Raw genomic sequence first — 57,671 nt, 5'->3', positions numbered from 1 at the left:
GCCTTCCCGCTCGCGCTGTCGTACGCCAAGGCCATCGGCGGCACCCGCGCCGGCGTCATCAAGACGACCTTCACCGAGGAGACCGAGACCGACCTGTTCGGCGAGCAGGCCGTGCTGTGCGGCGGCACCTCCGCCCTGGTCAAGGCCGGCTTCGAGACCCTGGTCGAGGCCGGCTACCAGCCGGAGATCGCCTACTTCGAGTGCCTGCACGAGCTGAAGCTGATCGTCGACCTCATGTACGAGGGCGGCCTGGAGAAGATGCGCTGGTCCGTCTCCGAGACCGCCGAGTGGGGCGACTACGTCACCGGCCCGCGCATCATCACCGACGCCACCAAGGCCGAGATGAAGCAGGTCCTCGCCGAGATCCAGGACGGCACCTTCGCCCAGACCTGGATGGACGAGTACCACGGCGGTCTGAAGAAGTACAACGAGTACAAGCAGCAGGACTCCGAGCACCTGCTGGAGACCACCGGCAAGCAGCTGCGCAAGCTGATGAGCTGGGTCGACGAGGAGGCGTAAGCCTCATGGCAGGGGCCGGGGCGGATCACCCCGGCCCCTGTTGTCCACCCCGTCCAGCCACGGACGGGTGATCCTTCCGTAGAGGCGCAGAACGACCACCGCCACGCCACTACACTTCTGCACAACACGCGTCAGGCCCACAGCGTCGTGCGTCTTCCGCGGCTAGCCCCCTCCACCGCCTGCGGCCGTCGGGACGGCCGTCCGCATTGGACTTGTGAGGACTCACGTGAGCTCGAAACCCGTCGTACTCATCGCTGAAGAGCTGTCGCCCGCGACCGTCGACGCGCTCGGCCCGGACTTCGAGATCCGGCACACCAACGGAGCGGACCGAGCCGAGCTGCTCCCCGCCATCGCCGACGTCGACGCGATCCTGATCCGTTCCGCCACCAAGGTGGACGCCGAGGCCATCGCCGCGGCGAAGAAGCTCAAGGTCGTCGCGCGTGCCGGCGTCGGCCTGGACAACGTCGACGTCTCCGCCTCCACCAAGGCCGGCGTCATGGTCGTCAACGCGCCGACCTCCAACATCGTGACCGCCGCCGAGCTGGCCTGCGGTCTGCTCCTCGCCACCGCGCGCAACATCCCGCAGGCCAACGCCGCGCTGAAGAACTCCGAGTGGAAGCGCAGCAAGTACACGGGCGTGGAGCTCGCCGAGAAGACCCTCGGTGTCGTCGGTCTCGGCCGCATCGGCGCCCTGGTCGCGCAGCGCATGTCCGCCTTCGGCATGAAGGTGGTGGCCTACGACCCCTACGTGCAGCCCGCGCGGGCCGCGCAGATGGGCGTCAAGGTGCTGTCGCTGGACGAACTGCTCGAGGTCTCCGACTTCATCACCGTCCACCTGCCCAAGACCCCCGAGACCCTCGGCCTGATCGGCGACGAGGCGCTGCGCAAGGTGAAGCCGAGCGTGCGCATCGTCAACGCGGCCCGCGGCGGCATCGTCGACGAGGCGGCGCTGTACGCGGCGCTGAAGGAGGGCCGGGTCGCCGGTGCCGGCCTCGACGTGTACGCGAAGGAGCCGTGCACCGACTCCCCGCTGTTCGAGCTGGACCAGGTCGTGTGCACGCCGCACCTGGGCGCCTCGACGGACGAGGCCCAGGAGAAGGCCGGTATCGCCGTCGCCAGGTCGGTGCGGCTCGCCCTCGCCGGTGAGCTGGTGCCGGACGCCGTCAACGTCCAGGGCGGTGTCATCGCCGAGGACGTCAAGCCGGGTCTGCCGCTCGCCGAGCGTCTCGGCCGCATCTTCACCGCGCTCGCCGGTGAGGTCGCGGTCCGCCTCGACGTCGAGGTCTACGGCGAGATCACCCAGCACGACGTGAAGGTGCTGGAGCTGTCCGCGCTCAAGGGTGTCTTCGAGGACGTCGTCGACGAGACGGTGTCGTACGTCAACGCCCCGCTGTTCGCGCAGGAGCGCGGCGTGGAGGTCCGCCTGACCACCAGCTCCGAGTCGGCCGACCACCGCAACGTGGTGACCGTGCGCGGCACGCTGGGCGACGGCGAGGAGGTGTCGGTCTCCGGCACGCTGGCCGGCCCGAAGCACGTGCAGAAGATCGTCGCGGTCGGCGACTACGACGTCGACCTCGCGCTCGCCGACCACATGGTCGTGCTGCGCTACGAGGACCGTCCGGGTGTCGTCGGCACCGTCGGCCGCATCCTCGGCGAGGCCGGCATCAACATCGCCGGCATGCAGGTCGCCCGGGCGACGGTCGGCGGCGAGGCGCTGGCCGTGCTGACGGTCGACGACACGGTCAGCCCCGCGGTCCTCGCCGAGGTCGCCTCCGAGATCGGCGCCACGTCGGCCCGGTCGGTGAACCTGGTCTGAGTCCTCCGCCGGCCCACCCGTCCGGGTGGGCCGGGCGCTGGACGCGTTCGTCACGAAACGCCGGACGGGCCGACTTCGAGTCGGCCCGTCCGGCGTTTCGTGTGTGCCGTCCTAGTGGTCGGCCCGGACCTCGATCCTCCGCAGGCTCACCGCGGCGCCGACCGCGGCGAGGGCCAGCAGCACCGCGCCGGCGATCGCCACGCCGTGCATCCCGCTGGTGAACGCCTCCCTGGCGGTGGCGAGGAGGGAGTCGCCGGCCCCGCCGGGCAGCCGGGCCGCGTCGGCCAGGGCGCCGCCCAGGGTCTCGCGGGCCTCCGCCGGGGCCGTGGCCGGCATCCCGTGGCGGTAGAGCGCCGTACCGATGGAGCCGAGGACGGCCATGCCGAGCGCGCCGCCGAACTCCGTACCGGTCTCCATGAGGGAGGACGCGGTGCCGGCCCGCTCCACCGGCGCGCTGCTCATGGCCAGGTCGGTCAGCTGGGACATCACCGCGACCACTCCGCAGGCCAGGACGCCGGCGGCGGCCAGCACCAGCAGCAGGGAGTCGGTACCGGTGAAGGCCAGCAGCGCGTAGCCGGCCGCCGTGACCGCGAAGCCGCCGGCGACGACGTAGGCGCGGTTGACGCCCCGCTGGACGAGCTGGGTGGTGAGCGGTGCGGCGACGCCGATGAACACCGACGGGAGCAGGCTCCACAGCGCGGCCGCCAGCGGGCTCTTGCCGAGGACCGACTGGAGGTACTGCGTGGTGAAGATGGCCGAGCCCATCATCCCGAACGCGGAGACCAGGGTCAGCACCAGCGACGGGGTGAAGCCGTGGCCCCGGAAGAGGGCGGGCGGCACCAGGGGGGAGGCGCCGGTGCGCTGGCGGCGGACGAACAGGGCGGCGAAGAGCAGGCCGACGGTGATGGAGACGACGTACAGCGGGTGCCAGCCCTCGGACGGAATCTCCTTGAGGCCGTAGATCACGGGCAGGACGGCGGCCATCGACAGCGGCACGCTCACCCAGTCGAACCGTCCCGGCTCGGGGTTGCGGGACTCGGGCAGCAGCACCGGGCCGAGGACCAGCAGCAGCACCATCGCGGGCAGGTTGACCAGGAAGACCGAGCCCCACCAGAAGTGCTCGACGAGGACACCGCTCATCACCGAGCCCAGGGCGATGCCGCCGGTCATCACGCCGGACCACAGACCGATCGCCTTCGCCCGCTGGCCGGGGTCGGTGAACATCGTGCGCACCAGGGCCATGGTCGACGGCATCAGGGTGGCCCCGCCGATGCCGAGGATCGCGCGGGCGGCGATCAGGGTCTCGGCGCTGTTCGCGTAGGCCGCGAGGAGCGAGGCCCCGCCGAAGGCCGCGGCGCCCATGAGGAGGAGCTTGCGGCGGCCGATGCGGTCGCCGAGGGCGCCCATCGTCATCAGCAGGCCGGCCAGCACGAAGCCGTAGATGTCGAAGATCCACAGCTGCTGGGTGCCGCTGGGCCGCAGGTCCGCGCTGATCGCGGGGGTGGCGAAGTAGAGCACGGAGACGTCCATCGAGACCAGCAGCAGCGGCAGCATCAGCACGCCGAGGGCGGTCCACTCGCGGCGTCCGGCGCGGGTGGCGGAGGTGGGCGGTGCGGTCGGGGTGGTGCTCGTCGGGTTGGTCATGACAAGGAATGTACGCACGTCTTAAACGCTTGTCTAGAACGTTTGTATAAGTCATGCGTCTAGGACGGTTGTATGGATCGCGGGTAGGGTGGAGCGCATGGGACACCGTGAAGATCTGCTCGAAGGCGCCAAGGGCTGCCTGCTGGAGAAGGGGTTCGCGCGGACCACCGCGCGGGACATCGTGAAGGCGTCGGGCACCAACCTGGCGTCGATCGGTTACCACTACGGCTCCAAGGACGCGCTGCTCGCGCAGGCGTACGTCGCGCTGGTGGAAGGCGTGTCCTTCGACGGCGGCACCGGACTCAGGGGCGCACCCGGCTCGCTGGAGCGGTTCAGGGAGGTGTGGTCGAACGTCGTCGACAGCATGCGTGAGCCGGGCTCGATCTGGCGGCTGAGCGTCGAGATCATCGCGATGGGCGACCACCTCCCCGAGGTGCGCGACCATCTGGCCCGCGCCCAGCGCGAGGCCGGCCGGGGAATGGTCTCCCTGCTGATGGGAGTGCCGGAGGAGGAGGTGTCGGACGAGACGGTCGACACCGTGGGCCGGTTCTACGTGACGCTGATGACCGGCCTCATCTCGCAGTGGACCTTCGACCCGAAGAGCGCGCCGGACGGGGACGCCCTCGCGGAAGGGCTGCGCCGGGTCGCGGAGGCCGCGTTCCCGGGCCGGTGACCTGGCGCCGTGCCGGCTACAGCCGCGCCCGCTTCAGTGCCATGTGCAGCAGCAGCCGGTCCTCGCCGTCGTCCAGGTCGAGGCCCGTCAGCCGCTCCACCCGGGAGAGGCGGTAGTACAGGGTCTGCCGGTGGATGCCCAGTTCGGCGGCCGCGCGGCCGGCCTGGCCCGCGCAGTCGAGGAAGACCTCGGCCGTCCGGGCCAGCTCGCGGTGGGCGGGGGTCAGCAGCGGGCCGACCACGGGGTCGTGCGCGGACTCGGGGGGCAGCGCGGTCAGCAGCCGGTACGGCCCGATGCGCGCCCACTCCGCGACCGGCCCGAACCGCGGCTCGGCCAGCGCGGCGCGGGCGGCGGCCAGCGCCTCCTGCCAGACCGTGCCCAGCTCGGCGAGACCGGTCCGGGGCTCCCCGACCCCGGCGGCGAAGCCCGCGGCACCACCGGCCCCGCCGGAGCGCGCGGCCACGGCGGCGGCCGTACGGGCCCCGGTTCCCCACGCTCTCGCCGCACCCGCTCCCTCCGCCTCCTTCAGCAGCCGGGCGGCCGCCGTCAGCGCGGGGGTCGTAACGTCCGGGGAGCGCAGCCGCACCAGCACCGCGAGGCTCAGGCCCGTCGCTCCCCACGGCAGTGTGCACAGGGCCGAGGCGTGCGGGACGGCGCGCGGCGAGGGGGCGTCGTCCGGGTCGGCGGACGGCCAGGGGGCGAGACAGACCAGCGTGTGCGGGCCGTCCGCGCGCGGGCCGAGAGCGGTGCGCAGTTCGGCCACCGCCATGTCCCGCTGCCAGCCCCGCTCCGCGGTGAGCACCGCCCGTAGCTCCCGGCCCAGCCCGGCCCCGGCCTGCGCCTCGTCCGCGAGCAGCGCACCGATGCGGCCCGCCACCTGCATGGCCGCGTCCAGTTGGGCGTCGGTCGGCCCCGGATCGGCCTCCAGCAGCCAGACGTAGCCGAGGACGACACCCCGATGGCGTACCGGCAGGCAGATCCGGCCGCGGTACACCCCGGCCTGCGGGCCGGGCGGGATCCGCACCGGCCCGGTCGCGCGGGTGATGCCGAAGCCCTCGAACCAGGAGCGCACGGTCGCCGTCGAGCGCCGGGTCAGGATCGAACGGGTGCGCACCGGGTCCAGCGCGGCGGGGTCCAGCTCGTCCTCGCTGTCGTAGGCACCGAAGGCGATCAGCTCGAAGTCGCGGTTCTCCAGGGTCGCCGGCACGCCCAACAGCTCCGAGATCTCGTCGACGAGCTCCTGGTAGTCACCCTTGTAATCGGCGCTCACCCGGGCATTCTCCCCCATTCCCCGGCCGTCTTCATACATCTGTCTGAGATCCCGTGCACGGATGCGTGACAGCTGTCGATGGCTGAGGATCGAGGGAATCCCTAGGTTTCACGGTGGTTCTCCGTGCCGTACCCGAAACGTCGGGTGGCGGCCGTTTCGGTGCTTGTCTGTGGAGGTGCCCCGTGCTGGGTCCCGTGATTCTCGCCGCGTCGCGCAGCGACCGGATGCGACGCCTGATCTCGGCGGCCCCGGTCACCAAGCAGGTCGTCGACCGCTTCATCCCCGGTGAGACCGTGGACGACATCGTCCCGATCATCGCGGAGCTGACGGACAAGGGCCTCGAGCTGACGATGGACGTCGTCGGCGAGGACATCACCACCCCCGAGCAGGCCGCCGCCGCCCGTGACGCCTACCTGGCGCTGGTCGACCACCTCAAGCAGCTGGGCCTGGGCGAGCGGGTCGAGATGTCCGTGAAGCTGTCGATGTTCGGCCAGGCGCTGGACGGCGGCCACGAGCTGGCCCTCGCCAACGTCCGCCCGGTCGTCGAGGCCGCCGCCGCCATCGGCACCACCGTCACGCTCGACGCCGAGGACCACACCACCCTGGACTCGATGTTCGCCATCCACGAGGAGCTGCGGAAGGACTTCCCGCAGACCGGCTGCGTCATCCAGGCCTACCTCTTCCGCACCGAGGCCGACGCCCGACGCCTGGCGGAGGCCGGCAGCCGCGTGCGCCTGGTGAAGGGCGCCTACAAGGAGCCCGCCGAGGTCGCCTACCAGCAGAAGCACGAGATCGACAAGGCCTACGTGCGCGTCCTGAGGACGTTGATGGAGGGCGAGGGCTACCCGATGATCGGGTCCCACGACCCGCGTCTGATCGCCATCGGACAGGAGCTGGCCCACCAGGCCGGCCGTAAGCTCGACGAGTACGAGTTCCAGATGCTGTACGGCATCCGCAGTGACGAGCACCTGCGGCTGGCCGCCGAGGGCCACCGCATGCGCGTCTACACCGCATACGGCACCGACTGGTACGGCTATTTCATGCGTCGTCTCGCGGAGAAGCCGGCGAACCTGCGCTTCTTCCTCCGGTCGATGGTCAGCAAGGGCTGAGCCCGAACACCCGCTCACGTACAAGGAGTCAAGGATCTCATGGACGCTGTGACCCAGGTCCCCGCCCCCGTCAACGAGCCGGTGCACGGCTACGCCCCCGGTTCGCCCGAGCGCTCCCGCCTGGAGGCCAAGCTCAAGGAGCTGGCCGAGAACCCGATCGATCTGCCGATGACCATCGGCGGCGAGAAGCGCATGGGCGGCGGCGAGCCGTTCCAGGTGGTCCAGCCGCACAACCACAAGGCCGTCCTCGGCACCCTGCGCAACGCCACCCAGCAGGACGCGCAGGACGCCGTCGACGCGGCCCTCGCCGCCGCCCCGGCCTGGCGTGCCATGTCCTTCGACGACCGCGCGGCGATCATCCTGCGCGCCGCCGAGCTGCTGTCCGGCCCGTGGCGCGAGACCATCGCCGCCTCCACCATGCTCGGCCAGTCCAAGACGGCCCAGCAGGCGGAGATCGACAGCCCCTGTGAGCTGGTCGACTTCTGGCGCTTCAACGTCCACTACGCCCGTCAGATCCTGGCCGAGCAGCCCCCGGCGAACTCCCCGGGCGTGTGGAACCGCATGGACCACCGCCCGCTGGAGGGCTTCGTCTACGCGATCACGCCGTTCAACTTCTCGGCGATCGCGGCCAACCTGCCCACCGCCCCGGCGCTCATGGGCAACGTCGTGGTGTGGAAGCCGTCCCCGACGCAGACCCACGCGGCCGTCCTGCTCATGCAGCTGCTGGAGGAGGCGGGCCTGCCCAAGGGCGTCATCAACCTCGTCACCGGCGACGGCATCGACGTCTCCAAGGTCGCACTCGAGCACCGCGACCTCGCGGGCATCCACTTCACCGGCTCGACCAAGACCTTCCAGTACCTGTGGAAGACGGTCGGCAACAACATCGAGAAGTACCGCTCCTACCCGCGTCTGGTCGGCGAGACCGGCGGCAAGGACTTCCTGGTCGCCCACCCGAGCGCCGACCGCGCCGTGCTGAAGACCGCCCTGACCCGCGGTGCCTTCGAGTACCAGGGCCAGAAGTGCTCGGCCACCTCCCGCGCCTACATCCCGGCCTCCATCTGGAACTCGGGCTTCAAGGAGGAGTTCGCGGCCGAGGTCGACTACCTCACCATGGGTGACGTCACCGACCTGTCGAACTTCGTCGGCGCCGTGATCGACGACCGTTCGTTCGCCAAGAACAAGGCCGCGATCGACCGCGCCAAGCAGGACCCGACCTGCACGATCGTGGCCGGCGGCACCTACGACGACTCGGTCGGCTACTTCGTCCGCCCGACCGTCGTCGAGTGCACCGACGCGGAGAACGAGGTCTTCACCACCGAGTACTTCGGCCCGTTCCTCGCCGTGTACGTCTACGAGGACGACCAGTACGACGAGATGCTGACCCAGATGGAGTCGGTCTCGGACTACGCGCTCACCGGTTCGGTCATCTCGGGCGACCGCGCGGCCGCCGCGTACACGATGGAGAAGCTCCGCTACGCCGCGGGCAACTTCTACATCAACGACAAGTCGACCGGTGCCGTCGTCGGCCAGCAGCCCTTCGGCGGCGGCCGGGCCTCCGGCACCAACGACAAGGCGGGTGCCCCGCAGAACCTGATGCGCTGGACCCTGACCCGCGCCATCAAGGAGACCCTGGTCGCACCGACCGACTACGGGTACCCGCACATGGGCTGACCCGCCCCGCGAACCCGGGCCGGGAGGCCTGCCACGAGCAGGCTTCCCGGCCCGTTGCCATGTCCGCAGGGCGTCCCGCCGCCGGGTCAGAGGGCCCGGCCGAGAAAGTCCCGGACCAGCCCGGCGATCTGGTCCGCGTGCGTCTCCAGCGCGAAGTGGCCGGCCGGCAGGAGATGGATCTCCGCCTCGGGCAGGTCCCGGCGGAAGGCGAGTGCCCCCTCGGGCACGAAGATCTCGTCGTGCGCGCCCCACACCGCGAGCAGCGGGACCCGGCTCTCGCGGAAGTAGGCGTGGAAGGCCGGGTACAGCGCGAAGTTGGAGCCGTAGTCGGAGATCAGGTCGAGCTGGATCTCCGCCTGGCCCGGGCGCGCGATCCGGGCGGTGTCGTGCTCGTAGGCGTCCGGGCTGACCAGGGTCGGGTCCGGGACCCCGTGCAGGTACTGCCACTTGACGCCGTCGGGTGAGTAGATCTCCCGCACCGGCGCCTCGGTCCGCGGCGTCCGCTTCTCGATCAGCGCCAGCACCGGCGCCCAGGCCTCGGCGCCGAGCCCCTCCTCGTAGGCGTTGCCGTTCTGCGTGACGATCGCGGTGACCCGCTCGGGGCGGGCGAGGGCGAGCCGCAGCCCGATGGGGGCGCCGTAGTCCTGGATGTAGAGGGCGTAGCGCTCCAGCCCCAGCAGGTCGGTGAACTCCTCGGTGATCCCGGCCAGTTCGTCGAAGGTGTAGCGGAACTCGGCGGGGTCCGGCGTCGCGGAACGGCCGAAGCCGATGTGGTCCGGGGCGATCACCCGGTACCGGTCGGCCAGCAGCGGGATCAGGTCGCGGAACATGTGGGAGCTGCTCGGGAAGCCGTGCAGGAGCAGCAGGACGGGGGCGTCGGCGGGTCCGGCCTCGCGGTAGTACACGTCGAGGCCGCGGACGGTGACGGTGCGGTGGTGGATCCGGTGCGTAGCCATGGAGGCAGTCCAGCACGCCGACGGCTAACCAGTCAAGGAAGTTTTAAAGGTTAGGTGCCATACTGGGGCGCATGCCGACCGACCTCCGTCTCGCGCACACCGCCGACCTGGAGCCCCGTGAACTGCGCTCCGTGCGCGCCCTGTTGGACGAGGCGTTCGACGGTGCCCTCTCCGACGAGGACTTCGACCACGGGCTCGGCGGGATGCACGTGCTGCTGTACGACGGCGGCGGACTCGCCGCGCACGGCTCCGTCGTGCAGCGCCGTGTGCGGCACCGGGGGCGCTGGCTGCGCACCGGGTACGTGGAGGCCGTCGCCGTACGGGCCGATGTGCGGCGGACCGGGCTCGGCGGGCGGGTGACGGCCGAGCTGGAGCGGGTGATCGCCCGGGCCTACGACCTCGGCGCGCTGTCCGCGAGCGACGAGGGCGCCCCGCTGTACACCGCGCGCGGCTGGCAGCCGTGGGCCGGCCGCGTCCACGCCCTGTCCCCGGACGGGATCGTGCGCCTGCCGGAGGAGGAGGGCGGCCTGTACGTGCGGCCCGCGCTCGCAGGGCCCCTCGACCCCGCCGGCGAACTGGTCCTCGACTGGCGCGACGGCGACGTCGCCTGACCGGCCGCGACCCCCGCCGTCCCCCGGCCGGTCCTCCCTCGAACGCACGAACACGCAGTTCAGAGCGGTGTCAGGGAGTTCGCCGTCTCAGATAGTAGGAAGTCCGAGTAATTGTGCAGACAGACTCGGCCCGCTCCCTTAGCTTGGAAGAAGCCGAACGTCTCGCTCGATCCAGCGAATGGCGGTCGTGAGCCGTGGCCCTGTGCAGGCAACCCCTGCGGCCGGTGCTCCCCGCCCCCTCCGGCGTCTCGTAACCCCCCTTGCCGTACTCCACGTTTGCCGAAGGAGTCGATTTCCATGGCCGAGACGACCGTCCGCCGCCGAGTCCGCCACGCGTCCCCCGCGAGCGACTCCGACCGCAAGAACGCCGCCGCCGCGCTCCAGCGTGCCCTCGACCGCCGCGACAACGGCGGCGAGACCGGCCACTGAGCACCGGGCCCGCGAGCCGCGCTGCCGCGCAGCGCCCGCCGGCGCACCGATCCCGGGAGCCGCACCGGTTCGAGGTGCGGCACGGCCCTCATCCGCCGTGCCGCACCTCGAAGTGGTCGATCCGCCGGCCGTCCTGCGCCAGCGCCGACACGGCGAGCCGCGGCGAGGTGCCCGCCCGGGCCTCCACCGCGAGGAGCGAGAAGCCGGTGTACCTGACCCGCGACCACTCCACCGTCTCCGCCGCGCGGTCCCTGCCCTTCGCCCAGTGGAAGGTCTCGACCGCCTCGTGCCGGGTGACGTGCCCCTCGTAGCTGTCCTCGACGCCGGACGGGAAGGCGTACAGGTCCCGGCCGCCGCCGCCCGCGGTGACGTACACGATGCCGTCGCGGGCCGGGTCGGTGGAGCCGCCGACCGGCACCGTCCGGCCGACCTTCCCGCCCCTGATCGCGTCGGTGCGCTCGTACACGTGGTTGTGTCCGTTGATCACGAGGTCCACCCGGTGCCTCTCGAACAGCGGCAGCCACTGCGCGCGCACCCCGCCGTCGGAGGCGTGCTGCGAGGTCGAGTAGGCGCAGTGGTGGAAGAAGACGACCACGAAGTCGACGCCGTCGGCGGCGCGCAGCCCGGCCAGCGTCCGGTCCAGCCAGGCCGTCTGCCGGCCACCGCTGTGCCCGAGGTTGGCGGGGATCTCGTACGACACGTCGTTGGCGTCCAGGGCCACGAAGCCGACGTTCCCGTACCGGAAGCTGTACGCGCCGGGCGTGCCGTGCGGGTCGAAGCCGTTGTCCGGCAGGGAGAAGCGGGCCAGCTGGCCGCCGTAGCCGTCGGGCGAGTACCAGGCCTCCATGTCGTGGTTGCCGGTCGTCACCATCCACGGCACGGATCTGGCGACGGGCTCGTTCTGCTTCAGGAAGAGGTCCCAGAAGCCCGGGTCGTACCCGTCCTGCTGCCGGCCGCTGCCGTTGACGTTCGCGTAGCAGATGTCGCCGGCGTGCAGGTGGAACGCGGGCTTCTGGCGCAGCACCAGGTCGTCGTTGGCGTCCGCGGCCCGGCCCACCCCCTGGTCGCCGAAGGCCGTGAACACGAACCGCTCCGGGCCCGCGGGCGCCGTGCGGAAGGAGGCCAGGGCCGCGCGGTGGCCGGGCGCCGCGGGGTCCCAGCCGTCGTGGCCGACCCCGTAGTAGTACGTCGTGCCGGGCGTGAGGCCGTCCAGGGCCGCGTGCACGTAGTACTGCTCCAGGGCGAGCCGCACCCCCGGCACCCCGGGTGTGTGCAGCGCGCGCACCTCGGCCTCGATCCGCCGGCCCAGGTCGTCGGGCCGGAGCCCGACCCGCACGTACGGCCGCCGTACCGCGGACGGCACCTGCCAGGAGATCCGCATCCGCGTCCGCGGGTCGGCGCCGAAGGCCAGATGACGGCCGAACGGCACGACCGCCGAGCCCGGCGCCCGGGAGGTCGCCGCGGCCGGTCTGGCGTCGGCGGCGGTGGAGGAGGAGCAGCCGGTCAGCAGGCCGCCCGCCACCGCCCCGGCCGTCACCAGCGTGCGGCGGCCCACCACGCGGCCGCGCAGGTACTCGTACTGCTCGGCCATGCTCATCCGCTCGGCGAGGCGGCGCGGAATGCCGACGTCGGGGGTCTCCATGCGGGTGAACCTTCCACCGGCCCGCGACACCCGTCCCACATACGGGTGAACAGCAGCCGACCGGCCGACGCCGGGACCCGACACCCTGTCCGCATGACGGACAGAGCATGTCATCCCCTGGGACGAGGAGTAGGGTGCCCGCATGTCTCGCAGCCTCAATCTCGCAGTGATCCCCGGTGACGGCATCGGCCAGGAGGTCGTGGCCGAGGGTCTCAAGGTCCTCTCCGCCGTCCTGCCGCAGGATGTGAAGCTGGAGACCAAGGAGTACGACTTCGGCGCCAAGCGGTACCACGCCACCGGTGAGACGCTCACCGACGCGGACCTCGCCGCGCTCAAGCAGCACGACGCGATCCTGCTCGGCGCGATCGGCGACCCGTCGGTGCCGTCCGGCGTCCTGGAGCGCGGCTTCCTGCTCAAGCTCCGCTTCGCCTTCGACCACCACGTCAACCTGCGTCCGTCGAAGCTCCTCCCGGGTGTCGCCACCCCGCTCGCCGGCCAGCCGCAGATCGACTTCGTCGTGGTCCGCGAGGGCACCGAGGGCCCGTACACGGGCAACGGCGGCACCATCCGCCGGGGCACCGAGCACGAGGTCGCCACCGAGGTCTCCGTCAACACGGCGTACGGCGTCGAGCGTGTCGTCCGCGACGCGTTCGCCCGCGCCCAGGCCCGCCCGCGCAAGAAGCTCGCGCTGATCCACAAGAACAACGTGCTGACCTTCGCGGGTCACCTGTGGACGAACGTCTTCAACAAGGTGGCCGCGGAGTTCCCCGACGTCACCACCGAGTACATGCACGTCGACGCGGCGACCATCTACCTGGTCACGCAGCCCGAGCGGTTCGACGTGATCGTCACCGACAACCTCTTCGGCGACATCATCACCGACCTCGCCGCGGCCGTCTCCGGCGGCATCGGCGTGGCCGCCTCCGGCAACATCAACCCCGGCCGTGAGTTCCCCTCCATGTTCGAGCCGGTCCACGGCTCGGCCCCGGACATCGCCGGCCAGGGCAAGGCCGACCCGACCGCCACGGTCCTGTCCGTCGCCCTGCTGCTGCGCCACCTGGGCCACGACGGCGAGGCGGACCGCATCGACGCGGCCGTCACCGCCGACCTGACCGAGCGTGCCGCGCTCGGTGCCCGCAGCACCGCGCAGATCGGCGACGCCCTCGCCGCCCGAGTAGCCGGCTGACCCGGCGCTCGACCATCACAAGCCGCCGGGTCACCACACCCGGCGGCTTCCACGTGTCCCCGCCGGGTGCCACCATCGACCCCTGGGCCGCTTTCACCCCGATTCCGTCGGCCGTGGTGCCCCGCGCGATAATCGAACGCGGAGCCGCGGTATGAGGGAAAGCTCGGACGTCCTAGCACTGACGACTGGCAGTATGGGCGTGAGCGCGGCCCGTCACTACAACCGGTGAAGGACAACCACTCATGACGACGCCCACGATCGAGCTCAAGCCGTCCGCCAACCCCCTGGCCGCAGCGGAGCGCGAGGCGATCCTGGCCAGCCCGGGATTCGGCCGCCACTTCACCGACCACATGGTGACGATCAAGTGGACCGAGGGCCGCGGCTGGCACGACGCCCAGCTCGTTCCGTACGGCCCCATCTCGATCGACCCCTCGACCCACGTCCTGCACTACGGCCAGGAGATCTTCGAGGGGCTGAAGGCGTACCGGCAGCCCGACGGCTCGATCGCGCTGTTCCGTCCCGAGGCCAACGCCCGCCGCTTCCGCAACTCCGCCCGCCGCATGGCCATGGCGGAGCTGCCCGAGGAGCTGTTCATCGCGGCGCTCGACGCGCTGCTCGGCCAGGACGCGGACTGGGTCCCGGCGCACGGCGGCGAGGCGTCGCTGTACCTGCGTCCGTTCATGTTCGCCACCGAGGCCGCGCTCGGCGTGCACCCGGCCAACGAGTACCTGTTCATGCTGATCGCCTCCCCCTCCGGCGCCTACTTCGCCGGTGGCGTCAAGCCGGTCACCATCTGGGTCTCCGAGGACCACGTCCGCGCGGTCCCGGGCGGCACCGGCGACGCGAAGACGGGCGGCAACTACGCGGCCTCCCTCCTCCCGCAGGCCGAGGCCGCGGCGAACGGCTGCGACCAGGTCGTGTACCTCGACGCGGTCACCCGCACCAAGGTCGAGGAGAGCGGCAGCATGAACGTCGCCTTCGTCTACGGCGACCGGATCGTCACCCCGTCCCTGACCGGCTCGATCCTGGAGGGCATCACCCGCGACTCGCTGCTCCAGGTCGCCCGCGACCTCGGCTACACCGCCGAGGAGGGCGTCGTCACCCTGGAGCAGTGGCGGGCGGACGCCGCGTCCGGCGCCCTCACCGAGGTCTTCGCCTGCGGCACCGCGGCCGTGGTCACCCCGATCGGCCACGTCAAGACCCGGACGGACGCCTGGACCCACGGCGACGGCAACCCCGGCCCGGTCACTCTCCGTCTGCGCGAGGCGCTGCTCGGCGTCCAGCGCGGCATGACGGAGGACAAGCACGGCTGGATGCACCGCATCGGCTGACCGCTCCCCGCGCGCCCCTCGGGGCGCTACCGGCTCAGGGCCGCCTCGGACTCCTCGACGTCCGCGGCGGCCCTCGGCCGCCCCGGGCCGGATCCCAGCAGCAGGTACGCCAGCCCGCCGACCGCCCCCGACAGCAGGAAACTGCAGTCCACCCCGCCGGTCAGCGCCAGCAGCGGGCCCTCGTACGACGGCAGGGAGACCGCCAGCAGGCCGACCACGGCGCCGGCCGCCCAGGAGGCCGTCGCCCGGACGTTCCAGCCGGCCCGGTACCAGTAGATCCCGCCCCGGGAGCGGCGGTTGAAGACCTGGAGGGCGTCGGCGTCGTACACGCCGCGGCAGCGGACGAAGCCGATGAGGGTGATGACCGCCCACGGGGTGCCGACGGCGGTGAGCAGGAGCACGAAGGAGGTCATCGCCGACTGCGCGTCCCAGGCGTAGTGGCCGGCGAAGACGCATGCCGTGGCGACGACGGCGACCGTGCAGGTGGCACGGGCCCGGGAGGCGCGCGGCAGGATGGCGTCCAGGTCCAGGCCCATGGAGTACAGCATCAGGCCCGCGTTGCCGACCGAGCCCGCCGAGGCGGACAGCAGCAGCGGCACCAGGTACCAGGCGGGGGAGGCGGCGACCAGCGGGCCCGCGTAGTCGGTGGCCGCGTGCGCCGCGTACGCCGTGAAGGTGCCGAACAGTTGCGGCACCAGCAGCCCGAGGATCAGGCCGAGCCAGGTGGAGCGCAGCACCGTGCGGCCGGAGTGGCGGGCGGGGGAGATGTAGCGGGTGTAGTCGCCGAGCAGCGTGATGAAGGCGATCGGTCCGGACAGGCCCGCCGCCACCGTGGCCAGGAGCCAGGTCGGCCAGAACGAGCCCAGCAGATAGCCGCCGGCGTCCGGCAGCGCCGACGTCGTGAAGTGCGGGGCGTAGGCGAGGACGCCGAGGACCAGCAGGGCGGTCATGCCGACGGCCAGCACCCGGGACATGGCCAGCAGCACCCGGTAGCCGTAGACGGCGCCCGCGACGGTGGCCCCCGCGAGCACCGCGTACACCAGGGCGTACGACAGCCCGTCCGCCGGTACTCCGAACAGCCGGCCGAGCACGCCGAGCATCACGTCGCCGCCGATCCACACCGTCAGGGCGGTGTAGCCGAGGGCCAGCAGCAGACCGACCACCGAGCCGACCAGCCGGCCCCGCACACCGAACTGGGCGCCGGAGGAGGTGGAGAGGTTGGTCGCGGTGCGCAGCGAGACGAGCGCCAGCGGTGCGGTGAACAGCGTGCCGACCACCGTGCCCGCGACGATGGCCCCGACCGACGCCCACCAGCCCAGCCCGAAGGACGGGGGCAGCCAGCCGAAGATGATCACCCCGAGGCAGAGGTTGGAGCCGAGCAGGATCGAGACGAGGTCGCGCGGACCGCTGGTCCGCTCCTCGTCCGGGATGGTGTCGACTCCGCGCTGTTCGATCGGCATGGCTGCATCTCCTTCGACGGCCGCCTGATGGTCCGGGCTCGCTGGGCGGTGGTTTGAGCGACGTTCAATGTGGCGTGAACTGCGGCCGCCGGTCAATGCTTCTGTTTCATGAATTCTGTGTTTAGAGTGATGCTCTAACCTACGGAAGGCAAGGAGGTGCCGCGTCGTGAGACTGACCCCGACGGAACGTGACCGGCTGCTGCTCTTCGGAGCCGCCGAGCTGGCCCGGGCCCGCCGCGCACGCGGCCTGAGGCTGAACGTGCCGGAGGCGACCGCGCTGATCGCGGACACCGTCTGCGAGGCGGCCCGGGACGGCCGGAGGCTCGCGGAGGCCATCGAGGCGGCCCGGTCCGTGCTCGGCCCCGAGGACGTGCTGCCAGGTGTCGCCGACGTCGTCACCGAGGTGATGGTCGAGGCCGTCTTCGACGACGGCTCCCGCCTCGCGGTGGTCTCGGACCCCATCGGCGGCGGCCTCGGCGAGGACGCGCCGGGCGCCCTGCTGCCCGGCCCCCAGCACGCCGACCCCGAGCCGGTGATCCGGCTCGGCGTCACCAACACCGCGACCGTGCCGGTCTCCGTCACCTCCCACTTCCACTTCTTCGAGGCCAACCCGCGTCTCGACTTCGACCGCGCGGCCGCCTACGGCATGCGGCTCGCCGTACCCGCCGGGTCCTCGGTCCGCTTCGGGCCGGGGGAGAGCGAGGAGGTCGGGCTCGTCCCGATCGGCGGAGAGCGGATCGCGATCGGCTTCGCCGGGCTGGTCGACGGGCCGCTGGACGCGCCCGGAGCGCGGCAGGAGGCCCTCCGCAGGGCCGCCGCCTGCGGATACCTGGGAATCACCGAGGTCACGGACGGCACGCAAGCCACGGGCGAAGGAGGCGAGAGGCGATGAGCCGCTCCAAGGGACGCGAGGTCAGCCGGGCGATCCATGTCGACCCGCGGGCCTACGCCGCCACCCACGGCCCCCGCGCCGGCGACCGCGTCCGCCTCGGCGACTCGGGACTCACCGTCCGCGTCGAGTCCGACTCCCAGCGGTACGGCGACGAGTTCCTCGCCGGCTTCGGCAAGACCGCGCGCGACGGACTGCACCTGAAGGCCGCCGCTGTCCGCGACACCTGCGACGTCGTCATCAGCAACGTCCTCGTGATCGACGCGGTGCAGGGCATCCGGAAGGTCTCCATCGGCATCCGGGAAGGCCGCATCTGCGCCGTCGGGCGGGCCGGCAACCCCGACACCCTCGACGGTGTCGACGTCGTGGTCGGCACGGGGACCTCGATCGTCTCCGGCGAGGGGCTGATCGCCACCGCCGGTGCCGTCGACACCCACGTCCACCTGCTGTCGCCGCGCATCATGGAGGCCTCCCTCGCCTCCGGCGTGACCACGATCATCGGGCAGGAGTTCGGCCCGGTGTGGGGCGTCGGTGTCAACTCGCCGTGGGCGCTGCGGCACGCCTTCAACGCCTTCGACGCCTGGCCGGTCAACATCGGCTTCCTGGGCCGGGGTTCGTCCTCGCACGACGCCCCGTTGATCGAGGCGCTGGCCGAGGGTGGTGCGTCCGGCTTCAAGGTGCACGAGGACATGGGCGCGCACACCCGTGCGCTGGACACGGCACTGCGGGTGGCCGAGGAGCACGACGTCCAGGTCGCCCTGCACAGCGACGGGCTGAACGAGTGCCTGTCGGTGGAGGACACCCTGAAGGTGCTGGAGGGGCGGACGATCCACGCCTTCCACATCGAGGGCTGCGGCGGCGGGCACGTGCCCAACGTGCTGAAGATGGCCGGCGTGCCGAACGTCATCGGTTCCTCCACCAACCCCACCCTGCCCTTCGGCCGGGACGCGGTCGCCGAGCACTACGGCATGATCGTCTCCGTCCACGACCTCAAGCCCGACCTGCCCGGCGACGCGGCCATGGCCCGCGACCGGATCCGCGCCGGGACGATGGGCGCCGAGGACGTGCTGCACGACCTGGGCGCGATCGGCATCACCTCCTCCGACGCCCAGGGCATGGGCCGCGCCGGGGAGACCGTCCGCCGCACCTTCGCCATGGCCGGCAAGATGAAGGCCGAGCTGGGCCCGATGGAGGGCGACGGCGAGGGCGACGACAACGCCCGCGTCCTGCGCTACATGGCCAAGCTGACCATCAACCCGGCCATCGCGCACGGCCTCTCCCACGAGATCGGCTCGATCGAGGCCGGCAAGCTCGCCGACATCGTGCTGTGGCGCCCGGAGTACTTCGGCGCCAAACCGCAGCTCGTCCTCAAGGCCGGCTTCCCGGCGTACGGCGTGGTCGGCGACCCCAACGCGGCCACCGACACCTGTGAACCCCTGGTGCTCGGGCCGCAGTTCGGCTCCTACGGCGCCACGGCCGCGGACATCTCCGTCGCCTTCGTCGCCCGGGCCGCCGTCGACCAGGGCAACGACACGATGCCGACCCGGCGCCGCCGGGTCGCCGTGCGGGGCACCCGCGGCATCGGGCCCGCCGACCTGCGGCTGAACGCCCGTATCGGAGCGGTCGACGTCGACCGGCGCACCGGCCTCGTCAGCCTCGACGGCGAGCCGCTGCGCTCCGCGCCCGCCGACTCCGTCTCCCTCAACCGCCTCTACTTCCTCTGATGCACCGGACGCAAGGAACCCGACACATGACCACTCCCGCCGCCGACGGCTTCCGCATGCCCGCCGAGTGGACCCCGCACGAGCGCACCTGGATGGCGTGGCCGGGCCCCAACCCCACCTTCGACGACCCGGACGACCTGCGTCTCTCCCGTATGGCCTGGGCGTCGGTCGCCCGTGCCGTCCTGCGCTTCGAGCCGGTGACGGTCGTGTGCGGCCCCGGCCAGTCGGCGCACGCCCGGACGCTGCTCGGTCCGGGCATCGACACCGTCGAGCGGGACCTCGACGACGCCTGGATGCGCGACATAGGCCCCACCTTCCTCACCGACGGCAAGGGCTCCCTCGCCGCCGTGGACTGGACGTTCAACGGCTGGGGCGCCCAGGACTGGGCCCGCTGGGAGCACGATTCCAAGGTCGCCGCGTACGTCTCCGACCTCGCGGGCGCGAAGACGTACGCCTCGAAGCTGGTCAACGAGGGCGGCGCGATCCACGTCGACGGCGAGGGCACGGTCCTGCTCACCGAGACCGTGCAGCTCGGCCCCGAGCGCAACCCGCACTGGTCCCGGGAGGAGGTCGAGGCGGAGATCCACGCCCACCTCGGCACCAGCAAGGCGATCTGGCTGCCGCGCGGCCTGACCGGCGACTACCCGCCCTACGGCTTCGGCACCCTCGGCCACGTCGACATCGTCGCCGCCTTCGCCCGTCCCGGCGTCGTGGTCGCGCACCACCAGCCGGACCCGGCCCACCCCGACCACGAGGTCGGCAAGGAGGTCATCGGCATCCTCCGGTCGGCGACCGACGCGCGCGGCCGGGCCCTGGAGGTCGTCGAGGTGCCCGCCCCGACCGTGCTGGAGGCCGACGGCCACTGGGCCGACTACTCCTACATCAACCACTACCTCTGCAACGGCGGCGTCGTGCTGTGCGGCTTCGACGACCCCCGCGACGAGATCGCGGCGGGCATCTTCCGCAGGCTCTTCCCGGAGCGGACGGTGACCCTGGTGGATGCACGTACGATCTTCGCGGGTGGGGGCGGCATCCACTGCATCACCCAGCAGCAGCCGAAGGCATGAGCGGGTAGGAGTCGGGATGGCCGGTGAGCCCCGGGCGCGGAGGAACGCGCCACCCCGCGAGACCGTCCTCGCCGCGGCCATGGACATGATCGCCGAGCGCGGTCTGGAGAAGCTGACCATGGCGGGGCTCGGCCGCGAGGTCGGGATGAGCAGCGGCCATCTGCTCTACTACTTCCGCTCCAAGGACGAACTGCTGCTGCAGGCCCTGGAGTGGAGCGAGGGCCGCCTCGGCGCGGAGCGGGGCCGGCTGCTCACCGGCGGCGGAACCGCCCGCGAGCGGCTGGCCGCCTACGTCGACCTGTACGTGCCCGACGGCCACCGCGACCCGCACTGGACGCTCTGGCTGGAGGTCTGGAACCGGTCGCAGAACGCCGACGACGAGGCCCGCGTCCGGCAGGCGGCCATCGAGGGCGCCTGGCACCGCGACCTGGTGGCACTGCTCGCCGAAGGCATCTCGCGCGGCGAGTTCCGGCCGGTGGACGCGGACCGTTTCGCGGCGCGGCTGCGCGCGCTGCTCGACGGGTTCTCCATCCACGTCGCCATCGGGCTGCGCGGCACCGACCGGGCGCAAGTGCTGGCGCACGTGCGGGAGTTCATCGCCGACGCGCTCCTGGCGGATCCCGAGGCGCGCGGCCGGGACCCGCTGCCGCGGTAGAGGAATCCTTCGCTCCGCCGCCGGGCAGGTAACGGCGCATGGGACGACAACACTGGAAGCGGATCTGGGTCGGCTCGGCGGGCAACATGGTCGAGTGGTTCGACTGGTTCGTGTACGCCAGCTTCGCCACCTACTTCGCGGGCGCGTTCTTCCCGAGCGGCAACCCGACGGCCCAGCTGATGAACACCGCCGGCATCTTCGCCGTCGGCTTCTTCATGCGCCCCGTCGACGGCTGGCTGCTGGGCCGGGTCGCCGACCGCAGAGGCCGCAAGGCGGCACTGACCCTCACCGTCAGCCTCATGTCGGCGTCGGCGGTCCTCATCGCGGTCGCGCCGACCTACACGGCCGCCGGCTACGGCGGCGCGCTCGTCCTGCTCGTCGCCCGCCTGCTGCAGGGCCTGTCGGTCGGCGGCGAGTACGCGGCCAGCGCCACCTATCTGACGGAGGCGTCCGACCCCGGCAGCCGCGGTTTCGCCTCCAGCTTCCAGTACGTGTCCATGACCGCCGGCCAGATCGCCGGCCTCGGACTCCAGATCGTCCTGCAGCGCACCCTGTCCGACGCCGCCCTGCACAGCTACGGCTGGCGCATCCCCTTCGTGGTCGGCGCGGCGGGCGCGGCCGTCGTCTTCTACCTGCGCCGCAGCATGCTGGAGACCGAGGTCTACGCGGAGGACACCTCGCACACCGAGGAGCGCGGCACCCTGCGCGCCCTGTGGCGGCACAAGCGGGAGGCGCTGCTGGTCGTCGCCCTCACCATGGGCGGCACGGTGGCCTACTACACGTACACCACCTACCTGACGAAGTACCTGTCCAACTCGGCGGGCCTGTCCAAGGAGACCGCGACCCTCGTCTCCTTCACCGCGCTGATCGTCTTCGCGTGTCTCCAGCCGCTCGCCGGGCGCCTCTCCGACCGCGTCGGCCGGCGTCCGCTGCTGATCACCTTCGCCGTCGGCTCCACCGTCCTCACGGTCCCGATCATGACGCTGCTCCGACACGTGGACGGCTACTGGCCCGCCCTCGGCCTCGCCCTGCTCGCGCTGACCGTGGTCACCGGCTACACCTCGATCAACGCCTGTGTGAAGGCCGAACTGTTCCCGACCGGCGTCCGCGCGCTGGGCGTGGCCCTGCCGTACGCCGTGGCCAACGCCCTGTTCGGCGGCACGGCGGAATACGTCGCCCTGTGGTTCAAGAACGCCGGCATCGAGTCCGGCTTCTCCTGGTACGTGGCGGGCTGTGCCGCCGTATCCCTCGTGGTGTACGTCACCATGCGGGAGACCAAGGATCTGGATCTGGCCAGGGTGCGGGCCGCCGAGGGGTCGGGGGAGTCCAGTTTGACGCCCGCATCCTGAGACGACCGGTGAGCCGGGGGCGGTGCTGTGCCAGACTTCCCCCGTGCTCTCGTTCGCCATGATTATTGGCAGCAGGCGCGCCGGTCCGCAGTGACCACCTCGTACGACCAGGTGCGGGTGGCCACCGTCGTTCTCGACCCGCGCGCAGACCTCTCGCACCCGCGAGGGGTTTTTTCGTTTTCCGGCCCACCCACGGCCGGGAGCGGAGCGCGAGGGAGTATTGCGGGGACGGTGGAGCCGGTCATTCCGGTACGACCGAAGATTCACAATCAGGAGCCTTGAGACCATGACCGAGACGGCAACCAGCGAGCTCGACGACTCGTTCCACGTCTTCGACACCACGCTCCGCGACGGCGCGCAGCGCGAGGGCATCAACCTCACCGTCGCGGACAAGCTCGCCATCGCCCGGCACCTGGACGACTTCGGCGTCGGCTTCATCGAGGGCGGCTGGCCCGGCGCGAACCCGCGGGACACCGAGTTCTTCGCCCGCGCCCAGCAGGAGATCGCGTTCAAGCACGCGCAGCTGGTCGCCTTCGGCGCCACCCGACGCGCGGGCGCCAGGGCCGCCGACGACCCGCAGGTCAAGGCCCTGCTGGCGTCCGGCGCCCCGGTGATCACCCTGGTCGCCAAGTCGCACGACCGGCACGTGGAACTCGCGCTGCGCACCACCCTCGACGAGAACCTGGAGATGGTCCGCGACACCGTCACCTACCTGCGCGAGCAGGGCCGCCGGGTGTTCGTCGACTGCGAGCACTTCTTCGACGGCTACCGGGCGAACCCCGAGTACGCCAAGGACGTCGTGCGCACGGCCTCGGAGGCGGGCGCGGACGTCGTCATCCTCTGCGACACCAACGGCGGCATGCTGCCCGCCCAGGTCCACGCGGTCGTCTCGACCGTCCTCGCCGACACCGGAGCCCGGCTCGGCATCCACGCGCAGGACGACACCGGCTGCGCCGTGGCCAACAGCCTCGCGGCCGTCGACGCGGGCGCCACCCACGTCCAGTGCACGGCCAACGGCTACGGCGAGCGCGTCGGCAACGCCAACCTCTTCCCGGTCGTCGCCGCCCTGGAACTGAAGTACGGCAAGCAGGTCCTGCCCGAGGGCCGGCTGCGGGAGATGACCCGCATCTCGCACGCCATCGCCGAGGTCGTGAACCTCACCCCCTCCACCCACCAGCCCTACGTCGGCGTCTCCGCCTTCGCGCACAAGGCCGGCCTGCACGCCTCCGCGATCAAGGTCGACCCGGACCTGTACCAGCACATCGACCCCGAGCTGGTCGGCAACACCATGCGCATGCTGGTCTCCGACATGGCCGGCCGCGCCTCGATCGAGCTCAAGGGCAAGGAACTCGGCGTCGACCTGGGCGGCGACCGCGAGCTGGTCGGCCGGGTCGTCGAGCGGGTGAAGGAGCGGGAGCTCAAGGGCTACACCTACGAGGCCGCCGACGCCTCCTTCGAGCTGCTGCTGCGCGCCGAGGTCGAGGGCAGGCCCCTGAAGTACTTCGAGGTCGAGTCCTGGCGGGCCATCGTCGAGGACCGCCCCGACGGCAGCCACGCCAACGAGGCCACGGTCAAGCTGTGGGCCAAGAGCGAGCGCATCGTCGCCACCGCCGAGGGCAACGGCCCGGTCAACGCCCTGGACCGGGCCCTGCGCGTGGCGCTGGAGAAGATCTACCCGCAGCTCGCCAAGCTCGACCTGGTGGACTACAAGGTCCGCATCCTGGAGGGCGTGCACGGCACCTCCTCCACCACCCGGGTCCTGATCTCCACCTCCGACGGCACCGGCGAGTGGTCCACGGTCGGCGTGGCGGAGAACGTCATCGCCGCCTCCTGGCAGGCGCTGGAGGACGCGTACACCTACGGCCTGCTGCGGGCCGGCGTCGAGCCGGCGGAGTAACCGACGAGGCGCCACGCCCCCTTCCCGCCGCACAGTGGAGGCATGACCACAGACGACGGTGGCGTGCTGTCCCGGGCCCGCGTGGCGACCCGGCTCCCGGCCGGGGACCTGGAGCGGGCCCGGCGCTTCTACGCCGAGAAACTGGGCCTGCACCCCGTGGACGAGCGCCCCGGCGGGCTGCTGTACCGCTGCGGCGGGACGGACTTCGTGGTGTTCCGCTCCACCGGGGCCTCGCCCGGCACGTTCACCCAGATGGGGTTCGAGATCGACGAGGACATCGAGTCGGCCGTCGCGGAGCTCCGGCGGCGCGGCGTGGTGTTCGAGGACGTGGACGTGCCCGGGTTCAGCACCCGGGACGGCATCGCGGAGATCGAGGGCAACTACCCGAGCAAGGGCGCGCGCGGGGAGCGGGCGGCCTGGTTCCGCGACAGCGAGGGCAATCTGCTGGGCATCGGCCGGCCCACGCGGTGATCAGGGCGCCCGCCAGATGTTGTCGAAGGCCACGTTCTCGATGCGCCGCCGCTCGCGCACGGCCTCCAGCTCGGTCACCGCGTCGCCGACCGCCAGCAGCACGGTGACGACCGACTCGTCGTCCGGCTCCTCCTCGGCGGGCCGGTCGGTCTGGATGCGCAGGGTGGCGGCGAGGCCGGTCAGGACGGGTTCGTGGGACCACCAGCGGTCAGCCGCGTGCCGCCGCGCCGGGGTGTCGGCGTGCAGCTCGTCCGCGCTCCGCAACGACAGCCAGTGCCGGCGCTTCCCGGACAGCTGCCCCGCGGACTCCAGGGCGTCGCCGTAGGCCACGGCCAGTCCCTCGCCGCGCCGCCACAGCCAGTCCTCGACCTTTTCGTACGGCTCCTGCCGGACGAGCGCCGACTGCGCCTCGTCCAGCAGCCGCTCGCCGGTGGCCAGCGGCGAGCCGGGCACGATGCGCTCGCCGTCCAGGGTCAGCGCGCGGGTGCCGAGCAGGTCGATCAGCTCGGCGCCCGCGAGCGCCAGTGACAGGTCGCCCTGCTCGACGGGACGCTCGCCCGGGACGTCCAGGCTGACGAGGAACAGATCCTGCGGTGTGGTCATACGGGACTCCAGGACGGACGGGCGCACGGACGGGTCAGGACGGGCCGGGGTCGTTCGGGTGGGGTTCCAGCGGGGTGACCCGGAACGTCATCCAGGGGCGCAGCGGAAGGGTGCTCAGGACCTTCGACTCGAGTTCCTCGCCATCCCCGGCGCGCCAGATGCCGATGCTGCGTGCCTCGCCGACCGGGCGCCACAGCCGCGCCAGATGACCGGCGGCGGCCAGTTCCCGGGCCCGGACGGCTTCGGCGGCGCGCCGCTGGGCGACCTCTTCCTCACTGGTGCCCTCGGGTACCGACGTGGTGATCTCGACCAGGAACTCGCGCATGGTCCCGCTCCCTCGGTGAGACGTCCGGCGGAGCCGCCGGTCTTACCCAATCGTCCCCCAGTGATCGGGCGGACGCCGCTCAGCAGGAGTCCTCGGCGAGCCTCTCGAACGCGTCGCGGCTCATCGGCCGGCCGTCCGCCCAGACCTGGCCCGGCCGCAGCCGCCCGATCCGTTCGGCGGTGAACTCCACGATGCCGTTGTAGGAGTCGCCGGTGACGTAGTGCCCGAACCCGAGGACGTACGTGTGCCGGGGCAGCAGCTCCTGCTTCCCCCGGTGCCGGGCGTGCCAGCTGCCGGGCGGGGTGAAGAGCGGGAAGCGGGCGTCCCCGTGCAGTCCCTCCGCCCGCGCGTCCCAGCCGGTGGTGGCGGGTCCGCCACCGGCCCCGCGCGCTCGCCCGTCGAGGTGCGGCCCCCGGTACCGGTCGTCGCCGCAGGGCCGGAGCAGGGCGTACGGCACCCCGTCCGACCCGAGCCCGACCCCGGCGAGCGGCAGGTCGACGGCCGCGCAGCCGCTGAGCAGCAACAGCCCGCACACACCACCGAGCAGCCCCGCCGCCCGCCGTCGCGCGGCGGCGCGGCGCGGTCCACCCGCCCCCGCGCTCGTACGACCGATCACGTCCCGCCCCCCGGAGGGCGGGACGTGCCCGCCCTACTGCAGATGCCACTTCTGGTTGGCCGCCCCGGTGCAGGACCAGATCTGTGCCCGGGCACCGTTCGCCGACGAGTTGTCCGTGACGTCGAGGCACTTGCCGGCCGCCGTGTTCACCACATCACCCGTGGCGGAGTCGTACGACCACCGTTGCGCACCGGTTCCGTTGCAGTCGTACAACTGCGTCCTGGCCCCGTTCGCCGTCGAACCGGTGGCCACGTCCAGGCACTTGCCGAGCGCCTGGACCGAACCGTCGGCCTGCACCGTCCACTTCTGGGCCGCGCTCCCGTTGCAGTCGTAGAGCTGCACGGCCGTGCCGTTGGCGTCCGAACCGCCCGCCACGTCCAGGCACTTGCCCGCCAGTCCGGTGAACGAGCCGCTGCGGCCGCCCCCGCCGGACTGCGTCCCGGACCAGGTGAACGTGGCCGAGGTCCGGCCCGGCAGGGAGTAGGTGGCGTGCCGGCCGCCCCAGTTGACGGTGACCGTCCGCGCCGTCGAGGCGTCGTTGTAGGCGATCAGCGCCTTGCTGCCGTCCGGGTTGCGCCACGCCACGTTCGGCACCGCCGTGGACGCCGTCGAGGCGATCCGCCGGGCGCCCGGCCGGACGAACTTCGTCAGGTGGCCCATGGTGTAGTACTCGACCGTGTAGTCGACCGTCCCGCTCGCCCCGTCCCCGTTGTGCACGGTGATCAGGCCGGTGCAGGTGCCGCAGCCTCCGTTGTGCGGGCCCTTGTTCTGGTCCACCGCGAGCGACCACTTGGTCACCGACTTCGCCCAGTTGCGGGTGTAGTCGATGATGTCGGCCATGTCCTCGCGCTGCTGGTTGGCGATCCAGGTGCCGCCGGAGTGCTCGGTGCCGAAGGCGTCCAGTGTGGGGTACTGGTTGTGCACCGAGGTCTGCTTGCCGATGTCGCCGCCGTACCCGTGCCAGGCGATCCCGCCGAAGTTCGGGTGGTCGCGCACGGCCGCGTCGTCCACGGTCGGGGCGGCGTGGGAGTCGTAGACGTCCCAGTTCCAGTCGTGCGCCAGCACCTTCGTCGTCAGGCCGGCCGCCTGGAGCCTGGGCAGCAGCTCGCTCTTGGTGAAGTACGCGAGGCCGCTCGCGTTCCAGCTCATGGACGGGTACCCGGAACAGCAGGTCGGCTCGTTCTGCGCGGTCACGTAGGAGACGCCGATCCCCTGGTCCTTGTAGGCCTGGAGGTACTTCACGAAGTAGGCGGCGTACGCCCCGTAGTCCTCCGCCTTCAGCCAGCCGCCGTTGAGCGAGCCGCTGTCCTTCATCCAGGCCGGTGCCGTCCACGGCGAGGCCATCACGGTGAGGGACGGATTCAGCTGGAGCGCCTGCCGGGTCAGCGGCACGACGTCCGCCAGGTCGTGGGTGATCGAGAACTTCGCCAGGCCCGGATCCGTCTGTCCGGCCGGCACGTCGTCGTACGTGTAGCCGTACCGGGCCAGGTCCGAGGCGCCCATCGGGTTGCGCAGGAACGACAGCCCGATCCCGTCGGTCGGCGAGAAGAGCTTGCGCATGGTCGCGTCCCGCGTCGCCGGGGACAGCGCCCCGCTGCCGTTCATCAGCCAGGCCGCGGTGTCCGTGAAGGAGGCGCCGCCGCCGGTGAAGGTCTGGTAGCGGGTGTTCTCGTCGACGGTGATGTTCTCGCCGCCGCCACCCGTCCCGGACTGGAAGGCGAACGGCGTCTGCGCCTGGAGCCCGCGGACCACGTGCCGGCCCGCGGAGTCGTCGGTCGTGGTGAGCCAGGCGGTGACCTGCTCGTCGGCGGCGTGCGCGGAGCCGGTGCCGAGGGTCGTGAGCCCGGCGGTGGTCAGCAGGCCGGCGAGGAGCAGCCGGGCCGTGCGCAAGCGTCTTCTCATGGTGCGTCGCCCTTCTGGGGAGAGCCAACGTGCCTGGTGTGGGGGAGTGTTCGCGCCCCGGCCGTCCTGACGTGCCGTCTTGACGGGCCTGTGGGCCCCCAGTTAACTCATGACGTGAGCTAAGTCATGAGTGAACCACGAGAGCCGAGGGAAGGTCCATGCGAAGAACCGCCCTGCTCGCCTCCGCCGCACTCCTCACCGGTCTGCTCCCCTGGGCGACCGCGCGAGCCGCGGACGACCCCCCACCCACGCCCGTCGACCGCTTCGAGGGAGAGGTCCCCTTCGCCTCCCAGCCCGCGGAGGGCATCTTCACCTGGGGGAGCGACGCCGACGACCCGCCGGCCCTGCGGTTCGCCGCCCGCGCCGACGCCCCCGAGGGCGGCAAGGTCCTCGGCGGCACCTACGACATCAGCGGCTACGGCGGCTTCACCCACGACTTCGCCGCCGGCGAACCCGCCCACGACTGGTCGGCCCACGAGGGCGTCCGCTTCTGGTGGGACGGCCACGACAGCGGCGGGAAGATCGCCTTCGAGATCAAGGACGGCGGCGCGAACGGCGAGGCCTCCGAACTCTGGACGGCCGCCTTCACCGACGACTTCACCGGCTGGAAGCAGATCCGGATCCCGTTCGCCGACTTCGCCTACCGCACCGACTACCAGCCCGTCGGCGGCATCGACCACGTCCTCGGCCTCAAGGAGATGTGGGGTTACGCCGTCACGCTCCCGGTCGGGGTCAGGGGCGACTTCGCCATGGACGGCGTGGAGCTGTACGGCCGGGCCGACCAGTCGCTGCGCGCCTCCGTCACCACCGACGCGGCCGTCCATCCGGTCCGGGAGGGCGCCACGGCACAGGTGAAGGTCGTCCTGGCCACCACCGGCTCCGCACCCGTCGAGGAGCCGGTGACCGTGCACTACGAGACGGGCGGCGGCACCGCCGAGCCCGGTAGGGACTACACGCCCGTCTCCGGCACCCTGACCTTCCCGGCCGGCTCGGCCTCCGGTACCGCGCGGACCGTCGCGGTGCCCACCCGCCGGGACAAGGCCGCCGAACCCGCCGAGACGGTACCGCTGAAGCTGACGGTGACCGGCGCCAAGGCCCCCGCCGAGACCCCGCAGGTCGTCATCGACGCGCACGGACTGCCGTACCTGGACACGAAGTTGCCGGTGCGCGAGCGCGTCGCGGACCTGCTCTCCCGCATGAACCTGGCGGAGAAGGCCGGGCAGATGACCCAGGCCGAGCGGGGCGCCGTGGGCGCCGGGAGTGACATCGCCGCCTACGGCCTGGGCTCGCTGCTCTCCGGCGGCGGCTCCACCCCCACGCCCAACACCCCGGCGGCCTGGGCGAAGATGATCGACGGCTTCCAGCTCCGCGCGCAGGCGACCCGCTTCCAGATCCCGCTGGTCTACGGCGTCGACGCGGTCCACGGCCACAACAACCTGGCCGGCGCCACGATCATGCCGCACAACATCGGCATCGGCGCGAGCCGCGACCCACAACTCGCCGAGGAAACCGGGTCGGTGACGGCGGCCGAGGTCCGCGCCACCGGTATCCCCTGGGACTTCGCACCCTGTCTGTGCGTCACCCGTGACGAACGCTGGGGCCGTTCCTACGAGTCCTTCGGCGAGGACCCCGCCCTCGTGGAGTCCATGGAGACGATGGTCCAGGGACTCCAGGGACGGGCCGACGGCCGGGACCTGAAGCGCGACGACAAGGTGCTCGCCACCGCCAAGCACTTCGTCGGCGACGGCGGCACCGCCTACGGCTCCTCCACCACCGGCACCTACACCATCGACCAGGGCGTCACCACGGTCACCCGGCAGCAGCTGGCGGACATCCACCTGGCGCCGTACCGGACCGCCGTCCGGCGCGGGATCGGCACGGTCATGCCGTCGTACTCCTCCCTCGACATCACCGGCGACGGCAGGGGCGCGGTGAAGATGCACGCCCGCGGCGACATGATCAACGGCGAGCTGAAGGGCCGGATGGGCTTCGGCGGCTTCGTCATCAGCGACTGGAACGCCATCGACCAGCTCCCCGGCGACTACGCCGCCCACGTGCGCACGGCCGTGAACGCGGGCGTCGACATGATGATGGTGCCCTACGGCTACAAGGACTTCGCCGGCGCGCTCGTCGACGAGGTGAAGGCGGGCCGGGTGAGCGGGCGGCGGATCGACGACGCCGTCTCCCGCATCCTCACCGAGAAGTTCGCGCTGGGCCTCTTCGAGCACCCCTACGCCGACACCTCCGGTGCCGCCGCCATCGGCTCCCCGGCCCACCGGGCGGTCGCCCGCAAGGCCGCCGCCGAGTCGCAGGTGCTGCTGAAGAACGACGGGAACGTCCTGCCGTTGAGGAAGAGCCAGAAGGTCTACGTCGCCGGCTCCAACGCCGACGACCTCGGCAACCAGACCGGCGGCTGGACGCTCACCTGGCAGGGCTCCTCCGGGAACGGCACCTCCGGCACCACCATCCTCCAGGGCCTGCGCCGGGCCGGCGGCGACGTCACCTACTCCAGGGACGCCTCGGCCCCGACCGGCGGATACGACGTCGGTGTGGTCGTCGTCGGCGAGACCCCGTACGCCGAGGGCGTGGGAGACGTCGGCAACGGCCACGACCTGGAGCTGTCCGCGGCCGACAAGGCCGCCGTGGACAGGGTGTGCGCGGCCATGAAGTGCGCGGTGCTCATCGTCTCCGGCCGCCCGCAGCTCGTCGGCGACCGGCTGGCCGGCATCGACGCACTGGTGGCCTCCTGGCTGCCCGGCACCGAGGGCGACGGCGTCGCCGACGTCCTCTACGGCGCGCGCCCCTTCACCGGACAGCTCCCCGTCACCTGGCCCCGGTCCGGGGCGCAGCTCCCGATCAACGTCGGCGACGCCTCGTACGACCCGCAGTTCCCCTACGGCTGGGGTCTGACCACCCGCACCTCGGTCCCGAAGGGCGGTGCGGCGACGCTCCGGGTGCTCGCCGCCGCGGCGGCGACGGCCGAGCGGGCGCACGCCGGCCGGACCGGACGCGAGCTGGTGACCAGGGCACGGCTGCTCGTCCAGGAGGAGGCGGCCGGCCATCTGACCGAGGCGGTGGCGAAGCCGTTCGCCGACGCCGACCACCTGCTGCTGACCGGCCGGTACGGAAAGGCGGTGGAGAAGCTGGCGGAGGCCTACCGGGCCGCATAGCCCGCTCGGCCGTTCCGCTTGTATGACCAGTTCTGGGAGGCTTCGGGTAGGTTCGAAGCATGAAGGCCGTCCTGCGGACCCGAAGCCTCCCGGCCCTGCTCCTCGCCGCCCTCGTCCTGCTGCTGGCGAGCACGTTCGCGCCCCGCGCGAGCGCGGACACCAGCGTCTCGGCGATCGCCCGGGCGCTGCGCCAGAGTCCGGTCTACGTGGACCCTGCGGCGTCGGCCCAGTTGCCGAAGGCGGACGCCGACGCGCTGGCGAAGCAGATCAAGGGCGCGGACAAACCCCTGTTCCTCGCGGTCCTGCCGGCCGGCTATCCCACGGCGGACCTCTTCACCGACCTGCGGGCCGCGACCGGCGTCACCGGCCTCTACGGCATCCGCCTCGGCGACCGCTTCGACGCCCGCGCCGACTCCTCCGTGATGTCGGCGACGGCCCGGCGGAACCTGGTGGCCAGTGTCCAGGGCGAGGACGCCAAGGCCCAGCTGGCCGACTTCACCGACCGCGCCCTGGCCAACATGGGCGGCCACGCCCCGAAGAGCTGGGGCACCTCGTCCGGCTCGGACGGCGGCGGTGCGTCCGGTGCTGCGCTGATCACGGCGGGCGCGGTGCTGGTGGCGGGCGGCGTGGGCGCGTACGCGCTGGTCCGCCGCAACCGCCGGCGGCGCGAGGAGGAGCAGCGGGCCGCCCTCGACCGTCTGCGGGTCGTCGTGGACGAGGACATCACCGCCTTCGGCGAGGAGCTCGACCGGCTGGACTTCAGCCCCTCGGAACCGGGCGCCGACGACGCGATGCGCGACGACTACGCGCGGGCCCTGGACGCCTACGAGACGGCGAAGCAGCGCATGGCCGAGGCGCACAAGCCGGAGGACGTGCGCACGGTCACCGAGGCGCTGGAGGACGGCCGCTTCTCGCTGGCCCGGCTGGCCGCCCGCCGTGAGAGCCGCGAGCTTCCGGAGCGCCGGCCGCCCTGCTTCTTCGACCCCCGGCACGGGCCCTCGGTCGCCGACGCCACCTGGACCCCGCCCGGCGGGGCCGAACGGCGGGTCCCGGTCTGCGCGGCCGACGCGACCCGGCTGGCCGACGGCCGTGACCCGGTGATCCGCGAGGTCGACACGGACTACGGCCGCCGGCCCTACTGGGACGCCGGACCGGCCTACGGCCCCTGGGCGGGCGGCTACTTCGGCGGCGGCATCCTTCCCGGCCTCCTCGTCGGCACCCTGCTCGGCAGCGTCATGGCCGCTCCGTCCTACGCGGCCGGCTACGGCACCGGGTACGGGGACTTCGGCGGCGGCGACTACGGCGGGGACTTCGGCGGCGGCTACGAGGGCGGTGACGTGTCCGGCACCGACTTCGACGCCGGTGACTTCGGCGGCGGCTTCGGCGACGGCGGGGGAGGCGGCGACTTCGGGGGCGGCGGAGGCGGCGGCGACTTCGGCGGCGGCTTCTGACCGGAGGGGCGGAAACCGAGTGCCCGCCTCCCCGGTTCCGGGGGGCGGGCGCGCTCGTGGTGCGTCCGGCGGGGCGCCGGAGGGGTCACGCGTTCTTGATCGCGGAGATGTCGAAGTTCAGCTTGATCTTGTCGGAGACGAGGACACCGCCGGTCTCCAGGGCCGCGTTCCAGGTCAGGCCCCACTCGGAGCGCAGGATCTCGGTCTTGCCCTCGAAGCCGACGCGCTCGTTGCCGAAGGGGTCGGTCGCGGCGCCGTTGAACTCCAGGTCGATGCTGATCGACTTGGTCACGCCGAGGAGGGAGAGGTCGCCGGTGATGCGGTAGTCGTCCCCGCCCAGGGACTCGGCCTTGGTGGAGCGGAAGGTCATCGCCGGGTACTCGTCGATCTTGAAGAAGTCGGACGACTTCAGGTGACCGTCACGGTCGGCGTTGCCGGTGTCGATGCTGTCCATCGTGATGTCCAGCGTGGCGGTGGACCGGGTGGGGTCGGCGCCGTCCAGGTGCAGCGTGCCGGTGAAGTCGTGGAAGGCGCCCTTGACGTTGGTGACCATGGCGTGGCGCGCCACGAAACCGATCGTGGTGTGCGCCGGGTCGATCGTGTAGTCGCCGGTGAGCGCGGTGAGGTCGGGGCCCGCGGCGGCCGGGGCCGCGGTCGTCTCCGGGGTGCTGTCCTTGCGGCTGAAGATGCCCATGATGGTGCTCCTCGCTAGTTCTGTTCAACGTTCAACTAACTTGCGTCTCCGACGATAGACCCATCCTGTTCAGTTTTCAACATCATCCGGAGTGTGTCTTCATGGTCGCACCGAGTGATGATGCCCGCCCTCTTTCGGACGCGCGTAGAACTCGGGCACCATCTGCATGCACCACCTGCACAGCCGACCTCACCGGAAGCACGGCCCACCGCAGGAAGGTCCCCATGAAGCCCTTGAAGGTCCGCTCCCTTCTGACCGCGCTCGCCCTGGTCGTCGCCCCGGGCGTCGCCGTCGTCGGCACCGCCACCGACGCCTTCGCCGTCACCAAGATCAGCCAGGCCACCGCCGAGTCGATGTTCCGCCAGGTCGGCATCACCTGGTCGTCCTCCGGCAACTGCACCAACCGGAACAACTCCACCTGCACGTCCTTCGACCAGCTCAATCTCGCCACCGCGCAGGGCGCCCAGACCCTCAAGCGGGCGAGCGGCTGCGCCCTGAACATCACCGGCGGCACGGAGACCGGCCACGCCTCCGGCACGTACTCCCACTGGAACGGCTACAAGCTCGACTACGGCAAGAACACCTGCGTGACCTCGTACATCAAGAACAACTTCACCTACATCGGCCTGCGCGGCGACGGCGCCCCGCAGTACCGGTCCGGTTCCGGCAACATCTACGCCGACGAGGGCAACCACTGGGACGTCCTCTACTACAACTGCGGCGGCTGCTGAGCCGTACGAGAGGGCGGTGGCCGGTCCATGGGCATGACCCGTCGTGCGCTGCTGCTGGCCGCCGCCCTGCTCCCGGTCACCGCGCCCGCCGCCCGCGCGGCCGACGACCCCCACGACCTGCTGCGCCGCCGCTGGCTGGCTCTCACCCTGGGGACGGGATACGACCCGGCCGCCGAGCCGTACGCCTCCCAGCTGGCCCGACTCGGCGCCCTGGCACGGGACTTCGGCGCCACCATGGCCCCGGCGCCCGCCTCTCTCTGGCCCGGTCACCCCTTCGACCCGCCGGCCGGCATCACCTTCACCCTCGGCCGGCTGTGGACCATGACCCAGGCCCATGTCCAGCCCGGCACCGGCAGCACCGGCGACCCCGGCCTCCTCGCCGCCGTGCTGCGCGGCCTCGACCACCTCCTGGCCACCGTCTACCACCCCGGGACCGTCCCCTACGGCAACTGGTGGGAGTGGCGGATCGGCAGCCCCCGCCTGCTCATGGACATCACGGCCGCCCTCTACGAACAGCTCGGCGCGGTACGGGTCGCGGCGGCATGCGCGGCCGTCGGCCACTTCGTCCCGGACGCGCTGCTCACCGACTGCTCCGGCGTCTCCACCGGTGCCAACCGCGTCGACCTGTGCCGCTGCGCCGCCCTGCACGGCGTCCTCGGGCGGGACGCCGGCCGCGTCTCCCTGGCGCGGGACGCCCTTTCGCCGGTCTTCCGCCATGTCACCGGCGGCGACGGCCTGTACGCCGACGGCTCCTTCGTCCAGCACACCCGGGTCGCCTACTCGGGCACGTACGGCCAGGTCCTGCTCGACGGCCTGGCCCGGCTGTTGGCGCTGCTCGCCGGATCGCCCTGGCAGGTCACCGACCCGCTGCGGCGGAACGTCCTGGACAGCGTCGAGCACGCGTACGCGCCCCTGATCCACGACGGGCTGGTCATGGACTGCGTCAACGGCCGTGCCATCAGCCGGGGTTGCCTGCGCGACGACGACCTGCGGGTCATGCGCGGCGACCACTTCCACGGGCAGAACCTCATCGCCTCCGTCGCCCTCCTCGCGGGCGTCGCGGACGAGCCGGAACGCACCAGGTGGCACGGCCTGATCAAGGGATGGACGGAGCGGGACACGGTGACCCCGATCGCCGCCGCCCGGCAGCTCGGGGTCGCCGACCTCGCCCGACTGGACGCCGTCGCCCGCACCTGCGTCCCGGCGGCCCCGGAGCCCCTCGGGCACCGGCTCTTCCCGGCGATGGACCGCGCCGTCCACCGCGGACACCGGTTCACCGCCGCCCTTTCCATGGCCAGCGACCGCATCGCCCACTACGAGTGCGGCAACGGTGAGAACCCGCGCGGCTGGCACACCGGCTCCGGCATGCTTTCCTGGTGGCCGCGGGGACGCAGTGACCAGTACACCGACTGGTACTGGCCGACCGTCGACTGGTACCGGCTGCCCGGCACCACGGTGTCCACCAAGCGGCTCGCCGACCGCGCGGGCGGCGAGTGGGGCGCGCCCCGGCCGGAGGTCCGCTGGGTCGGCGGGACCACGGACGGCCGGTACGCGGCCGTGGGGCAGCACCTGAAGGGGCTCGGCTCCACCCTGGAGGCCCGCAAGTCCTGGTTCTTCCTCCCCGACGCGGTGGTCTGCCTCGGCGCCGGGATCAGCTGTGCCGATGGAGTCCCGGTGGAGACGGTCGTGGACAACCGCAACCTCGGCGAGAGCGGCACCCAGACCTTCGTACGCGGCCGGAACTGGGCCCATCTGGAGGAGCACGGCGGCTGGATCCTGCCGCGCGGGGGAGAGCTGCGCACCCTGCGCGAGGACCGCACCGGCGCCTGGGGCGACATCAACACCGCCGCCACGGACGAACGGCGGACCCGGCGCTGGCAGACCCTCTGGCTCGATCACGGCACCGACCCGGCCGCCGCCGGCTACCTCTACGTCCTGCTGCCCGGCGCCTCCCGGGCCGGGACCGCCGCCCGGGCCGCCGATCCGCACTGGCTGTCCGTCCTCGCCGACGACGACACCTGCCAGGCCGTCGCCGTACCCCGCCACGGCCTGACCGCGGCCACCTTCTGGCGAGCGGGTACGGTGGGGCGGCTGACCGTCTCGGCGGGAGCGGCCGTGCTCGTCGTGCGCCGGGGCCGGACGGCCACCCTGCACGTGAGCGAACCGCCCCGGACGGGCGAACCGCTGGAACTCGTCTGGGACCGTCCGGTGCGTGCCGTCGTCCGGGCCGACGACAGCGTGGTGGTCCTGTCGGCGGACCGCCGTCTGAGGGTCCGTGTCACTCCGGGGATGGCATGTTCCACCCACGAATGTGAGGTGGCTCTCAGGTGACGACTTTGTGGCACATCTACAACGCCGGTGCCCTCTGAGCAGTCGGAACGGCTGCACGGCGCTGTGGTTCTGTTCACTGGTACCAGGAAAACGGGCTGGAGACTGTACGGAGTCGACGGCTCGCTTTCCTTGGTGTCCTTCGTAAGGTCGCTACATGACCGTTTTGGAAGAGACGACGGGTGAGCCGACCGGCGAGCCGACGGACGCGCGCGGACGGGTCGCCGAGCTGCACGAGATTCGTGCCCAGGCAGTGGCGGGCCCCAGCGAGAAGGCGACCGAGGCGCAGCACGCCAAGGGCAAGCTGACGGCGCGGGAGCGGATCGAGCTGCTCCTCGACGCGGGGTCCTTCCAGGAGGTCGAGCAGCTGCGCCGACACCGGGCGACCGGATTCGGCCTGGAGGCGAAGAAGCCCTACAGCGACGGTGTCATCACCGGCTGGGGCACGGTCGAGGGCCGCACGGTCTTCGTCTACGCCCACGACTTCCGGATCTTCGGCGGCGCGCTGGGCGAGGCCCACGCCACCAAGATCCACAAGATCATGGACATGGCCATCGCGGCCGGCGCGCCGCTGGTCTCCCTCAACGACGGTGCGGGCGCCCGCATCCAGGAGGGCGTCAGCGCGCTCGCCGGCTACGGCGGCATCTTCCAGCGCAACACCAAGGCCTCGGGTGTCATCCCGCAGATCTCCGTGATGCTCGGTCCGTGCGCGGGCGGCGCGGCCTACAGCCCCGCCCTCACGGACTTCGTCTTCATGGTCCGTGAGACGTCCCAGATGTTCATCACGGGCCCGGACGTCGTCAAGGCGGTCACGGGCGAGGAGATCACCCAGAACGGCCTGGGCGGCGCCGACGTCCACGCGGAGACCTCCGGCGTCTGCCACTTCGCGTACGACGACGAGGAGACCTGCATCGCGGAGGTGCGCTACCTCCTCTCGCTGCTCCCGCAGAACAACCGCGAGAACCCGCCGCGGGCGGAGACGTCCGACGCCGTCGACCGCCGCGGCGACGTCCTGCTCGACCTGGTCCCGGCCGACGGCAACCGGCCGTACGACATGGCCAAGGTCATCGAGGAGATCGTCGACGACGGCGAGTACCTGGAGGTCCACGAGCGCTGGGCGCGCAACATCATCTGCGCCCTCGCCCGGCTGGACGGCCAGGTGGTGGGCATCATCGCCAACCAGCCGCAGGTCCTCGCCGGTGTCCTGGACATCGAGGCGAGTGAAAAAGCTGCGCGCTTTGTCCAGATGTGTGACGCTTTCAATATCCCGATCGTCACCTTCCTGGACGTGCCGGGGTTCCTCCCCGGCGTCGACCAGGAGCACGGCGGAATCATCCGCCACGGCGCGAAGCTGCTGTACGCCTACTGCAACGCGACCGTGCCGAGGATTTCGCTGATCCTGCGGAAGGCGTACGGAGGTGCCTACATCGTCATGGACTCCCAGTCGATCGGCGCCGACCTGACCTACGCCTGGCCGACGAACGAGATCGCCGTGATGGGCGCGGAGGGCGCCGCGAACGTCATCTTCCGGCGGCAGATCGCCGATGCCGAGGACCCCGAGGCCATGCGTCAGAAGATGGTCAAGGAGTACAAGGCCGAGCTGATGCACCCCTACTACGCGGCCGAGCGCGGCCTGGTCGACGACGTCATCGACCCCGCCGAGACGCGTGAGGTCCTGGCCAAGTCCCTGGCCATGCTCCAGACCAAGCACGCCGACCTGCCCTCCCGCAAGCACGGCAACCCCCCGCAGTAACCGAGCGGACCCGCCGCGGCAACCCCGCGGACCTCTCTCTCACGGAGACTGACACCCATGAGCACTGCTGACATCCGCGTCGAGAAGGGCCACGCCGAGCCCGAGGAAGTCGCCGCCATCACGGCCGTCCTCCTGGCCCGCGCCGCCGCCCGCACCGAGCCCTCGGCCCAGACCCACCGCGGCCGGCCCAAGGCCGGCTGGCGCCGCCTGGAGCGCGAGCCCGGCTTCCGCGCCCCGCACAGCTGGCGCTGACCCCTCCCGCGTGACCCGGCCCCGCCACTCCTTCGGGAGGGCGGGGCCGCGCTGTGTCCACCGCATGGGCCAACGGCGTACGACGAAGGGGCCCTTCCCGTCGGGAAGGGCCCCTTCGACAGCGCGGCGGCCTAGCGCAGGCGGGCCATCAGGGCGTGCTCGACCAGCGTGATCAGCGCCGACTTGGCGTCCGCGCGGTGACGGGCGTCGGTCGTGATGATCGGGGTGTCGGGGCCGATCTGCAGCGCCTCGCGCACCTCGTCCGGCTGGTAGGGCTGGTTGCCGTCGAAGCCGTTGAGGGCGATGACGAAGGGCAGGCCCGAGTTCTCGAAGTAGTCGACCGCGGGGAAGCAGTCGGCCAGGCGCCGGGTGTCGACCAGGACGATCGCGCCGATGGCGCCGCGGACCAGGTCGTCCCACATGAACCAGAAGCGGTCCTGGCCCGGGGTACCGAAGAGGTACAGGATCAGGTCCTGGTCGAGGGTGATACGGCCGAAGTCCATGGCCACCGTGGTGGTGGTCTTGTCCCCGGTGTGGGTCAGGTCGTCGATGCCGGCGGACGCGGACGTCATGACGGCCTCTGTGCGCAGCGGGTTGATCTCCGAGACGGCGCCGACGAACGTGGTCTTGCCCACGCCGAAGCCGCCCGCCACCACGATCTTCGCGGAGGTGGTGGAGCGGGAAGGACCGCCGCTAGAGCTTGCGAAGTCCACTGAGCACCCTTTCGAGCAGTGTCACGTCTGGCTGGCCACCGGCGTTCTCGTCGCCGCCGGGCTGATGGATGGCGACCAGGCCCGCCTCCGCCAAGTCGGCGACGAGGATCCTGGCCACGCCGAGGGGAATCGTGAGGAGGGCCGAGACCTCGGCCACCGACTTGATCTCCCGGCACAGGTTGCAGATCCGCTGATGCTCGGGCAGCTGGCCCTGCATCTGGTGCGGAGCGGCGGTGGTGTGCACCAGTGCCTCGATGGCGAGCTGGTAGCGCGGGCGGGTCCGGCCGCCGGTCATGGCGTACGGACGCACCAGGGGATTGTTGGACGCCGATGCCGGCGCCGGCTCGGGGCGGCGCTGCGGCTGCACCGGCTGGATCCGCGGCGCCGGCGGCTGGTCGTACGGCGACGGACCTGGGCCCTGCGGGGCGTACGGCTGCCGGTGGCTGGGTGCGGAGGGGAAGTTGTACCGGTTCGCCGAACCGTCGCCCTGGCCCTGGGCAGGGCCGTACGACCAATTACCCGAAGACGAACCGCCTGGGGGTGTTGCCACTTTCTCCTCCTCCGACTGCGCCGGGCGCCCAAAACTGTGGAGCCGCGTCCCGAAACCTTACGGCCCCGGGACGCGAATACGCACCGTCCGATTACTAGTTGAGAAGGCTTCCCTGGAGCTCCGCGCGGAGATCCGGGGTGAGAACCGTGCCCGCGCGGTCCACCAGAAGTGCCATCTCGTACCCGATGAGACCGATGTCCGCCTCTGGATGGGCCAGAACGGCGAGGGACGACCCGTCGGAAACGGACATGATGAAGAGGAATCCCCGCTCCATCTCCACAACCGTCTGGTTCACGCTGCCGCCCTCGAAGATGCGCGAGGCACCGGCAGTCAGCGAGGTCAGACCGGAGGCGACGGCCGCGAGCTGGTCGGCGCGGTCGCGGGGGAAGCCTTCGGACATCGCCAGAAGGAGTCCGTCGGCGGAGACCACCACCGTGTGGGACACCCCCGGGGTGTTGTCCACGAAGTTGGTGATCAACCAGTTCAGGTTCTGTGCCGCCTGGCTCATCGGGCTCACACTAACGCTCCTGGTTGTAGGTGCTGTCAGGACCGAAGCCCTGGCCGTTCGTATCACTGCCTGCGCTGCGTCCGCGCTGGACGCCCCTACGCAGGTTGCTCAGCCTGCCCCGGACGTCCTCCGGGGCGCGGGAGACCTGGGGGCCTCCCTGGGGGGTGGTCTCGGCGGCGCCCTCGACCAGATTGGCCTTGGGCACCCGCCGCGGCAGACCGGAGGCGGTGACCCCGCCCGCCTTCGGCTTGCGGAGCTGCGAGGCCTGCTGCCAGCGCGTGTCGTTCGCCGAACGCCAGCCGCTGTCGCCGTTCGTCGCCGGAACGTTGCCCGGCGCGGGAGACGGCGTCTCCTGCCGTACGTGCGCCTGGCCGTTCGCACCGGCCGCACCGTTGGAGCCGCTCGCCGCGGAACCGCGGCGGGGCAGCCCGGCGTCGGTCAGCTCGTGGGAGGCGGGAGAGGCCGTTCCCGGACGGTCGAAGCCTACGCGGTTCCGCTCACTCGCGTCACCGGCCTGCGGGGACTCCGGCTCCGGAGCGTACGGGGCCGGCCGGCCGTTGCGGTGGGCGTCCTGCTGGGGCCAGTCGTCCTGGTAGGACGGGGCCTCGTAGGAGCCGAAGCCGTCGGCCTCCTGGCCGCGCGCGGACCGCTGCTCCTCCTGAGAGGGCTCGGCGTACGCCGGGTCCGGGTAACCGCCGTTCGCGGAGTAGCCGTTGTTCTGCGGCAGACCGCCGTTCGGCGCGTAGTACTGCTCGTCGTACGGCTGCTCGTAGGACTCCTGGTACGCGGTGTGCTGCTGCTCCTCGTACGAAGCCTGCTGCTGCTCCTGGTACGGCTGCTCCGGGTAGCCGGTGCCGCCGCCGTCGTAGGGCTGCTGCGCCTGGAACCCGTCGCGGTACTCGGCGGCGGACTCCCCGGTCTCCTGCTGCGGCTGGCCCGGCATGCCGTGCGTCTGCGCCTCCAGCGCCGCGCGGCGCTCCTCACGCATCAGCGAGCGGCCGACGGGGTTCAGATCGCGGATGTCGTCGGGGACGTCCGTGTACTGGGTGTCGTCGAAGCCGAGTTCGGCGGCGGTGCGCATCGGCTGCACCTGGCTGAAGTTCTCGGCCTGGAACTGCTGCTCCGGGATGATCTGCGAGACCGTGAACTCCTCGCGCTCCAGGGTCTCGCCGCCACCGCCGTGCGTGATCGCGTCCGGCAGCATGACCAGGGAGGTCGTACCGGCCTGCTCGCCCGAGGGGCGCAGCTGGACCCGGACGCCGTGCCGGTCGGACAGCCGGCCGACCACGAACAGGCCCATGCGCTGGGAGATCGCGGCGTCCACGGTCGGCGGGTTGGCCAGCTTGTGGTTGATGTCCGCGAAGTCCTCGGCCGTCAGACCGATGCCCTTGTCGTGGATCTCGATCATGACGCGGCCGTCGGGGAGACGGGTCGCCGTGACGCGGACCTTGGTCTGCGGGGAGGAGAACGTGGTGGCGTTCTCCAGCAGCTCGGCGAGCAGGTGCACGAGGTCGGTGACCGCGCGGCCGTGGATCTCGGCCTCCGGCACGCCGGACAGCTCGATGCGCTCGTACTGCTCCACCTCGGAGGAGGCGGCACGCAGGACGTCGACCAGCGGGACCGGCTGGTCCCAGCGGCGGCCGGGCTCCTCGCCGGCGAGGACCAGGAGGTTCTCGCCGTTGCGGCGCATACGGGTGGCCAGGTGGTCCAGCTTGAAGAGGTTCTCCAGCTGGTCCGGGTCGGCCTCGTTGTTCTCCAGGTCGGTGATCAGGGTCAACTGGCCCTCGATCAGCGACTGGTTGCGGCGCGACAGGTTGGTGAAGATCGCGTTGATGTTGCCCCGCAGCAGGGCCTGCTCGGAGGCGAGCCGGACCGCCTCGCGGTGGACCTGGTCGAAGGCGCGGGCGACCTCGCCGATCTCGTCCTTGGTGTGGATCGGGATCGGGGCGACCCGGGTGTCGACCCGGCCGGGGTCGGTACGGGAGAGCTGGTCGACGAGCATCGGCAGACGCTGCTCGGCGATGCCGAAGGCGGCGTTGCGCAGCTGGCGCATCGACCGGCTCATCTGGCGGGCCACCAGACCGGCCAGGATGAAGGCGAACAGCAGGGCGATCACGACGACGGCACCGGTGATGAACGCCGAGGTCTTGGCGTCGTCGGCGATGGACGAGGCCTCGTTCACCGCGGTGTCGGCCATGTCCGACTCGATCTGGCGGTACGCCTTGTACTTCAGCGTGTTGACCGCCCACCAGTTGTCCAGGGTGATGCCCTTGGCCGCCAGCGCCTCACGGGTGAGCGTGGTGGTGTCCTGCATGGAGGCGAGACGGGTGACCATGCCGGTCGCGCCGGCCGGCGGCGGAACGTACCTGTCGTTGCCCGCCGCGGCCCTCTTGGCCAGGTCGGCGGCGTCGGACTTGACCTTGTTCTCGGCGTCGCTCAGCTTCTGCGCGTCGGCCTCGGTACCACCGCCGAGGTACTCCTCCCGGGCGATGCGCTCCAGGTAGGCGTACGAGGCCAGGGAGGTCCGCTGCGTGGCCAGGTTGCCGGCGTCCGGGCCCGGCTTGACCAGCAGGTGCGTACCGATCGACCGCTCCAGCGACAGGGCGGCCTTGGTCAGCGAGATGGCGTAGACGGTACGGCCGTAGGAGGTGATGTTGCCGGTGCCCAGACCGAGCTCGTTGGCGAACTCCATCAGGGGGTGGCTGATCCCGACGTAACCCTCTTCGGTGTCGACACCGATCATCTTGGAGGTGTACGCGGCGGCCCGCAGCTGCGCCAGTTTCGGCTCGACCTCGCGGAACAGCTTCAGCCGGCGCTGCAGACCCGAGTCGTCGGGCATGCTCTGCGCGGCCTGGTCGAAACCGTCGGCGGCCTGGTCCGTGGCCTTGCGGGCCGCGTCGATGGTCGCCTTGTCGGTGCTGGTCTTCTTGGCCTTCAGCAGCGGAGCCGCGGTGACGTCACGCTCGTTCTCGAGGGCGTCGGCGTAGGCGAGCGAGGCGCGCACCAGACGGGCGGTGCTCTCGGCGTCGCGGGCCTGCTGCCAGGTGTCGATCGAGGCCTTCACCTGGAAGCCGCCCATGACGAGACCGACCGCCACGGGTATGAGCAGGATCGCGTTCAGACGGGTGGGCACCCGCCAGTTGCGCGGTGAGAAGCGGCCGCCGCTCGACGCGGGAGTGGCCGCAGGCTCCGCACCCTGCACAGGGGTGGGCGCCGCAGCGCGCGGCGGCGGGGTGAAGTTGCCCCGCGCCGACGGCTCGGGACCGTTCTTGCTTCGCCTCACTCGACCAACAACCTCTCGGCGGTCGGCACCTTCGTCGTGCCGCAGTCTCTCAGAGCCCGTTTCGTCATCGACCACGCAGTACGTCGTTGACCATTGGGCAGTTCAGGCATTCCAGCACGTGGACCAGTGCACTTCCAAACAGTGGAAACCCGCGGAGCACGCTCTCGTAAGTCCCAGATAAAACGGTCATAAAGAACGAGCCCCGCCAAAAGGCGGGGCGTTTGTGAGCGCAGCGGCACCGCTCGACCGCGTCGCGTGGTGATACCGGGCGATTCCTCTGCCGAACTGTTATGAACACCGGAGCCGGCCGTGTCAAAGGCCACAGCCGGCTCCGGTTTCCTTACGGCAACTGCCGTAGCGCGCGTCGTACTTGAGTGCTAGCGCAGGCGGGCCATCAGGGCGTGCTCGACCAGCGTGATCAGCGCGCTCTTCGCGTCGGAGCGGTGACGGGCGTCGGTCGAGATGATCGGGGTGTCCGGCCCGATCTGCAGCGCCTCGCGCACCTCCTCCGGCTGGTAGGGCTGCTGGCCGTCGAAGCCGTTGAGGGCGACGACGAACGGCAGACCCGAGTTCTCGAAGTAGTCGACCGCGGGGAAGCAGTCGGCCAGGCGCCGGGTGTCCACGAGCACCACCGCGCCGATGGCACCGCGGACCAGGTCGTCCCACATGAACCAGAAGCGGTCCTGGCCCGGAGTACCGAAGAGGTACAGGATCAGGTCCTGGTCGAGGGTGATGCGGCCGAAGTCCATGGCCACCGTGGTGGTGGTCTTGTCCCCGGTGTGGGTGAGGTCGTCGATGCCGGCGGACGCGGACGTCATGACGGCCTCTGTGCGCAGCGGGTTGATCTCCGAGACGGCGCCGACGAACGTGGTCTTGCCCACGCCGAAGCCGCCCGCCACCACGATCTTCGCCGAGGTGGTGGCCCGGCCCGCGTCAGAGCTTGCGAAGTCCACTGAGCACCCTTTCGAGCAGCGTCACATCCGGAGCGCCGCCGTTGTTCTCGTCGCCACCCGGCTGGTGGATGGCGACCAGGCCGGCCTCGGCGAGGTCGGCCACCAGGATCCGGGCCACGCCGAGCGGCATCGCCAGCAGCGCGGAGACCTCCGCGACCGACTTGACCTCCCGGCACAGGTGGCAGATGCGCTGGTGCTCCGGGAGCAGGCCCATGAGCGCGGCCGGGTCGGCCGTGGTGCTGATCAGTGCCTCGATGGCGAGCTGGTAGCGCGGCCGGGTCCGGCCGCCCGTCATCGCATACGGCCGCACCAGCGGCTGGTCGCCCTCGTCCCCGTACGACTCCGCGTACGGATCATGATGGGCGGTGGGCGGGGTCATGAATCCTCCGGGCGGGACAGCAAGTCGGTCAGTCAAGCCGTCTGAGCGGGGCCGGTGGGGGGATTGTGGCGGCCGGACGGTGTTTTTGTGAGGTGGGTGGTGCCGGGGGAGGTCAGTGAAGCAGACTTCCCTGAAGTTCGGCGCGCAGATCCGGAGTGAGTACCGCACCCGCACGGTCGACGAGCAGTGCCATCTCGTAGCCGACGAGGCCGATGTCCGCCTCGGGATGGGCCAGGACCGCGAGGGACGACCCGTCCGAGATGGACATCAGGAAGAGGAAGCCGCGTTCCATCTCGACGACCGTCTGTGCCACGTCGCCGCCCTCGAAGATCCGGGACGCCCCGGCCGTCAGGGACGTCAACCCGGACGCGACGGCCGCCAGCTGGTCGGCGCGGTCCCGCGGGAAACCCTCGGACATCGCCAGCAGAAGGCCGTCGGCGGAGACCACCACCGTGTGGGACACCCCAGGGGTGTTGTCCACGAAGTTGGTGATCAACCAGTTCAGGTTCTGTGCCGCCTGGCTCATCGGACTCAACTAACGCTCCTGCTGGTGAGTGGGGCTCGGGAAGCTGCCGGTCTGGCCGCTGCCGGCCTGACGGCCCTGAGCGATGCCCCGACGAAGATTGGTCAGCCGTCCGCGCACGTCGTCAGGCGCACGCGAGACCTGCGGACCGGTTTGGTTCTGCTGCTGCTGGGCCGTACCCGGGACCAGGTTCGCCCGGGGGACCCTGCGCGGCAGACCGGAGGTGGTGATCCCGCCCGCGGCGGGCTGCCGGACGCGCTCTGCCTGCCGGACGAGTTCGTCGTTCGGCGAGGTGCGCCAGGAGCCGGTGCTGGGAGCCGGGCGCTGCGGAGCCGGGGCGGGTGCCTGCGACTGCTGCGGTGCCGGCGCCGGCGCGCCACCCTGCTGCTGACCGTGGAACCAGTTGGTCTCCAGCGTGTCGTACAGCGGGGTACGGCCGTCACCCGGACCGCTGGCCGGGGGCAGGGCCTCCGGCTCGTGGCGGACCGGACGCTGCTGGGCCGCCGGACGCGGGGCGGCGTAGTCGTCCCGGCCGGTCGGCTGCGGACGCTCGAACTGACCCGTGTTCTGCGGGTTCTGACGGCCCGGCAGGGCATGCTGCCCGCTGGAGCCGTTGTCGTAGCCGCCGTTGTAGGCCTGCGGGGCCGCGAACTGCCCCGTGCTCTGAGCGCCGTTGTTCTGCTGCCCGGGCGCCGACGTGCCGAACACGTCGGGGCGGACGAACGAACCGGAGCCCTGACCGTCGGCGGGCCGCGGGGCGAACGGGTCCTGGCCACCGGCGTCGGGACGCGCGTACCGGCCCGTGCTCTGCGGGTTGTCCGGACGGGCGAACTGCCCCGTGTTCTGCGGGCCGTTCATGCCGTTCAGCTCGGGGCGCGGGAACTCGCCCGTGGCGGCCGGCCCCGCGTCGACGCGCGGCATCTGCGAGGTGGAGCCGGGGCCCTGCCGGTCGTCCACGCGCGGCATGCGCGAGGTCTGCGCCGGGTCCTGCTCGTCGTGGCCGCGCGGGGCGTCCAGCGAGGCGCGGGACGGCGGGGCCTGGGTGCCGCCCCAGTCCGGGGTGCGCGACTGCGGTTCGCCGCCGGGCAGTTCGGCCCGCGGGCCGCCACGCGGCGGCAGCTGGGGCTGACGGCCCTGGTCCGAGGCGGGGGGACGCTGCTGGCCACGGCCGCCGAAGAGGTCCTGCTGCGATCCGCTCTGGTTCGGGGACTGCAGACCCTGCGGGACACCGGGTGCCTGGCCGCCGAAGCCGCCCGCACCGGAACCCGCGGGCATCGGCCGGCCGCCCTGCTGCGGGCCACCGGGGCCACCCTGCGGACCACGGGCTCCGCCCGGCGCACCGGGACGGCCGCCCTGGCCCGTGCCGGGCAGCGCGGCCCGGGGACCCTGCCCCGCGCCGACCTGGCCGCGCGGGCCGGAACCGGCACCGAGCAGACCGCCACCGGCCGGGCCGCCGCCGTTGCCGCCGTTCTGCCGTCGGGCCGCGGCCACACCGGCGGCGGCCTGCGCGGCGGCGGGGCCACCGGAGCCGATGGGAGCGCCGGGCTTGCCGCCCGCGGGCTTCTTGCCGCCCTGGGCGACGTCGACGGGGAGCATGACCAGCGCGGTCGTACCACCCGAGTCGGACGGGCGCAGCTGGATGCGGATGCCGTGGCGCTGGGACAGACGACCGACCACGAAGAGGCCCATGCGGCGGGAGACGGAGACGTCCACGGTGGGCGGCGAGGCGAGCCGCTCGTTGATCGCCGCGAGGTCCTCGGGGGAGAGGCCGATACCGGTGTCGTGGATCTCGATCAGCACGCGGCCGTCGGGCAGCGCGTGACCGGTGACCTTGACCTTGGTCTGCGGGGAGGAGAACGAGGTGGCGTTCTCCAGCAGCTCGGCGAGCAGGTGCACGAGGTCGTTGACCACGCGGCCGGCGACCTCGGTCGTCGGCACGGCGGCCAGTTCGATGCGCTCGTACTGCTCCACCTCGGACGCGGCGGCGCGGAGCACGTCGACCAGCGGGACCGGGCGGGTCCAGCGCCGGCCGGGCTCCTCACCCGCGAGGACGAGGAGGTTCTCACCGTTACGGCGCATGCGGGTCGCGAGGTGGTCGAGCTTGAACAGCGAGGACAGCTGGTCCGGGTCGGCCTCGCGGGACTCGAGCTCGGAGATCAGCGACAGCTGGCGCTGGATGAGGCCCTGGGAGCGGCGCGAGAGGTTGGTGAACATCGCGTTGACGTTGCCCCGCAGCAGGGCCTGCTCGGCGGCGAGTCGGACCGCCTCGCGGTGCACGTCGTCGAAGGCCGCGGCCACCTGGCCGATCTCGTCCCGGGAGTGCACACCGACCGACTCCACGGACGTGTCGACGTCCTGCGGGTCGGACTCGGAGAGCTGCTTGACCAGCTCGGGCAGACGGTCCTGGGCGACCTTGGTGGCGGTCTCCTGCAGGCGGCGCAGCGAGCGGATCATGGAGCGGGCCACGACGAACGCGCCGACGAGCGACACGCCGAGGACGATGAGGATCAGCGCACCGGAGATGATCGCCTCGCGCTCGGAGGCGTTGCGCAGCTCGCGGGCCTTCTGCTCCATGTCCTCGAGCAGCGTGTGCTCGATCTTCTTCATCTGCTCGATCTTGGTCGAGCTGGTGTCCACCCAGTCGCGGTACGAACGGGCGGGCAGCGACTCCAGGCCGTCGCGCGACTCGAAGGAGCGCTTGGCGTAGGTGTCGGCCGTCTTGATCGTCGGGTTGCCCTCGTCGATCGGCTTGAGGAGTTCCTCGGCGTTCTCGTCCGAGTAGATCTTGCGGAAGATCTGGAGCTCGGAGCCCTCGCTCTCGTAGGCCGACTGGCCGTAGAGGCGGTCGTTCTCGGAGAGGTGGCCCTTGCTGTCGGTCGTCGCGGGCAGTGCCGCGGCGATCGTGGCGCGCTGGATCGAGGCGTACTCCTTGGCGGTCGAGAAGGCCGCCAGGGCGCGGGTGCGCGAGATCATCTCGGGGTTGCTGGACGCCTCGGCCATGTCCTGGGACAGGCCGATCAGCTGGGTGATGAGCCGGTGGTAGGACTCGACCGTCTGGGTCGCGTTGTCCTTCGACTGGTAGGCGTGCTGGCGGATCTTGGAGAGGTCGTCCAGCTGGTTGGCGAGACCGACGAGGGTGTCGCGGACGCCCTGGAGGTTGCCGTCCTTGCTCGCCGCGTCGATCTCCTCGGACGCGTTGAGGAAGTTCTCGCGGGCCCGGTCGGTCTTCTCCTGGAGGCCCTTGACCGTGAAGTCGTTCGCGCCGCCGTGGGCCAGGGGGCCGGCCGACTGGTCGCGCTCGTCCTGGAGCTGCATGGCCAGCTCGGTGGCCTGCTTGGTCATCTCCGTCAGCAGCTTCATGTTGTCGAGCTGCTGGATGTCGTCCATGGACTGGTTGATGCGCAGCGCGCCCAGCGAGGTCGCCGCGACCACGGGCAGCGCGAGCAGCGACACCAGACGCGTCGAGATGCGCCAGTTGCGCAGCGCCACCCGCGTGCCGGGGCCGGTCGGGCCCTGAGCGGGCTTCGCCTTCGGCGTGTTGTTCCCGGGACCCGCCGGCTTGGCCGAGGCCGACGCGGTCGACGCGCCGGGACGCCCGGAGCGCTCACCGCCGTCGCCGGACGGACCCGGGTTCTGGGCGTGCTGGGGCGAGGCGCTGCCCTTCATGGGGCCAGTCCCGTCGCGCGGCTCCGGCTCCGCCGAAGCGCTGCCATCCCTCTTGAAACGTCCCTGCACTAGCGTCGCAACCTCTGGACCAGGCACCCCTCCGCGCGAACGGAGGGACACGGTGTCGGCGTCTGGAGAGCGCCCTGAATACGCCCTCCGGGTGGTCTTGAGTGACCGGCGCTGGTTCCCCCCTGTCCCACCGCCACCCGGCGCTGCGTCGCGCCCCGTGCGCCGGCTCGATCCCGCGGCGGTCCGTGGAATTCCAGCACAGTGCAGGATCTCCAACAAGAGCCGTGTCCCGAGCTGTGACCTCCGTGACGGCGTGTGAGTGACGCACTACGAGCCGTGGAGGGTGATTCGGTACGAACCGGACGTACACCTGCGAGTCGTCGCTCGGTGTCACGTGTCCCAGTCGACATGATCAGGAGCGGAATGATGGCTTCAGGGGCGCAATGTCCGTTTCGCAGGCCCGAGTTGCCGGCCGGAATTGACCGATTTGCCCGCGAGGTCGTGAGCAAACTCACACGCGGATCATGGGCAGTTGCCCATCTGGGCGGGGAATTCGATGTTTAGCCTGACGCTTTACAAGAGCGACGGCTCTGCCAACAACGGTGAGGACGACGACGATGTTCCGCAACATAGCCAACCCGCGACGCACGACCCTGGCGCACCTCGACGACGCCGGTGCCATGCAGACGCCCGAGCTGCCGGAACACTCCGTCGACCTGCCCACGCAGACGGCCAACCCCCGGCGCACCGTCCTGATGGACGTGCCGGTCGGCGCGGGAGTCGCGGCCGGCGAGTAGCCGACCGGACGCTACGCCATTCGGGCACCGGCCCGCCGAGCGCGGCCCGGAGGATCACGCAGCCGCGACGATCCTCCGGGCCGCGCTCGGTTTTTCCGCACGCCGCGCCCCGAGCCGCCGCACCGCCCCCAGGCGCGAGGCACTCCCACCGGGCGCCGCCCCGCCCCGGGACTGCGGCTTTCCGTGCTTTTCCGCGTCGCTTCCGGGGGCGCTTTCCGAAGACCGCGGGCCCGTCCGGGCCGACTTACGATTGCGTCCCGGACGGCTCCGGCAGCGGCTGAAATCCACGGCGTTCCGCACCGGCCGCACGGGAAATCCCGGGCCGGCCGCATCGGGCGGCAAGAGGCGCCGAAACCCCTCGTGTGCCGCCCGGGCCGGATTCCGCCGCACGCAGGTGACGACCGCGTGAGCCGGGCCGTCGCGCCGTACACCGCGACGGGGAGCCGGAGGAGTGAGAGGGGAGCGGGAGTTCCTCCCGGGGTGATCGCAAAGCCGGATCACGGCCGTGCCGGCAGGCATTCCGGCCGGAGATCATCCGCAGAGCCCTGGAATTCGGAATTCCGTCGCACCGCTCACGGACCCCGTAAAACACCTGACCGGCGGCCGTACCGACCGAACACCGGGTCGCCCGACCGGTTAACCTGGGGCGTCAGTACGCCGGTTCTAGTTGAGGGGCGCAAGGATCCCGTGCGCATCGCCAGGTTCTCCATCGACGGGAACGTTGCCTTCGGCGCGGTCGAGGGCGACAAGGAGGACGAACTCGTCCTCGACATCATCAAGGGCATCCCGTTCGCGGACTTCGAGCTGTCCGGCACGAAGGTGCCGCTGAGCAAGGTCAGGCTGCTTCCGCCGGTCCTCCCCAACAAGGTCGTGGCGTTCGGCCGGAACTACGCCGAGCACGCGCGCGAGCTGGGCAACGAGGTGCCCGAGGCGCCGTTCGCCTTCTTCAAGCCCTCCACGTCGGTGATCGGCCCCGGCGACGACATCCAGTACCCGCCGTTCTCCGAGGAACTGCACCACGAGGCCGAGCTGGCCGTCGTCATCGGCCGCATGTGCCGCGAGGTGCCGCGCGAGCGGGTCAAGGACGTGATCCTCGGCTACACCTGCGCCAACGACGTCACCGCCCGCGACGTGCAGAAGCGCGAGAAGCAGTGGGCCCGGGCGAAGGGCTTCGACACCTCGTGCCCGCTCGGCCCCTGGGTGGAGACGGACCTGGACCTCGACCGCGCGAACGACCTCACCGTCCAGCTCACGGTCAACGGGGAACAACGCCAGCTGGGCCGCACGAGCCAGATGATCCACCCCATCGAGGACCTGGTCGTCAACATCTCCGAGGCCATGACCCTGCTCCCGGGCGACGTCATCCTCACCGGCACCCCCGCGGGGGTCGGCCCCCTCAACGTCGGCGACGAGGTCGCCGTCACCATCGAAGGCATCGGCACTCTCACCAACAAGGTTGTCAAGCGTGGCTAGCGCACCCGGCTCACCCGTACGCGTCCGTTTCTGCCCCTCGCCCACCGGTAACCCCCACGTGGGCCTGGTCCGCACCGCCCTGTTCAACTGGGCGTTCGCCCGGCACCACCAGGGCACCCTGGTCTTCCGCATCGAGGACACCGACGCGGCCCGCGACTCCGAGGAGTCGTACAACCAGCTGCTCGACGCGATGCGCTGGCTCGGCTTCGACTGGGACGAGGGCCCCGAGGTCGGCGGCCCGCACGCGCCGTACCGCCAGTCGCAGCGCATGGACATCTACGCCGACGTCGCCCGGAAGCTGCTCGACGGCGGGTACGCGTACCACTGCTACTGCTCCCAGGAGGAGCTGGACAGCCGCCGCGAGGCCGCCCGCGCCGCCGGCAAGCCCTCCGGCTACGACGGTCACTGCCGCGACCTGACCGCCGAGCAGGTCGAGGAGTACAAGGCCCAGGGCCGCGCCCCGATCGTCCGCTTCCGCATGCCGGACGAGGCGATCACGTTCGAGGACCTGGTCCGCGGCGAGCTGACCTTCACGCCGGAGAACGTGCCGGACTACGGCATCGTCCGCGCCAACGGCGCCCCGCTGTACACGCTGGTCAACCCGGTCGACGACGCCCTGATGGACATCACCCACGTCCTGCGCGGCGAGGACCTGCTCTCCTCCACCCCGCGCCAGGTCGCCCTCTACAAGGCGCTCACCGAGCTGGGCATCGCCAAGCAGACCCCGGCCTTCGGCCACCTGCCGTACGTGATGGGCGAGGGCAACAAGAAGCTGTCCAAGCGCGACCCGCAGGCCTCCCTCAACCTCTACCGCGAGCAGGGCTTCCTGCCCGAGGGCCTGCTCAACTACCTCTCACTGCTCGGCTGGTCGCTCTCCGCCGACCAGGACATCTTCTCGATCGAGGAGATGGTCGCCGCCTTCGACATCGCCGACGTGAACCCCAACCCGGCGCGCTTCGACCTGAAGAAGTGCGAGGCGATCAACGCCGACCACATCCGCATGCTGGAGGTGAAGGAGTTCACCGAGCGCTGCCGGCCGTGGCTGAAGGCCCCCTTCGCCCCCTGGGCGCCGGAGGACTTCGACGAGGCCAAGTGGCAGGCGATCGCCCCGCACGCCCAGACCCGTCTGAAGGTCCTCTCCGAGATCACCGAGAACGTCGACTTCCTGTTCCTGGCGGAGCCGGTCTTCGACGAGGCCTCCTGGACCAAGGCCATGAAGGAGGGCAGCGACGCCCTCCTGCGCACGGCTCGCGAGAAGCTCGACGCCGCCGACTGGACCTCCGCCGAGTCGCTCAAGGAGGCCGTCCTGGCCGCCGGCGAGGCCCACGGCCTCAAGCTCGGCAAGGCCCAGGCCCCGGTCCGGGTCGCCGTCACCGGCCGCACGGTCGGCCTGCCCCTCTTCGAGTCCCTCGAGGTCCTGGGCGAGGAGACGACGCTGGCCAGGATCGACGCGGCGCTGGCGAAGCTCGCCGCCTGATCCGAGCACGGCCGGGGCGGCATCCGGGTGACCGGGTGCCGCCCCTTTGTCACCCCCCGTGCGGCCACGTTCCGTGTGACGACCCTCACGCACCGCGACGGGCGCCGTCGTCCCCGTTCCCCGGACGGCCCCCGGCCACCGGCGTTACCGTCGGGTCATGAGCATCAGAGCCGTGGTCTGGGACGTGGACGACACCCTGTTCGACTACACGGCCGCGGACCGGCGCGGCATGCGGGCGCACCTCGCGGCCGAAGGGCTCCTCGCCCGGTACGGCGGTGCGGAGGAGGCCGTGGCCCGGTGGCGGCTGGTCACCGCACAGCAGTGGGCCCTCTACGCGGCCGGGGAGAACACCTTCGAGGGGCAGCGCAGGGACCGGGTCCGCGTGTTCCTCGACACGACTCTGACCGACGCCGAGGCCGATGCCTGGTTCCGGCGCTACCTCGGGCACTACGAGTCCGCCTGGAGTCTCTTCCCGGACGTCCTGCCCGTTCTGGAGGCCCTCGCCGGCAGCCACCGCCAGGCGGTGCTGTCCAACTCGAGCCTCACCGTCCAGGAGCACAAGCTGCGCACCCTCGGTGTCCTGGACCGCTTCGAAACCGTGCTGTGCGCCGCGGAGCTGGGCGTCTCCAAGCCGGAGGCCGGCGCCTTCCTGGCGGCGTGCGAGGCGCTGGACCTGCCGCCGCACGAGGTGGCGTACGTCGGTGACCACCCGGAGATCGACGGACGCGGGGCGGCCCAGGCCGGGTTGCTCTCCGTGTGGATCGACCGCGGGGCGGCGTACGCGCAGGCCGCCGGGGAGGTCGTGGCGCACCGGATCTCGACCCTCTCCGAACTCCCCGCGCTGGTCCGCTCGGATACTCGTTTTGGAGCCCCGTCCACCTTCGGGTAATGTTCTTCCTGCGCCGAGGGGAGCAGGTCGAAAGGCCGGAGCCCCGAGGAGCAAACTAGAACGAGACCCCCGCAGGGGCTTGAGTTCCAGTGGCCTATGGTGTAATTGGCAGCACGACTGATTCTGGTTCAGTTAGTCTTGGTTCGAGTCCAGGTAGGCCAGCTCGCAGAGCTCATCTGCAAAGCCCCCGTTGTGTAGCGGCCTAGCACGCTGCCCTCTCAAGGCAGTAGCGCCGGTTCGAATCCGGTCGGGGGTACTGATCCTGATCTTGTCGGGATCGCTAGGGCCCCCGTTGTGTAGCGGCCTAGCACGCCGCCCTCTCAAGGCGGTAGCGCCGGTTCGAATCCGGTCGGGGGTACTGACTGGTCTAAACCATCATTGGTCTATGGTGTAATTGGCAGCACGACTGATTCTGGTTCAGTTAGTCTTGGTTCGAGTCCAGGTAGACCAGCTCGGACCTGCGGAAACGCAGTGTCCAGGCCCCCGTTGTGTAGCGGCCTAGCACGCCGCCCTCTCAAGGCGGTAGCGCCGGTTCGAATCCGGTCGGGGGTACAGGAAGAAGGCCCTTCGCTTCGGCGGAGGGCCTTCGTCGTGCTCGGTGGCGGCTGTGCGAGGCCGTACCGTCGCGATCAACTCGGCGTACGGCGCGAGCAGTTCCGCCCGTTGGGGGAAGCGTCGCACCGGCCGCTGCGCAGGCCCGCGCGGGTGGTGCGCGGCCGGGTTCCGCCGACCGCCGCGCGCGGATGTACTACCTCGTGCAGTAGTACTGGGGGCGAGGAGAAGTCGTACGCCTGCGCGACGCTCGCAGCAGGACCCGGTGAGCGGAAGAGGCGGGCCGAACGGGCTCGGGCACGGGAGTGGGGGAGCGAGAAGGGCCTGCCGCGGCGTTGAGGCAGGCCCTCCCTCTCTGTTCCCGTCGGCCGGCTCTCAGCCCGAGCGGCGCAGGGCCTCGGAGAGACGGGCAGCGGCGTCGATGACCGCCTGGGCGTGCATACGGCCCGGGTGGCGGGTCAGGCGCTCGATGGGGCCGGAGACGGACACGGCCGCCACCACGCGGTTCGACGGGCCGCGCACGGGCGCCGAGACGGAGGCGACCCCCGGCTCGCGCTCACCGATGGACTGGGCCCAGCCGCGCCGGCGCACACCCGACAGCGCCGTCGCCGTGAAGCGGGCGCCCTGGAGGCCGCGGTGCAGCCGCTCCGGCTCCTCCCAGGCCATGAGGATCTGCGCCGAGGAGCCGGCCTTCATGGTCAGCGTCGAGCCGACCGGAACCGTGTCCCGCAGACCGGACAGCCGTTCCGCCGCGGCCACGCAGATACGCATGTCACCCTGGCGACGGTAGAGCTGCGCGCTCTCGCCGGTGACGTCGCGGAGATGCGTGAGCACGGGGCCGGCCGTCGCCAGCAGGCGGTCCTCACCGGCCGCCGCCGCGAGCTCGGCGAGGCGCGGTCCGAGGATGAACCGCCCCTGCATGTCGCGTGCCACCATGCGGTGGTGTTCCAGGGCCACGGCCAGGCGGTGGGCCGTGGGTCGTGCCAGTCCGGTGGCTCCGACCAGACCCGCGAGGGTGGCCGGACCGGACTCCAGAGCGCTCAGGACGAGGGCCGCCTTGTCCAGAACGCCGACGCCGCTACTGTTGTCCATGCAACGATACTCGCGTCTCACTCTGTGAAACGCAAGTTCAATTTTCCGTGGAACGCGCCACCCTGGAATCACACACCCGGCCCGAGAACCACAAGGGCCGTGCGGCGGACGCCCGGAATCACGACTTTCAGGGGCCCCGGAGGGGCAGCCGTCGCATCCTCAAGATCTCTAGTTGGGCCGGTGGACGTTCGCCGGCCGGAGGGAAAGCGATGGGTAGGACACTCGCGGAGAAGGTCTGGGACGACCATGTCGTCCGGCGCGCCGAGGGCGAGCCCGACCTCCTCTACATCGATCTGCACCTGCTGCACGAGGTGACCAGCCCGCAGGCCTTCGACGGACTGCGCAAGAACGGCCGCCAGGTGCGTCGCCTCGACCTCACCATCGCGACCGAGGACCACAACACCCCGACCCTCGACATCGACAAGCCCATCGCCGACCCGGTCTCCCGCGCCCAGCTGGAGACGCTGCGCAAGAACTGCGCCGAGTTCGGGGTGCGCCTGCACCCGCTGGGCGACGTCGAGCAGGGCGTCGTGCACGTCGTCGGCCCCCAGCTGGGCCTGACCCAGCCCGGCACCACCGTCGTCTGCGGCGACTCCCACACCTCCACGCACGGCGCCTTCGGCGCGCTGGCGTTCGGCATCGGCACCTCCCAGGTCGAGCACGTGCTGGCCACCCAGACGCTGCCGCTGGCCCGCCCCAGGACCATGGCCATCACCATCGAGGGCGAGCTGCCCGACGGCGTCACCGCCAAGGACCTGATCCTGGCGATCATCGCCAGGATCGGTACGGGCGGCGGCCAGGGCTACATCCTGGAGTACCGCGGTTCCGCCATCGAGAAGCTCTCGATGGAGGCCCGGATGACCATCTGCAACATGTCGATCGAGGCCGGCGCCCGCGCGGGCATGATCGCCCCGGACGAGACGACCTTCGCCTACCTGAAGGGGCGCCCGCACGCCCCCGAGGGCGCCGACTGGGACGCGGCCGTCGAGTACTGGAAGACCCTGCGCACGGACGAGGACGCGGTCTTCGACGCCGAGGTCGTCATCGCCGCCGACGAGCTGTCGCCGTTCGTCACCTGGGGTACCAACCCCGGCCAGGGCGCGCCGCTTTCGGCCTCCGTCCCCGATCCCGCTTCGTACGAAGACGCTTCGGAGCGCCTGGCCGCCGAAAAGGCCCTGGAGTACATGGGGTTGGCGGCCGGACAGCCGCTGCGCTCCATCGACGTGGACACCGTCTTCGTAGGCTCGTGCACCAACGGCCGCATCGAGGACCTGCGGGCGGCCGCGGATCTGCTGCGGGGCCGCAAAGTCGCCGACGGCGTACGGATGCTGGTCGTCCCGGGCTCCGCGCGGGTCGGTCTGCAGGCCGTCTCCGAGGGCCTGGACGTGGTCTTCAAGGAGGCCGGCGCCGAATGGCGGCACGCGGGTTGCTCGATGTGCCTCGGCATGAACCCCGACCAGCTGGCCCCGGGCGAGCGCTCCGCCTCCACCTCCAACCGCAACTTCGAGGGCCGGCAGGGCAAGGGCGGCCGCACCCACCTGGTGTCGCCGCAGGTCGCGGCGGCCACCGCCGTCCTGGGCCACCTCGCCTCGCCCGCCGACCTGTCCGACGTCCCCGCTGGAGTCTGATCAGCCATGGAAGCCTTCACCACCCACACCGGCCGGGCCGTCCCGCTGCGCCGCAGCAACGTCGACACCGACCAGATCATCCCTGCTCACTGGCTCAAGAAGGTGACCCGGGACGGCTTCGAGGACGGGCTGTTCGAGGCCTGGCGCAAGGACCCGGAGTTCGTCCTCAACCGCCCCGAGCGGCAGGGCGGCACGGTCCTGGTCGCCGGCCCCGACTTCGGCACCGGCTCCTCCCGCGAGCACGCCGTCTGGGCGCTGCAGAACTACGGCTTCAAGGCCGTGATCTCCTCCCGCTTCGCGGACATCTTCCGTGGCAACTCGCTGAAGAACGGCCTGCTCACGGTGGTCCTGGACCAGAAGGTCGTGGACGCTCTGTGGGAGCTGACCGAGCAGGACCCCACCGCCGAGGTCACGGTGGACCTGGAGGCGCGTGAGGTGCGCGCCGAGGGCATCACCGCCTCCTTCGAGCTGGACGAGAACTCCCGCTGGCGGCTGCTGAACGGCCTGGACGACATCTCCATCACGCTCCGGAACGAGGGCGACATCGCCTCCTTCGAGAGCGAGCGGCCCGCCTACAAGCCGCGGACGCTGCAGGCCTGATCCACACGGCCCCGACGGGCCGGTTTCGGCCACCGCAACACCCCGTCTGTACCCCCGATCGCCACGATTGGGGGTACAGCCATGTCTGCACCCGAACGGCCCTGCGCGTCCGCGCCGGTCAGCCCAACTTCCCACGTTACGAAGGCTGTTGCTCGGGTAGGTGAGTGCTGTGTTCGCGTCCTCCGCAAGTGCCTGGAAGGCCATTTGAGGCGGCAGTTGCCCCCTGCGCAGGCGACAACTCGCCCCAGATGGCACAATCTGTGCATGGAACACGACGGCCAACTCCAGCTCTACACGGCGGTCGCGAACCAACTCAAGGAAGCGCACGCAAGAGTGCGCGCACTGCAAGTCCCGGAGGGCGTACGGATGGCGCTGACCCGGAAGC

Annotated in this window: 48 protein-coding genes and 5 tRNA genes (2 of these 53 running past the window's edge); 34 read left to right on the top strand and 19 right to left on the bottom strand. The window is 71.3% G+C overall.

Annotated elements, in window-relative coordinates; all coding sequences use genetic code 11:
* On the top strand, nt 1-519 hold the 3' portion of the coding sequence (ilvC, locus tag ACF08B_RS28190) for a ketol-acid reductoisomerase (protein ID WP_093474467.1). Its footprint begins 480 nt before the window's first position; 519 of the gene's 999 nt are visible here — the last part of the coding sequence; its start codon lies off the left edge, out of view; the stop codon is at nt 517-519.
* A 226-nt stretch (nt 520-745) separates the two neighbouring features.
* On the top strand, nt 746-2,335 hold the full coding sequence (gene serA, locus ACF08B_RS28185; protein WP_093474465.1) for a phosphoglycerate dehydrogenase: 1,590 nt from the start codon (nt 746-748) through the stop codon (nt 2,333-2,335).
* Nucleotides 2,336-2,446: 111 nt separating this feature from the next.
* On the opposite strand, the gene ACF08B_RS28180 is transcribed toward serA, so the two are convergent.
* Complete coding sequence (locus ACF08B_RS28180) at nt 2,447-3,979, bottom strand: MFS transporter (RefSeq protein ID WP_392319953.1); 1,533 nt, start codon at nt 3,977-3,979, stop codon at nt 2,447-2,449.
* 97 nt (nt 3,980-4,076) lie between these two features.
* Between ACF08B_RS28180 and ACF08B_RS28175 the strand changes: the two genes are divergently transcribed.
* Nucleotides 4,077-4,652, top strand: coding sequence for a TetR/AcrR family transcriptional regulator (locus tag ACF08B_RS28175; protein ID WP_392319952.1), 576 nt, complete (start codon nt 4,077-4,079; stop codon nt 4,650-4,652).
* 16 nt (nt 4,653-4,668) lie between these two features.
* Here ACF08B_RS28175 and ACF08B_RS28170 read toward each other — a convergent pair whose 3' ends face one another.
* Nucleotides 4,669-5,940, bottom strand: a complete 1,272-nt coding sequence (locus ACF08B_RS28170; protein WP_392319951.1) for a PucR family transcriptional regulator — start codon at nt 5,938-5,940, stop codon at nt 4,669-4,671.
* Nucleotides 5,941-6,104: 164 nt separating this feature from the next.
* On the opposite strand from ACF08B_RS28170, the gene ACF08B_RS28165 reads away from it, so the two are divergent.
* Both ACF08B_RS28165 and pruA read left to right on the top strand, forming a co-directional pair.
* Nucleotides 6,105-7,031 (top strand): proline dehydrogenase family protein, encoded by a 927-nt coding sequence (locus ACF08B_RS28165; RefSeq protein ID WP_392319950.1) that lies wholly within the window; start codon nt 6,105-6,107, stop codon nt 7,029-7,031.
* 39 nt (nt 7,032-7,070) lie between these two features.
* On the top strand, nt 7,071-8,702 hold the full coding sequence (gene pruA / locus ACF08B_RS28160; protein ID WP_392319949.1) for an L-glutamate gamma-semialdehyde dehydrogenase: 1,632 nt from the start codon (nt 7,071-7,073) through the stop codon (nt 8,700-8,702).
* 86 nt (nt 8,703-8,788) lie between these two features.
* Here the strand turns inward: pruA and ACF08B_RS28155 are convergent, their stop codons facing one another.
* Nucleotides 8,789-9,658: an alpha/beta fold hydrolase gene (locus ACF08B_RS28155; RefSeq protein WP_392319948.1), complete on the bottom strand. Its 870-nt coding sequence runs from the start codon at nt 9,656-9,658 to the stop codon at nt 8,789-8,791.
* Between the two features lie 71 nt (nt 9,659-9,729).
* Between ACF08B_RS28155 and ACF08B_RS28150 the strand changes: the two genes are divergently transcribed.
* Together ACF08B_RS28150 and ACF08B_RS28145 are read left to right on the top strand one after the other, a co-directional pair.
* Nucleotides 9,730-10,269, top strand: a complete 540-nt coding sequence (locus tag ACF08B_RS28150; RefSeq protein ID WP_392319947.1) for a GNAT family N-acetyltransferase — start codon at nt 9,730-9,732, stop codon at nt 10,267-10,269.
* Nucleotides 10,270-10,566: 297 nt separating this feature from the next.
* The gene (locus tag ACF08B_RS28145) at nt 10,567-10,698 is read left to right on the top strand and encodes a hypothetical protein (RefSeq protein WP_392319946.1); all 132 of its coding nucleotides are present in this window, start codon (nt 10,567-10,569) and stop codon (nt 10,696-10,698) included.
* Between the two features lie 88 nt (nt 10,699-10,786).
* On the opposite strand, the gene ACF08B_RS28140 is transcribed toward ACF08B_RS28145, so the two are convergent.
* Entirely contained in the window at nt 10,787-12,340 is a 1,554-nt protein-coding gene (locus ACF08B_RS28140; protein WP_392319945.1) for a purple acid phosphatase family protein, read from the bottom strand.
* A 142-nt stretch (nt 12,341-12,482) separates the two neighbouring features.
* Between ACF08B_RS28140 and ACF08B_RS28135 the strand changes: the two genes are divergently transcribed.
* Together ACF08B_RS28135 and ACF08B_RS28130 are read left to right on the top strand one after the other, a co-directional pair.
* Entirely contained in the window at nt 12,483-13,526 is a 1,044-nt protein-coding gene (locus tag ACF08B_RS28135) for a 3-isopropylmalate dehydrogenase (protein ID WP_392319944.1), read from the top strand.
* A gap of 242 nt (nt 13,527-13,768) precedes the next feature.
* Entirely contained in the window at nt 13,769-14,857 is a 1,089-nt protein-coding gene (locus ACF08B_RS28130) for a branched-chain amino acid aminotransferase (protein ID WP_392319943.1), read from the top strand.
* Nucleotides 14,858-14,883: 26 nt separating this feature from the next.
* Here ACF08B_RS28130 and ACF08B_RS28125 read toward each other — a convergent pair whose 3' ends face one another.
* Nucleotides 14,884-16,317 carry a cytosine permease gene (locus tag ACF08B_RS28125; protein ID WP_392319942.1) on the bottom strand — a complete coding sequence of 478 codons (1,434 nt, stop codon included), beginning with the start codon at nt 16,315-16,317 and terminating at the stop codon, nt 14,884-14,886.
* 166 nt (nt 16,318-16,483) lie between these two features.
* Here ACF08B_RS28125 and ureA point away from each other — a divergent pair, with 166 nt between their 5' ends.
* From ureA to ACF08B_RS28090, 7 genes are all read left to right on the top strand, one after another.
* Complete coding sequence (ureA, locus tag ACF08B_RS28120) at nt 16,484-17,209, top strand: urease subunit gamma (protein WP_392319941.1); 726 nt, start codon at nt 16,484-16,486, stop codon at nt 17,207-17,209.
* Nucleotides 17,206-18,930, top strand: coding sequence for an urease subunit alpha (locus ACF08B_RS28115; RefSeq protein WP_392319940.1), 1,725 nt, complete (start codon nt 17,206-17,208; stop codon nt 18,928-18,930). The genes ureA and ACF08B_RS28115 overlap by 4 nt, the downstream gene beginning before the upstream one ends.
* 26 nt (nt 18,931-18,956) lie before the next feature.
* On the top strand, nt 18,957-19,997 hold the full coding sequence (locus ACF08B_RS28110) for an agmatine/peptidylarginine deiminase (protein WP_073889835.1): 1,041 nt from the start codon (nt 18,957-18,959) through the stop codon (nt 19,995-19,997).
* 16 nt (nt 19,998-20,013) lie between these two features.
* A complete protein-coding gene (locus ACF08B_RS28105; protein WP_093474443.1) occupies nt 20,014-20,652 on the top strand; it encodes a TetR/AcrR family transcriptional regulator in 639 nt (212 codons plus the stop codon).
* A gap of 38 nt (nt 20,653-20,690) precedes the next feature.
* Nucleotides 20,691-22,001, top strand: a complete 1,311-nt coding sequence (locus tag ACF08B_RS28100; RefSeq protein WP_392319939.1) for an MFS transporter — start codon at nt 20,691-20,693, stop codon at nt 21,999-22,001.
* 286 nt (nt 22,002-22,287) lie between these two features.
* Nucleotides 22,288-23,898: a citramalate synthase gene (cimA, locus tag ACF08B_RS28095; protein ID WP_392319938.1), complete on the top strand. Its 1,611-nt coding sequence runs from the start codon at nt 22,288-22,290 to the stop codon at nt 23,896-23,898.
* A 42-nt stretch (nt 23,899-23,940) separates the two neighbouring features.
* Nucleotides 23,941-24,369 carry a VOC family protein gene (locus ACF08B_RS28090; protein ID WP_392319937.1) on the top strand — a complete coding sequence of 143 codons (429 nt, stop codon included), beginning with the start codon at nt 23,941-23,943 and terminating at the stop codon, nt 24,367-24,369.
* On the opposite strand, the gene ACF08B_RS28085 is transcribed toward ACF08B_RS28090, so the two are convergent.
* From ACF08B_RS28085 to ACF08B_RS28070, 4 genes are all read right to left on the bottom strand, one after another.
* Nucleotides 24,370-24,972: a GPP34 family phosphoprotein gene (locus tag ACF08B_RS28085; RefSeq protein WP_392319936.1), complete on the bottom strand. Its 603-nt coding sequence runs from the start codon at nt 24,970-24,972 to the stop codon at nt 24,370-24,372.
* A gap of 34 nt (nt 24,973-25,006) precedes the next feature.
* Nucleotides 25,007-25,297: a muconolactone Delta-isomerase family protein gene (locus ACF08B_RS28080; RefSeq protein ID WP_392319935.1), complete on the bottom strand. Its 291-nt coding sequence runs from the start codon at nt 25,295-25,297 to the stop codon at nt 25,007-25,009.
* A gap of 79 nt (nt 25,298-25,376) precedes the next feature.
* Nucleotides 25,377-25,913 carry a hypothetical protein gene (locus ACF08B_RS28075; protein WP_392319934.1) on the bottom strand — a complete coding sequence of 179 codons (537 nt, stop codon included), beginning with the start codon at nt 25,911-25,913 and terminating at the stop codon, nt 25,377-25,379.
* A gap of 33 nt (nt 25,914-25,946) precedes the next feature.
* A complete protein-coding gene (locus ACF08B_RS28070) occupies nt 25,947-27,815 on the bottom strand; it encodes a ricin-type beta-trefoil lectin domain protein (protein WP_392319933.1) in 1,869 nt (622 codons plus the stop codon).
* A 158-nt stretch (nt 27,816-27,973) separates the two neighbouring features.
* On the opposite strand from ACF08B_RS28070, the gene ACF08B_RS28065 reads away from it, so the two are divergent.
* Together ACF08B_RS28065 and ACF08B_RS28060 are read left to right on the top strand one after the other, a co-directional pair.
* Nucleotides 27,974-30,985, top strand: coding sequence for a glycoside hydrolase family 3 N-terminal domain-containing protein (locus ACF08B_RS28065; RefSeq protein ID WP_392319932.1), 3,012 nt, complete (start codon nt 27,974-27,976; stop codon nt 30,983-30,985).
* Between the two features lie 59 nt (nt 30,986-31,044).
* Entirely contained in the window at nt 31,045-32,436 is a 1,392-nt protein-coding gene (locus ACF08B_RS28060) for a hypothetical protein (RefSeq protein ID WP_392319931.1), read from the top strand.
* Between the two features lie 85 nt (nt 32,437-32,521).
* On the opposite strand, the gene ACF08B_RS28055 is transcribed toward ACF08B_RS28060, so the two are convergent.
* Entirely contained in the window at nt 32,522-33,130 is a 609-nt protein-coding gene (locus tag ACF08B_RS28055; RefSeq protein ID WP_392319930.1) for a YceI family protein, read from the bottom strand.
* A 224-nt stretch (nt 33,131-33,354) separates the two neighbouring features.
* Here ACF08B_RS28055 and ACF08B_RS28050 point away from each other — a divergent pair, with 224 nt between their 5' ends.
* The 4 genes from ACF08B_RS28050 (at nt 33,355) to ACF08B_RS28035 (ending at nt 38,194) form a co-directional block, all read left to right on the top strand.
* Nucleotides 33,355-33,861, top strand: coding sequence for a hypothetical protein (locus ACF08B_RS28050; RefSeq protein ID WP_392319929.1), 507 nt, complete (start codon nt 33,355-33,357; stop codon nt 33,859-33,861).
* 27 nt (nt 33,862-33,888) lie between these two features.
* Entirely contained in the window at nt 33,889-36,192 is a 2,304-nt protein-coding gene (locus tag ACF08B_RS28045) for a polysaccharide lyase 8 family protein (RefSeq protein ID WP_392319928.1), read from the top strand.
* A gap of 154 nt (nt 36,193-36,346) precedes the next feature.
* Complete coding sequence (locus ACF08B_RS28040) at nt 36,347-37,942, top strand: acyl-CoA carboxylase subunit beta (protein ID WP_392319927.1); 1,596 nt, start codon at nt 36,347-36,349, stop codon at nt 37,940-37,942.
* Between the two features lie 57 nt (nt 37,943-37,999).
* Nucleotides 38,000-38,194, top strand: coding sequence for an acyl-CoA carboxylase subunit epsilon (locus ACF08B_RS28035; RefSeq protein ID WP_073889858.1), 195 nt, complete (start codon nt 38,000-38,002; stop codon nt 38,192-38,194).
* 131 nt (nt 38,195-38,325) lie between these two features.
* Here the strand turns inward: ACF08B_RS28035 and ACF08B_RS28030 are convergent, their stop codons facing one another.
* From ACF08B_RS28030 to ACF08B_RS27995, 8 genes are all read right to left on the bottom strand, one after another.
* A complete protein-coding gene (locus ACF08B_RS28030; protein ID WP_071369867.1) occupies nt 38,326-38,907 on the bottom strand; it encodes an ATP/GTP-binding protein in 582 nt (193 codons plus the stop codon).
* On the bottom strand, nt 38,888-39,457 hold the full coding sequence (locus tag ACF08B_RS28025; RefSeq protein ID WP_073889862.1) for a DUF742 domain-containing protein: 570 nt from the start codon (nt 39,455-39,457) through the stop codon (nt 38,888-38,890). The genes ACF08B_RS28030 and ACF08B_RS28025 overlap by 20 nt, the downstream gene beginning before the upstream one ends.
* 94 nt (nt 39,458-39,551) lie before the next feature.
* Nucleotides 39,552-39,965: a roadblock/LC7 domain-containing protein gene (locus tag ACF08B_RS28020; protein ID WP_005479603.1), complete on the bottom strand. Its 414-nt coding sequence runs from the start codon at nt 39,963-39,965 to the stop codon at nt 39,552-39,554.
* Nucleotides 39,966-39,975: 10 nt separating this feature from the next.
* Complete coding sequence (locus ACF08B_RS28015) at nt 39,976-43,248, bottom strand: nitrate- and nitrite sensing domain-containing protein (RefSeq protein WP_392319926.1); 3,273 nt, start codon at nt 43,246-43,248, stop codon at nt 39,976-39,978.
* Nucleotides 43,249-43,625: 377 nt separating this feature from the next.
* Entirely contained in the window at nt 43,626-44,201 is a 576-nt protein-coding gene (locus ACF08B_RS28010; protein ID WP_392319925.1) for an ATP/GTP-binding protein, read from the bottom strand.
* Nucleotides 44,182-44,580: a DUF742 domain-containing protein gene (locus ACF08B_RS28005; RefSeq protein ID WP_073889866.1), complete on the bottom strand. Its 399-nt coding sequence runs from the start codon at nt 44,578-44,580 to the stop codon at nt 44,182-44,184. Before ACF08B_RS28005 ends, ACF08B_RS28010 begins: the two co-directional genes overlap by 20 nt.
* A 112-nt stretch (nt 44,581-44,692) precedes the next feature.
* Nucleotides 44,693-45,106, bottom strand: coding sequence for a roadblock/LC7 domain-containing protein (locus ACF08B_RS28000; protein ID WP_055624380.1), 414 nt, complete (start codon nt 45,104-45,106; stop codon nt 44,693-44,695).
* Nucleotides 45,107-45,115: 9 nt separating this feature from the next.
* Nucleotides 45,116-48,838: a nitrate- and nitrite sensing domain-containing protein gene (locus ACF08B_RS27995; protein ID WP_392319924.1), complete on the bottom strand. Its 3,723-nt coding sequence runs from the start codon at nt 48,836-48,838 to the stop codon at nt 45,116-45,118.
* Nucleotides 48,839-49,380: 542 nt separating this feature from the next.
* On the opposite strand from ACF08B_RS27995, the gene ACF08B_RS27990 reads away from it, so the two are divergent.
* The 9 genes from ACF08B_RS27990 (at nt 49,381) to ACF08B_RS27950 (ending at nt 53,966) form a co-directional block, all read left to right on the top strand.
* Complete coding sequence (locus ACF08B_RS27990; RefSeq protein WP_073889868.1) at nt 49,381-49,575, top strand: hypothetical protein; 195 nt, start codon at nt 49,381-49,383, stop codon at nt 49,573-49,575.
* A gap of 687 nt (nt 49,576-50,262) precedes the next feature.
* Nucleotides 50,263-51,048 (top strand): fumarylacetoacetate hydrolase family protein, encoded by a 786-nt coding sequence (locus ACF08B_RS27985; protein ID WP_392319923.1) that lies wholly within the window; start codon nt 50,263-50,265, stop codon nt 51,046-51,048.
* Nucleotides 51,041-52,525, top strand: a complete 1,485-nt coding sequence (gene gltX / locus ACF08B_RS27980; RefSeq protein WP_392319922.1) for a glutamate--tRNA ligase — start codon at nt 51,041-51,043, stop codon at nt 52,523-52,525. Before ACF08B_RS27985 ends, gltX begins: the two co-directional genes overlap by 8 nt.
* A 157-nt stretch (nt 52,526-52,682) precedes the next feature.
* On the top strand, nt 52,683-53,414 hold the full coding sequence (locus tag ACF08B_RS27975) for an HAD family hydrolase (RefSeq protein ID WP_392319921.1): 732 nt from the start codon (nt 52,683-52,685) through the stop codon (nt 53,412-53,414).
* 90 nt (nt 53,415-53,504) lie between these two features.
* Nucleotides 53,505-53,576: transfer RNA gene (locus ACF08B_RS27970), tRNA-Gln, on the top strand.
* 21 nt (nt 53,577-53,597) lie between these two features.
* Nucleotides 53,598-53,670: transfer RNA gene (locus ACF08B_RS27965), tRNA-Glu, on the top strand.
* 29 nt (nt 53,671-53,699) lie between these two features.
* Nucleotides 53,700-53,772 (top strand) — tRNA-Glu (locus ACF08B_RS27960).
* Between the two features lie 21 nt (nt 53,773-53,793).
* Nucleotides 53,794-53,865, top strand: a tRNA-Gln gene (locus tag ACF08B_RS27955).
* Between the two features lie 28 nt (nt 53,866-53,893).
* Nucleotides 53,894-53,966: transfer RNA gene (locus ACF08B_RS27950), tRNA-Glu, on the top strand.
* 375 nt (nt 53,967-54,341) lie between these two features.
* On the opposite strand, the gene ndgR is transcribed toward ACF08B_RS27950, so the two are convergent.
* Nucleotides 54,342-55,058, bottom strand: a complete 717-nt coding sequence (ndgR, locus tag ACF08B_RS27945; RefSeq protein ID WP_009320373.1) for an IclR family transcriptional regulator NdgR — start codon at nt 55,056-55,058, stop codon at nt 54,342-54,344.
* Nucleotides 55,059-55,267: 209 nt separating this feature from the next.
* On the opposite strand from ndgR, the gene leuC reads away from it, so the two are divergent.
* The 3 genes from leuC to ACF08B_RS27930 all read left to right on the top strand — a co-directional run.
* A complete protein-coding gene (leuC, locus tag ACF08B_RS27940) occupies nt 55,268-56,686 on the top strand; it encodes a 3-isopropylmalate dehydratase large subunit (RefSeq protein WP_392319920.1) in 1,419 nt (472 codons plus the stop codon).
* 6 nt (nt 56,687-56,692) lie between these two features.
* On the top strand, nt 56,693-57,286 hold the full coding sequence (gene leuD / locus ACF08B_RS27935) for a 3-isopropylmalate dehydratase small subunit (protein ID WP_093474408.1): 594 nt from the start codon (nt 56,693-56,695) through the stop codon (nt 57,284-57,286).
* Between the two features lie 264 nt (nt 57,287-57,550).
* Nucleotides 57,551-57,671: the 5' portion of a hypothetical protein gene (locus ACF08B_RS27930; protein WP_392319919.1), read on the top strand. It continues 110 nt past the right edge of the window; the window shows 121 of its 231 coding nt (coding positions 1-121); the start codon lies at nt 57,551-57,553; its stop codon lies off the right edge, out of view.

It is taken from the genome of Streptomyces sp. NPDC015139, assembly GCF_043079785.1.
Taxonomy (GTDB): Bacteria; Actinomycetota; Actinomycetes; order Streptomycetales; family Streptomycetaceae; genus Streptomyces; species Streptomyces albidocamelliae.
This window is presented reverse-complemented; position numbering and strand designations above follow the sequence as displayed.

Coding starts and splice junctions, on each gene's coding strand:
- ACF08B_RS28180 (WP_392319953.1), bottom strand. CDS start 3,979: ATGACCAACCCGACGAGCACCACCCCGACCGCACCGCCCACCTCCGCC.
- ACF08B_RS28175 (WP_392319952.1), top strand. CDS start 4,077: ATGGGACACCGTGAAGATCTGCTCGAAGGCGCCAAGGGCTGCCTGCTG.
- ACF08B_RS28170 (WP_392319951.1), bottom strand. CDS start 5,940: ATGGGGGAGAATGCCCGGGTGAGCGCCGATTACAAGGGTGACTACCAG.
- pruA (WP_392319949.1), top strand. CDS start 7,071: ATGGACGCTGTGACCCAGGTCCCCGCCCCCGTCAACGAGCCGGTGCAC.
- ACF08B_RS28155 (WP_392319948.1), bottom strand. CDS start 9,658: ATGGCTACGCACCGGATCCACCACCGCACCGTCACCGTCCGCGGCCTC.
- ACF08B_RS28150 (WP_392319947.1), top strand. CDS start 9,730: ATGCCGACCGACCTCCGTCTCGCGCACACCGCCGACCTGGAGCCCCGT.
- ACF08B_RS28145 (WP_392319946.1), top strand. CDS start 10,567: ATGGCCGAGACGACCGTCCGCCGCCGAGTCCGCCACGCGTCCCCCGCG.
- ACF08B_RS28140 (WP_392319945.1), bottom strand. CDS start 12,340: ATGGAGACCCCCGACGTCGGCATTCCGCGCCGCCTCGCCGAGCGGATG.
- ACF08B_RS28135 (WP_392319944.1), top strand. CDS start 12,483: ATGTCTCGCAGCCTCAATCTCGCAGTGATCCCCGGTGACGGCATCGGC.
- ACF08B_RS28130 (WP_392319943.1), top strand. CDS start 13,769: ATGACGACGCCCACGATCGAGCTCAAGCCGTCCGCCAACCCCCTGGCC.
- ACF08B_RS28125 (WP_392319942.1), bottom strand. CDS start 16,317: ATGCCGATCGAACAGCGCGGAGTCGACACCATCCCGGACGAGGAGCGG.
- ACF08B_RS28115 (WP_392319940.1), top strand. CDS start 17,206: ATGAGCCGCTCCAAGGGACGCGAGGTCAGCCGGGCGATCCATGTCGAC.
- ACF08B_RS28110 (WP_073889835.1), top strand. CDS start 18,957: ATGACCACTCCCGCCGCCGACGGCTTCCGCATGCCCGCCGAGTGGACC.
- ACF08B_RS28105 (WP_093474443.1), top strand. CDS start 20,014: ATGGCCGGTGAGCCCCGGGCGCGGAGGAACGCGCCACCCCGCGAGACC.
- ACF08B_RS28100 (WP_392319939.1), top strand. CDS start 20,691: ATGGGACGACAACACTGGAAGCGGATCTGGGTCGGCTCGGCGGGCAAC.
- cimA (WP_392319938.1), top strand. CDS start 22,288: ATGACCGAGACGGCAACCAGCGAGCTCGACGACTCGTTCCACGTCTTC.
- ACF08B_RS28090 (WP_392319937.1), top strand. CDS start 23,941: ATGACCACAGACGACGGTGGCGTGCTGTCCCGGGCCCGCGTGGCGACC.
- ACF08B_RS28085 (WP_392319936.1), bottom strand. CDS start 24,972: ATGACCACACCGCAGGATCTGTTCCTCGTCAGCCTGGACGTCCCGGGC.
- ACF08B_RS28080 (WP_392319935.1), bottom strand. CDS start 25,297: ATGCGCGAGTTCCTGGTCGAGATCACCACGTCGGTACCCGAGGGCACC.
- ACF08B_RS28070 (WP_392319933.1), bottom strand. CDS start 27,815: ATGAGAAGACGCTTGCGCACGGCCCGGCTGCTCCTCGCCGGCCTGCTG.
- ACF08B_RS28065 (WP_392319932.1), top strand. CDS start 27,974: ATGCGAAGAACCGCCCTGCTCGCCTCCGCCGCACTCCTCACCGGTCTG.
- ACF08B_RS28060 (WP_392319931.1), top strand. CDS start 31,045: ATGAAGGCCGTCCTGCGGACCCGAAGCCTCCCGGCCCTGCTCCTCGCC.
- ACF08B_RS28055 (WP_392319930.1), bottom strand. CDS start 33,130: ATGGGCATCTTCAGCCGCAAGGACAGCACCCCGGAGACGACCGCGGCC.
- ACF08B_RS28050 (WP_392319929.1), top strand. CDS start 33,355: ATGAAGCCCTTGAAGGTCCGCTCCCTTCTGACCGCGCTCGCCCTGGTC.
- ACF08B_RS28045 (WP_392319928.1), top strand. CDS start 33,889: ATGGGCATGACCCGTCGTGCGCTGCTGCTGGCCGCCGCCCTGCTCCCG.
- ACF08B_RS28040 (WP_392319927.1), top strand. CDS start 36,347: ATGACCGTTTTGGAAGAGACGACGGGTGAGCCGACCGGCGAGCCGACG.
- ACF08B_RS28035 (WP_073889858.1), top strand. CDS start 38,000: ATGAGCACTGCTGACATCCGCGTCGAGAAGGGCCACGCCGAGCCCGAG.
- ACF08B_RS28020 (WP_005479603.1), bottom strand. CDS start 39,965: ATGAGCCAGGCGGCACAGAACCTGAACTGGTTGATCACCAACTTCGTG.
- ACF08B_RS28005 (WP_073889866.1), bottom strand. CDS start 44,580: ATGACCCCGCCCACCGCCCATCATGATCCGTACGCGGAGTCGTACGGG.
- ACF08B_RS28000 (WP_055624380.1), bottom strand. CDS start 45,106: ATGAGCCAGGCGGCACAGAACCTGAACTGGTTGATCACCAACTTCGTG.
- ACF08B_RS27975 (WP_392319921.1), top strand. CDS start 52,683: ATGAGCATCAGAGCCGTGGTCTGGGACGTGGACGACACCCTGTTCGAC.
- ndgR (WP_009320373.1), bottom strand. CDS start 55,058: ATGGACAACAGTAGCGGCGTCGGCGTTCTGGACAAGGCGGCCCTCGTC.
- leuC (WP_392319920.1), top strand. CDS start 55,268: ATGGGTAGGACACTCGCGGAGAAGGTCTGGGACGACCATGTCGTCCGG.
- leuD (WP_093474408.1), top strand. CDS start 56,693: ATGGAAGCCTTCACCACCCACACCGGCCGGGCCGTCCCGCTGCGCCGC.